General features: G+C 70.3%; 56 protein-coding genes and 4 tRNA genes (2 of these 60 only partly in view). 26 read left to right on the top strand and 34 right to left on the bottom strand.

Annotated elements, in window-relative coordinates; genetic code table 11:
- Nucleotides 1-374 carry the start of a hypothetical protein gene (locus IE136_RS18045; protein ID WP_158989385.1) on the bottom strand. It extends 565 nt beyond the left edge of the window, so only the first 374 of its 939 coding nucleotides appear in the window; it begins with the start codon at nt 372-374; the stop codon falls past the left edge of the window.
- 297 nt (nt 375-671) lie between these two features.
- On the opposite strand from IE136_RS18045, the gene IE136_RS18040 reads away from it, so the two are divergent.
- The 14 genes from IE136_RS18040 (at nt 672) to IE136_RS17975 (ending at nt 12,678) form a co-directional block, all read left to right on the top strand.
- Nucleotides 672-884 carry a hypothetical protein gene (locus IE136_RS18040; RefSeq protein ID WP_158989383.1) on the top strand — a complete coding sequence of 71 codons (213 nt, stop codon included), beginning with the start codon at nt 672-674 and terminating at the stop codon, nt 882-884.
- A gap of 98 nt (nt 885-982) precedes the next feature.
- Complete coding sequence (locus IE136_RS18035; RefSeq protein WP_158989381.1) at nt 983-1,903, top strand: hypothetical protein; 921 nt, start codon at nt 983-985, stop codon at nt 1,901-1,903.
- Between the two features lie 30 nt (nt 1,904-1,933).
- Nucleotides 1,934-3,136 (top strand): phage tail protein, encoded by a 1,203-nt coding sequence (locus IE136_RS18030; protein WP_189600857.1) that lies wholly within the window; start codon nt 1,934-1,936, stop codon nt 3,134-3,136.
- Entirely contained in the window at nt 3,133-4,386 is a 1,254-nt protein-coding gene (locus IE136_RS18025) for a phage tail tape measure protein (protein ID WP_189600856.1), read from the top strand. The genes IE136_RS18030 and IE136_RS18025 overlap by 4 nt, the downstream gene beginning before the upstream one ends.
- An 85-nt stretch (nt 4,387-4,471) precedes the next feature.
- A complete protein-coding gene (locus IE136_RS18020) occupies nt 4,472-5,398 on the top strand; it encodes a phage distal tail protein (protein ID WP_189600855.1) in 927 nt (308 codons plus the stop codon).
- 55 nt (nt 5,399-5,453) lie between these two features.
- Nucleotides 5,454-6,653, top strand: a complete 1,200-nt coding sequence (locus tag IE136_RS18015) for a hypothetical protein (protein WP_158989373.1) — start codon at nt 5,454-5,456, stop codon at nt 6,651-6,653.
- A gap of 40 nt (nt 6,654-6,693) precedes the next feature.
- Nucleotides 6,694-7,878 carry a hypothetical protein gene (locus IE136_RS18010; RefSeq protein WP_158989371.1) on the top strand — a complete coding sequence of 395 codons (1,185 nt, stop codon included), beginning with the start codon at nt 6,694-6,696 and terminating at the stop codon, nt 7,876-7,878.
- Nucleotides 7,879-7,929: 51 nt separating this feature from the next.
- The gene (locus tag IE136_RS18005) at nt 7,930-9,075 is read left to right on the top strand and encodes a hypothetical protein (protein ID WP_158989369.1); all 1,146 of its coding nucleotides are present in this window, start codon (nt 7,930-7,932) and stop codon (nt 9,073-9,075) included.
- Between the two features lie 10 nt (nt 9,076-9,085).
- On the top strand, nt 9,086-10,216 hold the full coding sequence (locus tag IE136_RS18000; RefSeq protein ID WP_189600854.1) for a hypothetical protein: 1,131 nt from the start codon (nt 9,086-9,088) through the stop codon (nt 10,214-10,216).
- Complete coding sequence (locus IE136_RS17995; RefSeq protein WP_158989365.1) at nt 10,216-10,788, top strand: hypothetical protein; 573 nt, start codon at nt 10,216-10,218, stop codon at nt 10,786-10,788. Before IE136_RS18000 ends, IE136_RS17995 begins: the two co-directional genes overlap by 1 nt.
- A 31-nt stretch (nt 10,789-10,819) precedes the next feature.
- Nucleotides 10,820-11,191, top strand: coding sequence for an ATP-binding protein (locus IE136_RS17990; protein WP_158989363.1), 372 nt, complete (start codon nt 10,820-10,822; stop codon nt 11,189-11,191).
- Between the two features lie 61 nt (nt 11,192-11,252).
- Nucleotides 11,253-12,164, top strand: coding sequence for a peptidoglycan-binding protein (locus IE136_RS17985; protein ID WP_158989361.1), 912 nt, complete (start codon nt 11,253-11,255; stop codon nt 12,162-12,164).
- Nucleotides 12,165-12,194: 30 nt separating this feature from the next.
- Nucleotides 12,195-12,428: a hypothetical protein gene (locus IE136_RS17980; RefSeq protein WP_189600853.1), complete on the top strand. Its 234-nt coding sequence runs from the start codon at nt 12,195-12,197 to the stop codon at nt 12,426-12,428.
- Nucleotides 12,415-12,678: a hypothetical protein gene (locus tag IE136_RS17975; protein ID WP_158989357.1), complete on the top strand. Its 264-nt coding sequence runs from the start codon at nt 12,415-12,417 to the stop codon at nt 12,676-12,678. The genes IE136_RS17980 and IE136_RS17975 overlap by 14 nt, the downstream gene beginning before the upstream one ends.
- 69 nt (nt 12,679-12,747) lie before the next feature.
- On the opposite strand, the gene IE136_RS17970 is transcribed toward IE136_RS17975, so the two are convergent.
- The 9 genes from IE136_RS17970 to IE136_RS17930 all read right to left on the bottom strand — a co-directional run bounded on the left by IE136_RS17970 (nt 12,748) and on the right by IE136_RS17930 (nt 24,930).
- Complete coding sequence (locus IE136_RS17970) at nt 12,748-16,647, bottom strand: DNA-directed RNA polymerase subunit beta' (protein ID WP_158989355.1); 3,900 nt, start codon at nt 16,645-16,647, stop codon at nt 12,748-12,750.
- A 100-nt stretch (nt 16,648-16,747) separates the two neighbouring features.
- The gene (gene rpoB / locus IE136_RS17965; RefSeq protein WP_158989353.1) at nt 16,748-20,230 is read right to left on the bottom strand and encodes a DNA-directed RNA polymerase subunit beta; all 3,483 of its coding nucleotides are present in this window, start codon (nt 20,228-20,230) and stop codon (nt 16,748-16,750) included.
- Between the two features lie 541 nt (nt 20,231-20,771).
- Complete coding sequence (gene rplL, locus IE136_RS17960) at nt 20,772-21,155, bottom strand: 50S ribosomal protein L7/L12 (protein ID WP_114246089.1); 384 nt, start codon at nt 21,153-21,155, stop codon at nt 20,772-20,774.
- A 114-nt stretch (nt 21,156-21,269) separates the two neighbouring features.
- Nucleotides 21,270-21,800: a 50S ribosomal protein L10 gene (gene rplJ / locus IE136_RS17955; RefSeq protein ID WP_158989351.1), complete on the bottom strand. Its 531-nt coding sequence runs from the start codon at nt 21,798-21,800 to the stop codon at nt 21,270-21,272.
- A 329-nt stretch (nt 21,801-22,129) separates the two neighbouring features.
- Complete coding sequence (rplA, locus tag IE136_RS17950) at nt 22,130-22,858, bottom strand: 50S ribosomal protein L1 (protein ID WP_158989349.1); 729 nt, start codon at nt 22,856-22,858, stop codon at nt 22,130-22,132.
- A gap of 79 nt (nt 22,859-22,937) precedes the next feature.
- The gene (rplK, locus tag IE136_RS17945; protein ID WP_030318720.1) at nt 22,938-23,372 is read right to left on the bottom strand and encodes a 50S ribosomal protein L11; all 435 of its coding nucleotides are present in this window, start codon (nt 23,370-23,372) and stop codon (nt 22,938-22,940) included.
- Between the two features lie 166 nt (nt 23,373-23,538).
- On the bottom strand, nt 23,539-24,423 hold the full coding sequence (nusG, locus tag IE136_RS17940) for a transcription termination/antitermination protein NusG (protein ID WP_189600852.1): 885 nt from the start codon (nt 24,421-24,423) through the stop codon (nt 23,539-23,541).
- A gap of 43 nt (nt 24,424-24,466) precedes the next feature.
- The gene (secE, locus tag IE136_RS17935) at nt 24,467-24,754 is read right to left on the bottom strand and encodes a preprotein translocase subunit SecE (RefSeq protein ID WP_137993978.1); all 288 of its coding nucleotides are present in this window, start codon (nt 24,752-24,754) and stop codon (nt 24,467-24,469) included.
- A 103-nt stretch (nt 24,755-24,857) separates the two neighbouring features.
- A tRNA-Trp gene (locus IE136_RS17930) sits at nt 24,858-24,930 on the bottom strand.
- A 281-nt stretch (nt 24,931-25,211) separates the two neighbouring features.
- Here IE136_RS17930 and IE136_RS17925 point away from each other — a divergent pair.
- Together IE136_RS17925 and IE136_RS17920 are read left to right on the top strand one after the other, a co-directional pair.
- Nucleotides 25,212-26,438 (top strand): pyridoxal phosphate-dependent aminotransferase, encoded by a 1,227-nt coding sequence (locus IE136_RS17925; RefSeq protein WP_158989345.1) that lies wholly within the window; start codon nt 25,212-25,214, stop codon nt 26,436-26,438.
- Between the two features lie 135 nt (nt 26,439-26,573).
- On the top strand, nt 26,574-27,605 hold the full coding sequence (locus IE136_RS17920) for an adenosine deaminase (protein WP_189600851.1): 1,032 nt from the start codon (nt 26,574-26,576) through the stop codon (nt 27,603-27,605).
- Here IE136_RS17920 and IE136_RS17915 read toward each other — a convergent pair.
- Together IE136_RS17915 and IE136_RS17910 are read right to left on the bottom strand one after the other, a co-directional pair.
- Nucleotides 27,550-28,272 carry a hypothetical protein gene (locus tag IE136_RS17915; protein WP_158989341.1) on the bottom strand — a complete coding sequence of 241 codons (723 nt, stop codon included), beginning with the start codon at nt 28,270-28,272 and terminating at the stop codon, nt 27,550-27,552. The genes IE136_RS17920 and IE136_RS17915 overlap by 56 nt on opposite strands.
- Before the next feature lie 73 nt (nt 28,273-28,345).
- On the bottom strand, nt 28,346-28,951 hold the full coding sequence (locus tag IE136_RS17910; RefSeq protein WP_158989339.1) for a TetR/AcrR family transcriptional regulator: 606 nt from the start codon (nt 28,949-28,951) through the stop codon (nt 28,346-28,348).
- Between the two features lie 84 nt (nt 28,952-29,035).
- Between IE136_RS17910 and IE136_RS17905 the strand changes: the two genes are divergently transcribed.
- Nucleotides 29,036-29,668 (top strand): NAD(P)-dependent oxidoreductase, encoded by a 633-nt coding sequence (locus tag IE136_RS17905; RefSeq protein ID WP_158989337.1) that lies wholly within the window; start codon nt 29,036-29,038, stop codon nt 29,666-29,668.
- Nucleotides 29,669-29,693: 25 nt separating this feature from the next.
- Here IE136_RS17905 and IE136_RS17900 read toward each other — a convergent pair whose 3' ends face one another.
- The 8 genes from IE136_RS17900 to IE136_RS17865 all read right to left on the bottom strand — a co-directional run bounded on the left by IE136_RS17900 (nt 29,694) and on the right by IE136_RS17865 (nt 34,531).
- Entirely contained in the window at nt 29,694-30,791 is a 1,098-nt protein-coding gene (locus IE136_RS17900; RefSeq protein WP_158994577.1) for a UDP-N-acetylmuramate dehydrogenase, read from the bottom strand.
- A 101-nt stretch (nt 30,792-30,892) separates the two neighbouring features.
- The gene (locus IE136_RS17895) at nt 30,893-32,329 is read right to left on the bottom strand and encodes an MFS transporter (protein WP_158989335.1); all 1,437 of its coding nucleotides are present in this window, start codon (nt 32,327-32,329) and stop codon (nt 30,893-30,895) included.
- Nucleotides 32,330-32,462: 133 nt separating this feature from the next.
- Nucleotides 32,463-33,032, bottom strand: a complete 570-nt coding sequence (locus IE136_RS17890) for a TetR/AcrR family transcriptional regulator (RefSeq protein ID WP_189600850.1) — start codon at nt 33,030-33,032, stop codon at nt 32,463-32,465.
- Nucleotides 33,033-33,118: 86 nt separating this feature from the next.
- Nucleotides 33,119-33,547 (bottom strand): MaoC family dehydratase, encoded by a 429-nt coding sequence (locus tag IE136_RS17885; RefSeq protein ID WP_189600849.1) that lies wholly within the window; start codon nt 33,545-33,547, stop codon nt 33,119-33,121.
- A gap of 3 nt (nt 33,548-33,550) precedes the next feature.
- A complete protein-coding gene (locus IE136_RS17880) occupies nt 33,551-34,003 on the bottom strand; it encodes a MaoC family dehydratase N-terminal domain-containing protein (RefSeq protein ID WP_158989329.1) in 453 nt (150 codons plus the stop codon).
- A gap of 84 nt (nt 34,004-34,087) precedes the next feature.
- A complete protein-coding gene (rpmG, locus tag IE136_RS17875) occupies nt 34,088-34,252 on the bottom strand; it encodes a 50S ribosomal protein L33 (RefSeq protein WP_158989327.1) in 165 nt (54 codons plus the stop codon).
- An 89-nt stretch (nt 34,253-34,341) separates the two neighbouring features.
- Nucleotides 34,342-34,414: transfer RNA gene (locus IE136_RS17870), tRNA-Met, on the bottom strand.
- A 44-nt stretch (nt 34,415-34,458) separates the two neighbouring features.
- Nucleotides 34,459-34,531 (bottom strand) — tRNA-Thr (locus tag IE136_RS17865).
- 239 nt (nt 34,532-34,770) lie between these two features.
- Here IE136_RS17865 and IE136_RS17860 point away from each other — a divergent pair.
- Together IE136_RS17860 and IE136_RS17855 are read left to right on the top strand one after the other, a co-directional pair.
- Nucleotides 34,771-36,045 (top strand): amidohydrolase family protein, encoded by a 1,275-nt coding sequence (locus tag IE136_RS17860; protein WP_189600848.1) that lies wholly within the window; start codon nt 34,771-34,773, stop codon nt 36,043-36,045.
- Nucleotides 36,046-36,047: 2 nt separating this feature from the next.
- Entirely contained in the window at nt 36,048-36,704 is a 657-nt protein-coding gene (locus IE136_RS17855; RefSeq protein WP_189600847.1) for an NAD(P)H-binding protein, read from the top strand.
- A gap of 72 nt (nt 36,705-36,776) precedes the next feature.
- Here the strand turns inward: IE136_RS17855 and IE136_RS17850 are convergent.
- Nucleotides 36,777-36,858: transfer RNA gene (locus tag IE136_RS17850), tRNA-Tyr, on the bottom strand.
- Nucleotides 36,859-37,039: 181 nt separating this feature from the next.
- On the opposite strand from IE136_RS17850, the gene IE136_RS17845 reads away from it, so the two are divergent.
- From IE136_RS17845 to IE136_RS17835, 3 genes are all read left to right on the top strand, one after another.
- Nucleotides 37,040-37,528 carry a YajQ family cyclic di-GMP-binding protein gene (locus IE136_RS17845; RefSeq protein WP_189600846.1) on the top strand — a complete coding sequence of 163 codons (489 nt, stop codon included), beginning with the start codon at nt 37,040-37,042 and terminating at the stop codon, nt 37,526-37,528.
- A 95-nt stretch (nt 37,529-37,623) separates the two neighbouring features.
- Nucleotides 37,624-38,133 (top strand): methylated-DNA--[protein]-cysteine S-methyltransferase, encoded by a 510-nt coding sequence (locus IE136_RS17840; RefSeq protein ID WP_189600845.1) that lies wholly within the window; start codon nt 37,624-37,626, stop codon nt 38,131-38,133.
- Nucleotides 38,130-38,777: an alpha-ketoglutarate-dependent dioxygenase AlkB family protein gene (locus tag IE136_RS17835; RefSeq protein ID WP_229818936.1), complete on the top strand. Its 648-nt coding sequence runs from the start codon at nt 38,130-38,132 to the stop codon at nt 38,775-38,777. Before IE136_RS17840 ends, IE136_RS17835 begins: the two co-directional genes overlap by 4 nt.
- A 73-nt stretch (nt 38,778-38,850) precedes the next feature.
- On the opposite strand, the gene IE136_RS17830 is transcribed toward IE136_RS17835, so the two are convergent.
- Nucleotides 38,851-39,120 (bottom strand): GlsB/YeaQ/YmgE family stress response membrane protein, encoded by a 270-nt coding sequence (locus IE136_RS17830; RefSeq protein ID WP_189600844.1) that lies wholly within the window; start codon nt 39,118-39,120, stop codon nt 38,851-38,853.
- A gap of 58 nt (nt 39,121-39,178) precedes the next feature.
- On the opposite strand from IE136_RS17830, the gene IE136_RS17825 reads away from it, so the two are divergent.
- Complete coding sequence (locus IE136_RS17825; protein WP_189600843.1) at nt 39,179-40,408, top strand: APC family permease; 1,230 nt, start codon at nt 39,179-39,181, stop codon at nt 40,406-40,408.
- 33 nt (nt 40,409-40,441) lie between these two features.
- On the opposite strand, the gene IE136_RS17820 is transcribed toward IE136_RS17825, so the two are convergent.
- From IE136_RS17820 to IE136_RS17765, 12 genes are all read right to left on the bottom strand, one after another.
- Entirely contained in the window at nt 40,442-40,834 is a 393-nt protein-coding gene (locus IE136_RS17820) for a YccF domain-containing protein (protein ID WP_158989277.1), read from the bottom strand.
- The gene (gene htpX / locus IE136_RS17815; RefSeq protein WP_189600842.1) at nt 40,831-41,694 is read right to left on the bottom strand and encodes a zinc metalloprotease HtpX; all 864 of its coding nucleotides are present in this window, start codon (nt 41,692-41,694) and stop codon (nt 40,831-40,833) included. The genes IE136_RS17820 and htpX overlap by 4 nt, the downstream gene beginning before the upstream one ends.
- Nucleotides 41,695-41,868: 174 nt before the next feature.
- A complete protein-coding gene (locus IE136_RS17810) occupies nt 41,869-43,371 on the bottom strand; it encodes an NADH-quinone oxidoreductase subunit N (RefSeq protein WP_189600841.1) in 1,503 nt (500 codons plus the stop codon).
- On the bottom strand, nt 43,368-44,921 hold the full coding sequence (locus IE136_RS17805; protein ID WP_189600931.1) for a complex I subunit 4 family protein: 1,554 nt from the start codon (nt 44,919-44,921) through the stop codon (nt 43,368-43,370). The genes IE136_RS17810 and IE136_RS17805 overlap by 4 nt, the downstream gene beginning before the upstream one ends.
- A gap of 27 nt (nt 44,922-44,948) precedes the next feature.
- Nucleotides 44,949-46,949, bottom strand: a complete 2,001-nt coding sequence (locus IE136_RS17800) for an NADH-quinone oxidoreductase subunit 5 family protein (protein WP_158989271.1) — start codon at nt 46,947-46,949, stop codon at nt 44,949-44,951.
- On the bottom strand, nt 46,946-47,320 hold the full coding sequence (gene nuoK / locus IE136_RS17795) for an NADH-quinone oxidoreductase subunit NuoK (RefSeq protein ID WP_158989269.1): 375 nt from the start codon (nt 47,318-47,320) through the stop codon (nt 46,946-46,948). The genes IE136_RS17800 and nuoK overlap by 4 nt, the downstream gene beginning before the upstream one ends.
- Nucleotides 47,320-47,877, bottom strand: a complete 558-nt coding sequence (locus IE136_RS17790; RefSeq protein ID WP_158989267.1) for an NADH-quinone oxidoreductase subunit J family protein — start codon at nt 47,875-47,877, stop codon at nt 47,320-47,322. The genes nuoK and IE136_RS17790 overlap by 1 nt, the downstream gene beginning before the upstream one ends.
- A complete protein-coding gene (locus tag IE136_RS17785; RefSeq protein ID WP_158989265.1) occupies nt 47,874-48,563 on the bottom strand; it encodes a NuoI/complex I 23 kDa subunit family protein in 690 nt (229 codons plus the stop codon). The genes IE136_RS17790 and IE136_RS17785 overlap by 4 nt, the downstream gene beginning before the upstream one ends.
- Nucleotides 48,563-49,531: a complex I subunit 1/NuoH family protein gene (locus IE136_RS17780; RefSeq protein WP_158989263.1), complete on the bottom strand. Its 969-nt coding sequence runs from the start codon at nt 49,529-49,531 to the stop codon at nt 48,563-48,565. The genes IE136_RS17785 and IE136_RS17780 overlap by 1 nt, the downstream gene beginning before the upstream one ends.
- The gene (locus tag IE136_RS17775; protein ID WP_189600840.1) at nt 49,528-51,021 is read right to left on the bottom strand and encodes an NADH-quinone oxidoreductase subunit C; all 1,494 of its coding nucleotides are present in this window, start codon (nt 51,019-51,021) and stop codon (nt 49,528-49,530) included. Before IE136_RS17775 ends, IE136_RS17780 begins: the two co-directional genes overlap by 4 nt.
- Nucleotides 51,018-51,599, bottom strand: coding sequence for an NADH-quinone oxidoreductase subunit B (locus IE136_RS17770; protein WP_158989259.1), 582 nt, complete (start codon nt 51,597-51,599; stop codon nt 51,018-51,020). The genes IE136_RS17775 and IE136_RS17770 overlap by 4 nt, the downstream gene beginning before the upstream one ends.
- Nucleotides 51,590-51,991, bottom strand: a complete 402-nt coding sequence (locus tag IE136_RS17765; protein WP_189600930.1) for an NADH-quinone oxidoreductase subunit A — start codon at nt 51,989-51,991, stop codon at nt 51,590-51,592. Before IE136_RS17765 ends, IE136_RS17770 begins: the two co-directional genes overlap by 10 nt.
- A 249-nt stretch (nt 51,992-52,240) precedes the next feature.
- On the opposite strand from IE136_RS17765, the gene IE136_RS17760 reads away from it, so the two are divergent.
- The 3 genes from IE136_RS17760 to IE136_RS17750 form a co-directional block, all read left to right on the top strand.
- A complete protein-coding gene (locus IE136_RS17760) occupies nt 52,241-53,395 on the top strand; it encodes a sensor histidine kinase (RefSeq protein WP_189600839.1) in 1,155 nt (384 codons plus the stop codon).
- 362 nt (nt 53,396-53,757) lie between these two features.
- Nucleotides 53,758-55,038 carry a sensor histidine kinase gene (locus IE136_RS17755; protein WP_189600838.1) on the top strand — a complete coding sequence of 427 codons (1,281 nt, stop codon included), beginning with the start codon at nt 53,758-53,760 and terminating at the stop codon, nt 55,036-55,038.
- A gap of 62 nt (nt 55,039-55,100) precedes the next feature.
- Nucleotides 55,101-55,305: the 5' portion of a response regulator transcription factor gene (locus IE136_RS17750; RefSeq protein WP_158989251.1), read on the top strand. It continues 491 nt past the right edge of the window; 205 of the gene's 696 nt are visible here — the first part of the coding sequence; its start codon is at nt 55,101-55,103; the stop codon falls past the right edge of the window.

The following is a 55,305-nucleotide window of genomic DNA, read 5'->3' as shown; positions in this document are numbered from 1 at the left end:
GGCGGTTCCAGGAGTCGGGCGAAGGGCAGCGGGATGACCCGGGCACCGTCCTCGCCCTCCCCCGCACGGCGGTGAGGGCGACGGACTCCACGCGCGTCACGCTGGCCCTGCGCGTAGGCGTCGGCGACACGCCGCTCGTACTCCCTGCGTATGCGGGGGAGTTCCTCCGACACGGCCTCGGCCCAGCCGGCGGTGAAGGCGGCTGTCTCGCGGCGGTCGAGTTCGGCTCTGGCGATCACGACGAGGTCCTCGGGTGCGTACCCGTGGACATGGACCAGTTCGGAGATCCATGCGAACAGATGAGGTAGGTCGGAGTTCGTCTCGAACCAGTCGACGACCCGACCGCGGCGGCCGGCGCCCCGCTCCCTGTCCATACGTCTGTATGCCTTCCGCCCCCTGGGGTCCCCTCGCGCCACTCGCGCCCCTGGCGCTCCGAGGTGGTCCGATCCTGGAGCGCGTATCCAGCGTACCCGGTCGTTCTCAGCGAACGTTGCAGCATCAACCGGTCATGTTTCGCCACGAGCAGACACGCCGTCAGGTCATTCCCGCTCGACAAACACCGAACAGGTGTTCCACACTCTATTCGCACAGTAGTTCGAAAATGTGGTGCCCCCGCCTCACTCCGCGGCGCCGCCACGCACGCAAGGGCAAGCAACCGGAAGGCAGGCTCCATGACTCAGCAGGCCGAGGCATCGCGACCGCACATCCCGCTCCAGGACCGCCTCCGCCAGCTCCTCGACGGACCCGTCGCCCTCGACAAGAGAGCGTTGCTCGGCACGCTGTACGCCGAGGTCAGCCGCTACGAGACCCTCGCGTACGCGGCCGGCTGGAACGACGCCCTCGCGACGACGCGACGCGCCTCCCACCGGGACGACGAGGCCTAGCCCTCCCGCCGCCCTCCACGCACGAGCCCCTGCCGAAGTTCCATGCCGGCAGGGGCTTTCCGGCGCTTGGCCGTCACCGGCCGGAAGCGGAGCAACTCATGGCAGAACCAACGAACACGGAGATCATCCAGAAGATCGCGGAGGTCAAGGCCGCCCTCGTACTCCCCCAACCCGAGTCCGGGAAACCCCCGAACGTCTCCCAGCTCAAGGAACACCTGATCGCGGTGTCCCCGCACGTCGTCACCGTCCAGTGGATGGAAAGCACCTTCACCGCGGGGTACTTCAAGAAGATCGACGACATGCACCAGGAGCTCACCAAGGCGAAGAAGACCGAGTGGCTCGAGGCCATGGGACTGGACGGCTTCGCCGCCGCGCTCGAGAAGTACCACGAGAGCAGCGGGTGGTGGCCCGCCTACCTGGCCGCGGCCGTCGTGGGTCTCGCCGTCCCCGCGATCGGCATCTATCTGGCGGGCAAGCTCCTCAACATCTCCCGGAGCCTTCAGCAGTGGGGCAACCCTGACCGACCGATCCGGGCCTACGACGAGAACGGCGACATCACTCGCCAGAACCGCCAGGCCGTCGAGGACCGCGAGCGTCGGGTCTTCAACGGCGGCGGCCTCTCCACCATCCCGGACGCGGCCAACATCAACGGCGCGCGCGAGGCACTCGAAAAGCTGATCCGGCAGATCGATGCCTTCAACCGCAAGGCCGGCCCGTTCAGGACCAAGTTCAACAAGATGCCGTCGGCCCGCGAGCTCACCAAAGCGGCCAAGGGCGTCGAGAAGATCAGCACGGCCGTGGACAGCGTCAACACCGACACGCTCCAGACGGTCACGACCAAGACGCGCTCCCTCAAGAACGTCATGGCGGACTTCGCGCCCAACAGGATCCCCCAGAACCTCAAGGACGCCACCCGAGCCGCCGAGGGGCTCGACCGCGCCGGCCAGAACCTGCGGGAGCGATTCGACGCCCTCAAGCTGGCCGCCACGGGAGCCGCCACGGCCATCGGCGCAGCCTGACTTCCAACCACCCCCGAAAGGAGGTAACCCATGTCTCTCGTCAGATCACTGAAGAACGCGTCCACCTCCCTGCGCACCCTCAAGACGCAGGCGTCCGGCGCCGGCACCTCGGTCAAGAAGGTCGGTGACGCCGGCCGGTCGGCCGACGGGCAGCTGAAGAACCTCAAGACCAGTGCCCAGGGCTCCAGCACTCAGCTCAAGAACCTCAAGACCGCCTCGGACCAGGCCGAGCGCTCCCTGAAGAAGGCCGGGCAGACCGCCGAGTCCGCCGGCAAGAAGCTCGGCAAGTACGAGTCCGGGGCCGGCAAGGCCGCCAAGGGCCAGGACAAGCTCAACAAGTCCATGAAGGGCAACATCCTCGCCCGCCTGATCGAGCTGTTCATGCCGCTCATCGAGAAGATCGTCGACATGGCGATGCGCTCGAAGACCATGCAGACGGTCATGAAGAAGGCCTTCAGCGCCATCAAGACCGTGATCAGCTCGGTCATGAAGGCCATCGGCCCGATCATGAAGAAGGCCGGTCAGCTGATCAAGACGGTCTGGAACGGCATCAAGAAGGCCATCTCCACCGTCGTCAAGGCTGTCGCCACCGTCATCAAGACCTACGTGAAGATCTGGAAGACGGTCATCACCACGGTCATGAAGGCGATCAAGACGGTCATCAGCACCGTCTGGAACGGCATCAAGGCCGTCATCACCCCGGTGGTGAACTGGATCAAGACCGCGATCCCGAAGGCCTTCAGCGCCGTCAAGGAGAAGATGTCGTCCATCTGGAACGGCCTCAAGGACATCGCGTCCCGGGCGTTCGAGGGCATCAAGAGCGGCGTGAAGGGCCCGATCAACGCGGTCATCGGCCTGATCAACGGGATGATCGGCAGCCTGAACCGGGTCAAGGTCAGCGTCCCCGGCTGGGTGCCGCTCGTCGGCGGCAAGACCTTCGGCGTCAACATCCCCACCATCCCCATGCTCGCCACCGGTGGTGTCGTCATGCCCCGCCACGGCGGTGTCCCGGCGATCCTCGCCGAGGCCGGCGAGGCCGAGGCCGTCCTCCCGCTCTCCAAGCTGGACCGGCTGCTCGCCCAGACCGCCCGCCGCGCCCGCATGTCGGCGCACACGCAGGCCGCCGGCGGCGCGGGGGCCGCGCTGCACATCGAGCACTACCACGCGGCCCGGGGCACCGACCCGCAGTCGACGGCGAACGCACTGATGTACCTGGCGAAGGCCCGCGGATGAGTGCCGCCGCAGTCGCCATGCCGCGGTTCGGCGCGGTCACTCCGGTGATGAACTCCCTGCGGCAGAGCGCCGGACAGGCGGCCGACTCGCTCAAGCGGCTCAAGCAGGGCGCCCAGCAGGCGGCCGGCGGCATGTCCACGTTCGCCACCGGCCTGGGCGCCGCCGGCTCCTCCGTACGCACCCTCGGCACCAGCGCCTCCGGCGCCGCGACCTCCGTCCGGCGGATCCAGCAGTCCGACGCCGCCACCGGCATCCGGAAGACGGGCGCCGCCGCGGGCAAGGCGAGGACCGCCGCCGGCAAGATCGGCACCGGCATCGGCGGCCTGGTCGCGATCCTCGCGCCCCTGCTGCCCGTCACCGACGTCATCAGCAAACTGACGGAGACCTACGGCACCGTCATGACCGTCGCCTCCATCGCGATGACCGGCATCAACGTCGCGATGCGCGCCAACCCGATCGGCTTCCTCGTCGGCATCCTCGTGCCCGTCGCCGCGTACCTCATCGAGCTCGCGGTCAACTCCCAGACCGGTCAGAAGTTCCTCAAGCAGGCCTTCCAGGCGGCACTCAAGGTCTTCCAGGCGGTCTGGAAGTTCCTCTCCCCGGTCATGAAGGTGGTCGGCCAGGCCGTCGGGACGTACTTCAAGGCGTACCTGACGCTGTTCAAGACCGCGCTGAAGATCGTCGGGGCCGCGATCGACGGCATCTCCAAGATCCGCAGCGCCGTCACCTCCGCCTCCAACGCGCTGCGCGGGATCGCCTCGCGCACCCTCGGCGGGATCAAGAACGCGGTCCAGCCGGTCATGTCCTTCGTCACGGAGAAGATCCCCGGCTTCTTCCGTACCGCCAAGGACGCGGTGAGCAAGGCCCTGCGCGGGATCGGCGACCTCGTCAAGGGCGCTCTCAGCGCCGTCGTCGGGGTCGTCAAGGGCCCGGTCAACGGTCTCATCGCGTTCGCCAACTGGATCATCGACGGCCTCAACGAGCTGACCGTCTCGATCCCGCTCACGGACAAGAAGTTCGGCGTCGACATCGACAAGATCCCGATGCTCGCCGACGGCGGTGTCGTCTTCCCCGGCGCGGCCGACGCCCCGCGCATCGATTCGCTCACCGTGCTCGAGAACCGCCGCGTCCCGGCCCTCACCGAGCCGCCCCGGCAGCCGCACCGCATAAGGCAATTCCGCGAGCAGCCCGGTGCCGGCCCCCGGTCGACCGCCGAGGACCTCCTCTTCCTGGCGGCCGCGCACCGCTGACCGTCGAGCGGCTGACCGTCACCGCCGACCGTCCGCCGCCGACCACCCACCACCGACACTCCATCAGAAGTGAGGTGACGGCCCCATGGCCGAGACCACAACCGCATACGCCACCGGAAACGGTTACACCGCCGACGTCGCGCCCGGCTCGCTGATCACCCAGGACGGGCAGATCCAGTGGGCCGGGCTTCTCATCGGCCCCGGCACCCCCTTCGCCGTCGACCGCTCCGGTCTCACCGGCTGGGAGGACCTGCCCGAGTACGACTCCTCCGACGCCGACCGCCCCACCTCGCACGGCGCCTGGCCGGGCTCCCGGTACGCCAAGCCGCGCAAGGTCGGCGGGACGATCGTGCTGATGCCGGAGTACAAGGCGGCGCCCGAGGCCATCCGCGCCCTGCGGCAGGCGCTCGCCCTGCTCGACGAGGAGCGCTGGCTGACGGTACAGCTCCACGGAGAGCTGCTCGCCGTACGCGCGCGGATCGCCCAGCGCGTGGTCCCCGCCGACCAGGGCTTCGCCACCCAGGGCACGTCCAAGATGTCCATCCAATGGCTGGCGGCCGACCCTCGCCGCTACGCCGTCAACGAGCAGCTCGCCACCACCACGGCCCCGCAGCCCGAGTCCGGACTGACCTGGCCGCTGACCTGGCCGCTCGACTGGGGCCAGGCGACCAGCACCGGTGACGCCGTCGCCGACAACACCGGCTCCGCCGCCACCCACCCGGTGATCGTCTTCCGCGGCCCGTGCTCCATGCCGACCGTCACCGAGCGAATCAGCAAGCGTCGGCTGCGGTACGCGATCGACCTGGCCGCCGGCGACGAACTGGTCGTCGACACCGCCAACGGCACGGTCATGCTCAACAACACCGCGTCCCGCCGCCACACCGCCATGGCGGACTCCAGCCCGGAGGAGCTTTTCCTGCTCGAGCCGGGCCGCACGGAGCTCTCGTTCCGGCCCGACGAGGCGACCCCGGAAGCACTCATGACGATCCGCTGGCGCAGCGCCGAGTGGTGACCGAGGCCCCTTCCGCTCCCGACGGATCCACTCCTCCATACGAAGAGGTGAACCCATGACCGTACGGGCCGCATGGCTCCAGTCCACCGGTCAGACCCGCGAGGACACCCGCCTCACCCTCGCCGCCCTGCTCACCCCCAGTGGCCAGAGCCCCGAAGAGACCCCGCTCCGTTCCCGGCCGGGCGTCGTGCCGGGCGGCCTGCTGCTGAGCGGCACGGCCCCCATGCAATGCACGATCGGCACCGGCCGGGCGATCGTGCAGGGCAACGAGACCGCCCAGGGTGCCTACCTGGTGGCCGTCACGACCCCGGAGATCCTCACCATCACCGACGGCGACCCGCAGTACGACCGGATCGACCTGATCGAACTCGCCGTCGTGGACGACACCCATGACCACACGGGCGTCACCGAGGCCGTCGTACGGCTCGTCAAGGGCACCGCGCAGGCCACCCCCGTGGCGCCGGCGAGCGGCCAGGGCAGCGCCATCCCGCTGTACACGATCCGCGTCCCGAAGGGCACCTCCGCCGGCACCGGCGGCATCGCCTGGACCAACGGCGGAGTCACCCAGCAGCACTGGCCGGTGGTGGCGCTCGGCGGCATCCTGCCGACCAGCGGTTTCAAGGGGGCGTACGTCGGCCAGTACCGGGACGCGGCCGGGATGCTCCAGCGCTGGGACGGCACGACCTGGGTCTCGTACCCCAAGGCGATCGGCGGGATCGCCCCCGGCTCTCTCGTCTCGACCGGCGGCTACATCGGCCAGTACCGGGACGGCAACGGGGTCCTGCAGCGGTGGGACGGCGCGGCCTGGCAGTACGTGGAAGGCAAGTCGTCCCTCCTGTTCAGCGCCTCGCAGGCCCTGACGGCCCAGCAGCAGAGCGTCCCGCCCAACACCTGGACCGTGATCACCATGCCGACCGTCGACGCCGACGACGCCGCCGGCTGGAACGGGACCCACACCTTCGTCGTGCCGCGCACCGGCTGGTGGCGGATCGGCGCACACACCGTCTGGTCGAACGACGCCCAGACCGGCTCCCGGGGCGCCCGCGTCCTGGTCAACGGGGCCGGCGTGCCGCGCATGACATGGCTGACCCCCGCGGGCAACAGCGCCATCACGGTCGGCGGCCAGGGCCTGATCAGACTCACCGCCGGCAACACGCTCCAACTGGCCGGCTTCCAGAGCCACACCGCGGCGATCAAAACGCTCGGCGGCTCCGGCTACGCCTGCACCCTGACCGCCGAGTGGATCAAGTCCTGAACCTTCATCCGCCCCTCGACCCTTCGAACGGAGAAACCCCATGAACCTGCGCAGCAGCTGGGTCGCCGAGACCGGCCAGACCCGCGAGGACACCCGGCTCACCCAGATCGGCGCCACCAACGCGCTCAACCCCGTCCAGGTCCGCTCCGGCATCCTGCCCGGCTCCTACGACGGCAAGTACCGGCTGTCCGGCTTCTGGATGACGAACTCCTCCGCCATGTCGGCGACGGTCTCCGAGGGCCGGGCCGTCATCCAGGGTGACGTCTCCCAGGGCGCCTACCCGGTGACCCTGCCGGCCTCCGAGACCGTCACCTTCGCCCCGGGCGACGCCCTGTACAACCGGGTCGACCTCGTCGTCCTGCGGGTCTACGACAAGCTCTACGAGGGCAACCGCAACGAGGCCGTCATCGAGATCGTCCAGGGCTTTCCGGAGCAGTCCGCGAAGGCCCAGCCGGTTCCGGCACGCAGCCTGCCGCTGTACGAGGTGACCGTCCCGGCCGGCGCCAGCGCGGGCAACGGCGGCATCCCGTGGGCCACCGCCCTCAAGGACCGGCGCACCACCGTCTCCTCCGTCGGCGGCATCCTCCCGGTCGAGGGTCCGGTCCAGCCGGGCGCCTACCCCGGCCAGTACCAGGACACCCCGGACGCCCAGCTCCAGCGCTGGGACGGCGGCAAGTGGGTGGCGTACCCGCAGGCCATCGGCGGCGTCGTCCCGAACTCCGTCAGCTCCTCCATCCAGGGCACGTACACCGGCCAGTACCGGGACGGCGTGGGCGGCCGGCTCGAGCGCTGGACGGGCTCGGCGTGGGCCCCGGCCTTCCCCGGTCCGTACTTCAACGACACGCTGACGGCCAGCTACACCACCTCGACGACCTGGGTGAGCACGCTGACCGACCGGGCAGCGCTGTCCGTCACCTTCGTCGCCCCGGGCTCCCGGCAGGCCATCCTCACCTTCGGCTCTCGGATCCAGTTGGTCGGCACGGGTTCCGGTGCCGGCTTCATGGGCGTGAGGGTCACGCAGGGCACGACCGTCCACCGCGACAACAGCGACTCGTACGCGGTGGTCTGCCAGTCCCCCGGCAACATCTCCGTCTCCACCACCCAGCGTCTGCACACGCTGACGGTGGGCGCCACCTACACGGTCACCGCCTACTACCGGACCACCAACAGCGCCCTGCAGGCCTGGTTCAACAACACGTACCTCCACGTCGTTCCGCAGCACTGAGCCACGCTCCGTCCACCGGCTGCCCGAACGTTTCCTTCCCCAGGAGATCCCATGCCCGTACGCTCCGGCTGGCTGCTGCCCCTAGGGCAGACCCGCCAGAACACCCGTATCACCAACATCGGCGCCACCACCCCCATCAACCCGCTCGGCGTACGGTCCGGCATCCTGCCCGGCACGTACGACGGCAAGTTCCGGCTCGGCGGCCTGTGGATGAGCGGCGCCGGCCCGATGACGGCCACCGTCTACCACGGCAGGGCCGTCATCCAGGGCGGAAACTCGGACGGCGCCTACCCCGTCGCCGTCGATCAGGACATGACCATCACCTTCGGCGACGGCGACCCGCTCCACCCGCGCATCGACCTCGTCGTCCTGCGGGTGTACGACAACGACGCCGACCTCCAGGGCAAGTACGACGCCGTCGTCGAGATCGTGAAGGGCGAGCCGAAGGCCGCTCCGGTGGCGCCCGAGCCCCCGGCCCGCTCGCTGGTGCTGTTCGGAGTCAAGGTGAAGGCCGGGGCCTCGGCCGGCACCGGCGGCATCGACTGGACGGCGTCCGGCACCGTCACCGACCTGCGCACCACGACCGTCGCGGCCGGCGGCATCCTGCCCGTCTACAACAACGCCGCTGTGGCCGGCTCCTACCCGGGCCAGTACCAGGACAACGACAACGCCCACTGCCTCCAGCGCTGGGACGGCACCACCTGGGTCGCCTACCCCAAGGAGATCGGCGGCATCGCCCCCAGCGGCACGGTGTCCGCGGGCGGCTACACCGGTCAGTTCCGCGACAACAACGGGAGCCTCCAGCGCTGGAACGGCACCACCTGGGTGAACTACCAGCCACCTGTCGAGAACGAGGCGACCACCACGGGCGTGACCGCGCTCGCCAACTGGTCCGTGGTCTCGTTCTATGCCCGCCGGACGAAGAGCGGCCTGTGCACCATGACCGTCACCGTCACCCGCACCGGCCCCCAGGTCGACGCCAACAGCGCCGGCAACATCAACGACGAGCCGCTGTGCGTCCTGCCCGCGGGCTGGCGTCCGGCCCTCAGCGTCGAGGCCTCCGCCTGCGACGGCTTCGGCAACGGCGGGGCGAACGTGACCACCTCGGGCCAGATCGACCTGCGCACCTGGTCCGCGAACGGTGCGCTCGCCGCCAACCGCAACATCCGCATCAGCGCCACCTACATCCTCCCGTGAGGTCCGCCGAATGAGTCTCGACACGCCCTACCGGGCGATCCTCTGCGATCTGCTCACCGACCAGACCCTGGACATCCTGCCCCTGCGGGACGTCTCCTTCGACGACTACATCGGCAAGGCCGGCTCGCTCTCCGGCACCATCCCCATCCCGAACAAGGCCATCGCCGAGCGGGTCAAACAGGTCCGGGAAGGCCGCACCGCGGTCTATCTGGAGCGCGGCGGGGACCTGTGGTGGGGCGGCATCGTGTGGACCACCACCCTGGAGTCCAGCGGCCGCGGGGTACTGACCCTCGGGATCCAGGCCGCCACGTTCGACTCGTACGCGGGCCGTCGGCGCATCCGCACGGACATCACCTACGACACCCCGACCTATCAGCTGGAGATCGCGCGCCGACTGTGGCGCGAGCTCGACCTCCAGACCTACCCCGGCCTCCCGTCGGAACAGGACCCCAAGCGCCTCGGGATCACGTACGGCGACGAGCCGGCCAAGATCAAGCGGACCGTCTCGTGGCGGAAGGGCGACGAGACCGTCTACCTGGACGCGCTCAACCAGATCGCCGGCATGCAGGACGGCTTCGAGCACCAGATCCTGGTCTACCGCGACCCGATCTCCGGCCAGCGGGTCCGCCAGCTCCGGCTCGGCGAACCCAAGATCATCAACGGTGCCACGGACCTGCTCTTCGACCGGCCCGGCGTCATCCTGTCGTACTCCTTCCCGTACGACGCCACCCGCGGCGGAACCACCGCCCTGGCCCGCGGCGCGTCTGTGAACTCCAACGCGGCCGCCGAGTCGCGGCCGTTGTACGGCAAGGAGCAGTACGACACATCGCTGCTCGTCGACGGCTGGCCGCTGATCGACCTGTCCTCGGACCACAACGAGATCACCGACGAGCTCACCCTGGAGTCGCTGGCCGCCGCGGAGCTCGCCCAGGCCCGCGGCGCCGTGGTGATCCCGGCGATCACGATCCACCTCGGCGGGATGGTGCCGCCGGCTCTCATCGGGCGCACCGCCCGCATCCGGATCCACGACGAGTGGTTCTCACCGGGCCTCGACGCCCGTTACCGCATCATCGGCGTCAAGGTCACTCCCCCGGAGCGCGGACGTCCCGACACCGCCGAGCTCTACCTTGAGGAGGCCTGATGCCCCAGCTGCCCGAGGACATCATCGACCGGCTCAACCAGATGGAACGCCGGCTGAAGGCTCTGTCCACCGCCGTCAACACCCGTCCCCCGGTCAACGAGTTCCGCCCCGCCACGCAGTCCGGCGGCGCCACCGTCACCCGGCCGCTGTTCCGGATCTTCGACGGCTACAACCACGAGATCTTCGCGGACGACATCACGACCGGCGGTCTCGCCCGGCCCTGGCTGCCGCTGCTGCCGCCGCTGGCGAGCGATCCCGCCAAGTGGCCGTCGACCACCGCCGCCGCCTTCACGACCATCGCCCGGTCCTCCAACCCCATCTGGCAGCCGAAGATGCGGCTCGCTCTCCACACGGCGGCGTCGACGGGTGCCACCGGCCAGGTGCGGGTGCTCGTCGACAACGTCCAGTTCGGTCCCACGGTCACCGCGGGCACCACCTACGACCACCTCGGCCTGATTCCCGGCGACATGAAGACCAGGTTCGGCCAGACGATGAACATCGAGATCCAGGCCATGGCCAGCGGCGGCACGGTCTACGCCCAGCCCGTCCTCATCCACGGCGCCCAGACCTGATCCGCCCTTCGAGCAGTACGAGGAGCAACCCGTGAACACCGACCCCACCCAGCCCTGGGGCGTGGCCATCGACTACGCCGGCCGCGCCGTCGTCGCCGAGAACGGCCACACCCTCAACGTCCGCGTCTACGACAACAGCCTTGGCTACACCCTGGAGCTCGACCCGGTCACCGGGCAGTACCCGTCGGTGTACGTCACCGCCGAGCTCACCGAGAAGGACGCGGGCGACGCTTTCCTGCGCGGCTCCGGTCTGATCATCGTCCATGCCAAGGACGGGGTCCCCGCCGTGCCCGACCCGACCGCGGTCCAACGCGCCGTCGAGGCCGCGCTCGCCGACTTCGAGCGCCGACGCGCCGCCTACGCCACCCTCTGCGCGACCTGGGCACCCCCGCCCGCTCCGTAGCGCCGCCCACCCCCGTACGCCCGCCCCCGTGCGGGCCTTTTTCATGTCTGGAGGACACCAGATGGCCACTCCCCTCTCCGCGGACCGGCTCGTCGCCGCGCTCCGCGCCGAAGGCGTCAAGGTCGTCGAGCACGACGGCTGGCGCACCCACCACCGCAACCAGGCGGGCGCCTGGGGCCCGGTGGTGGGCGTGATGATCCACCACACCGTCTCCAGCGGCACCAGCCAGTCCGTCGAGCTCTGCTACAACGGGTACGCCGGTCTGCCGGGACCGCTCTGCCACGGAGTGATCGCCAAGGACGGCACGGTCCACCTCGTCGGCAGCGGCCGAGCCAACCACGCCGGCGGCGGCGATCCCTCCGTCCTCCAGGCCGTGATCACCGAGACGTACGGGGACCGGCCGCCCGCCCCCCGCGAGCACCAGGGCAGTTCCGGCGCCGTCGACGGCAACTCCCGCTTCTACGGCTTCGAGTGCGTCAACCTCGGCAACGGCACGGACCCCTGGCCGGCCGCCCAGCTCGAAGCCATCGAGCGCACCTCCGCCGCGCTCTGCCGGGCCCACAGCTGGGGCGCCAAGTCCGTCATCGGGCACCTGGAATGGTCCGACTGGAAGAGCGATCCCCGGGGTTTCGCGATGCCGGTCATGCGCGAGCGGGTCCAGAAGCGGCTCGGCGCCGCCCCGTCGAAGGGCACGGCCACCCCGGCGAAGCCGGCCGCCCCGCGCTACCAGCCCTTCCCCGGCACGTCGTTCTTCAAGAACAACCCCAGCTCGCCGATCGTCACCGCGATGGGCCGTCGGCTGACGGCCGAGGGTTGCGGCCGCTACCGGGTCGGGCCGAGCCCGCGCTGGTCGGAGGCCGACCGCCGGTCGTACGCCGCGTGGCAGCGCAAGCTCGGCTTCAGCGGCCCCGACGCCGACGGCTGGCCGGGCCTCATGTCCTGGAACGCGCTCAAGGTCCCGTACACGAAGTAGCGGCCCCGTACCCCACGTGAAGGAGTCCCCATGTCCGACGCCGCCAGGCGCACGGCCCGTACCGTCCTGCAGTCCGCCGTCGGTATCGCCGTCGTGCTCCCCGCGATCGTCGATGCCTCCGGCATCCCCGCGACCCTCCCCTGGGTCGCCGCCGCCCTGGCCGTGGCCGGCGGTCTCACCCGCGTCATGGCCGTCCCGGGTGTCCAGAACCTGCTCCCGGCGTGGCTGCGCAGCTCCCCTGGGGGTGCCGATGACCGAGTCTGATCAGCACGACCCGGTCACCGTCGCCCTCGAACTGGAACGGCTGCGCGGCACCCTGGAGGCCGGCTTCGCCCGCGTCGACGGCTCGCTCGCGCTGCTCGTGCAGCGCAGCGACCAGACCGACAAACAGCTCGCCGACATGGAGACCCGCCTCGACGCGCTGGAGCGCGCCCGCTGGCCCCTGGCCAGCATCGCCGCCCTCACGGCGAGCGCGGGTCTGATGCTCGCGGTCTGGGAACTGGCAGGCCGGTAGCCCCACCGTTTCAGAGACGCCGAAGGGCGGTCACCCCCACGGGGTGACCGCCCTTCGGTTTCGATCTACTTACTGGTTGTACGGACCGTAGTCGTAGTCCTCCAGCGGAACGGCCTGGCCGGAGCCGGTGCCGAACGGCGAGTAGTCGATGTCGTCGTAGCCGACGGCCGAGTACATCGCGGCCTTGGCCTCCTCGGTCGGCTCGACCCGGATGTTGCGGTAGCGGGACAGACCCGTACCGGCCGGGATGAGCTTACCGATGATGACGTTCTCCTTGAGGCCGATCAGGGAGTCCGACTTGGCGTTGATCGCCGCGTCGGTCAGAACCCTGGTCGTCTCCTGGAAGGACGCCGCCGACAGCCACGACTCGGTGGCGAGCGAGGCCTTGGTGATACCCATCAGCTGCGGACGGCCGGAGGCCGGGTGGCCACCCTCCGTCACGACCCGACGGTTCTCGGTCTCGAACTTCGAGCGCTCGACGAGCTCGCCCGGCAGCAGCTCCGCGTCGCCGGACTCGATGATCGTCACGCGGCGCAGCATCTGCCGGATGATGATCTCGATGTGCTTGTCGTGGATCGACACACCCTGCGAGTTGTAGACCTTCTGGACCTCGCCGACCAGGTGGACCTGGACCGCGCGCTGACCGAGGATCCGCAGCACGTCGTGCGGGTTGGTGGCACCCACGGTGAGCTTCTGGCCCACCTCGACGTGGTCGCCCTCGCCCACCAGCAGACGGGCACGCTTCGAGATCGGGAACGCCGTCTCGTCGCTGCCGTCGTCCGGGGTGACGACGATCTTCTTGGTCTTCTCGGTCTCCTCGATACGGACGCGGCCGGCCGCCTCCGAGATCGGGGCGACACCCTTGGGCTGACGAGCCTCGAAGAGCTCGACGACACGGGGCAGACCCTGGGTGATGTCGTCACCGGCCACACCACCGGTGTGGAAGGTACGCATCGTCAGCTGGGTACCGGGCTCACCGATGGACTGGGCCGCGATGATGCCGACGGCCTCACCGATGTCGACCAGCTTGCCGGTGGCCAGCGAACGTCCGTAGCAGAAGGCACAGGTGCCGACCGCGGACTCACAGGTCAGGACCGAGCGGGTCTTGACCTCCTCGACGCCCGCGTTGACAAGGGCGTCGATCAGCACGTCACCCAGGTCGACGTTGGCCGGCGCGATGACCTTGCCGTCCACGACGACGTCCTCGGCGAGCATCCGCGCGTACACGGAGGTCTCGACGTCGTCCGTCTTCCGCAGGATGCCGTCGGCACCCTTCTCGGCGATCCGCAGCTTCAGACCGCGCTCGGTGCCGCAGTCCTCCTCACGGATGATCACGTCCTGCGAGACGTCCACCAGACGACGGGTCAGGTAACCCGAGTCGGCGGTACGCAGGGCGGTGTCGGCCAGACCCTTACGGGCACCGTGCGTCGAGATGAAGTACTCGAGGACGGAGAGACCCTCACGGAAGGACGCCTTGATGGGACGCGGGATCGTCTCGTTCTTGGCGTTCGACACCAGACCACGCATACCGGCGATCTGCCGCATCTGCATCATGTTTCCTCGGGCACCCGAGTCAACCATCATGAAGATGGGGTTCGTCTTGGGGAAGTTCTCGTTCATGGCCTCGGCAACCTCGTTGGTCGCCTTGGTCCAGATCGCGATGAGCTCCTGAGTGCGCTCTTCCTTGGTGATGAGACCGCGCTCGTACTGCTTCTGGACCTTCTCGTCCAGCGCCTCGTAGCCCTTGACGATCTCCTTCTTCGCCTCGGGAACGACGACGTCGGAGATGGCCACGGTGACGCCGGAGCGGGTCGCCCAGTAGAAGCCCGCCGCCTTCAGGTTGTCGAGCGTCGCCGCCACGATGACCTTGGGGTAGCGCTCGGCGAGGTCGTTGACGATCTCGGAGAGCTGCTTCTTGCCGACGGAGTAGTCGACGAACGGGTAGTCCTCGGGCAGCAGCTCGTTGAAGAGCGCGCGGCCCAGCGAGGTCCGCAGACGGAACGAGTCACCCTGCTGCCACTGCGGCTCGCCCTCCTCGGCGACCGGGGGAACCCAGCCGCGCGGGGGAACGGTGCCGATCGGGAAGCGGATGTCGATCTGCGACTGCAGCGCCAGCTCGCCGGCGTCGAACGCCATGATCGCCTCGGCCGTGGAGCCGAACGCGCGGCCCTCGCCCTTGGTGTCACGGAGCTCACCGTCGGTGGTCAGGAAGAACAGACCGAGGACCATGTCCTGGGTCGGCATCGTGACCGGACGGCCGTCGGCCGGCTTGAGGATGTTGTTCGAGGACAGCATCAGGATGCGGGCCTCGGCCTGCGCCTCCGCGGAGAGCGGCAGGTGCACGGCCATCTGGTCACCGTCGAAGTCCGCGTTGAACGCGGTGCAGACGAGCGGGTGGATCTGGATGGCCTTGCCCTCGACCAGCTGCGGCTCGAAGGCCTGGATGCCGAGGCGGTGCAGCGTGGGCGCACGGTTCAGCAGAACCGGGTGCTCGGCGATGACCTCTTCGAGGACGTCGTACACGACCGTGCGGCCGCGCTCGACCATCCGCTTGGCGCTCTTGATGTTCTGCGCGTGGTTCAGGTCGACCAGGCGCTTCATCACGAACGGCTTGAAGAGCTCCAGCGCCATGGCCTTGGGCAGACCACACTGGTGCAGCTTCAGCTGCGGACCGACGACGATGACGGAACGCGCGGAGTAGTCCACACGCTTACCGAGCAGGTTCTGACGGAATCGACCCTGCTTACCCTTCAGCATGTCGCTGAGGGACTTCAGCGGACGGTTGCCGGGGCCCGTGACCGGGCGACCACGACGGCCGTTGTCGAAGAGGGCGTCGACCGCCTCCTGGAGCATCCGCTTCTCGTTGTTCACGATGATCTCGGGGGCACCGAGGTCGAGCAGACGCTTCAGACGGTTGTTGCGGTTGATCACACGGCGGTACAGGTCGTTCAGGTCGGAGGTCGCGAAGCGGCCACCGTCCAGCTGCACCATCGGACGCAGGTCCGGCGGGATCACCGGCACGCAGTCGAGAACCATGCCCTTGGGGCTGTTCGCGGTCTGCAGGAACGCGGAGACGACCTTGAGGCGCTTGAGCGCACGGGTCTTCTTCTGGCCCTTGCCGGTACGGATGATCTCGCGGAGGCGCTCGGCCTCCTCCTCGAGGTCGAAGGACTCCAGGCGCTTCTGCAGAGCGGCCGCGCCCATCGAACCGTCGAAGTACGTGCCGAAGCGGTCACGCAGCTCGCGGTAGAGGAGCTCGTCGCCCTCCAGGTCCTGGACCTTGAGGTTCTTGAAGCGGGTCCAGACCTCGTCGAGACGGTCGATCTCGCGCTGCGCACGGTCGCGCAGCTGCTTCATCTCACGCTCGGCGCCCTCGCGCACCTTGCGGCGCACGTCGGCCTTGGCACCCTCGGCCTCGAGCTCGGCCAGGTCGGTCTCGAGCTTCTTGGCGCGGGCCTCCAGGTCGGAGTCGCGACGGTTCTCGATCTGCTGACGCTCGACGGAGACGTGGGCCTCCAGCGACGGCAGGTCACGCGTGCGGCGCTCGTCGTCGACGAACGTGATCATGTACGCGGCGAAGTAGATGACCTTCTCGAGGTCCTTCGGCGCGAGGTCGAGCAGGTAGCCAAGGCGCGACGGGACGCCCTTGAAGTACCAGATGTGGGTGACGGGAGCGGCGAGCTCGATGTGGCCCATCCGCTCACGACGCACCTTGGCGCGGGTGACCTCGACGCCACACCGCTCACAGATGATGCCCTTGAAGCGGACACGCTTGTACTTGCCGCAGTAGCACTCCCAGTCCCGGGTCGGACCGAAGATCTTCTCGCAGAAGAGTCCGTCCTTTTCGGGCTTCAGGGTGCGGTAGTTGATGGTCTCGGGCTTCTTGACCTCGCCGTGGCTCCACTGACGGATGTCGTCAGCGGTGGCCAGACCGATCCGGAGCTCATCGAAGAAGTTGACGTCGAGCACTATGCGTCAATCCCTCTCAGGGTTGTAAGTCTTAGGGGTCTGATACGGGGGTCCTGGGGCCGGCCGGGGGACCATCGCTGGTACCCCGGCCGGACTCCCGTCAGACCTCTTCGACGCTGCTCGGCTCGCGCCGGGACAGGTCGATACCGAGCTCCTCCGCTGCGCGGAAGACGTCCTCGTCGGTGTCGCGCATCTCGATGGACATGCCGTCCGAGGACAGCACCTCCACGTTGAGGCACAGGGACTGCATCTCCTTGATGAGCACCTTGAAGGACTCGGGGATGCCGGGCTCAGGGATGTTCTCGCCCTTGACGATGGCCTCGTAGACCTTCACGCGGCCGGTCACGTCGTCGGACTTGATCGTCAGCAGCTCCTGGAGGGCGTACGCGGCGCCATAAGCCTCCAGCGCCCACACCTCCATCTCACCGAAGCGCTGGCCACCGAACTGGGCCTTACCACCCAGCGGCTGCTGGGTGATCATCGAGTACGGACCGGTCGAACGGGCGTGCAGCTTGTCGTCGACCAGGTGGTGAAGCTTGAGGATGTACATGTACCCGACCGAGATCGGGTCCGGGAACGGCTCGCCGGAGCGGCCGTCGAACAGGCGCGCCTTACCGGTCGGGAGGACCATGCGGTCTCCGTCGCGGTTCGGGATGGTGTGCTGGAGCAGGCCGGCCAGCTCGTCCTCACGCGCACCGTCGAAGACGGGGGTGGCGACGTTGGTACCGGGCTCCACCTTGTCGGCGCCGATCGCCTGGAGGCGCTGCGCCCACTCGTCCGCGAGGCCGGAGACGTCCCAGCCGCGGCTGGCGAGCCAGCCGAGGTGGATCTCCAGGACCTGTCCCGGGTTCATTCGGGACGGGACACCCAGCGGGTTGAGGATGATGTCGACCGGGGTGCCGTCCTCGAGGAACGGCATGTCCTCGATCGGCAGGATCTTGGAGATGACACCCTTGTTGCCGTGACGGCCGGCGAGCTTGTCACCATCGGTGATCTTGCGCTTCTGGGCGACGTAGACGCGGACCAGCTGGTTCACGCCCGGGGGAAGCTCGTCGCCCTCCTCGCGGTCGAAGACGCGGACGCCGATGACCTTGCCGGTCTCGCCGTGCGGCACCTTCAGCGAGGTGTCACGGACCTCACGGGCCTTCTCGCCGAAGATCGCGCGGAGCAGGCGCTCCTCCGGGGTCAGCTCGGTCTCGCCCTTGGGCGTGACCTTGCCGACGAGGATGTCGCCGGCGACGACCTCGGCACCGATACGGATGATGCCGCGCTCGTCGAGGTCGGCGAGGACCTCCTCGGAGACGTTCGGGATGTCCCGGGTGATCTCCTCCGGGCCGAGCTTGGTGTCACGGGCGTCGACCTCGTGCTCCTCGATGTGGATCGAGGAGAGGACGTCGTCCTGCACGAGGCGCTGCGACAGGATGATCGCGTCCTCGTAGTTGTGACCCTCCCACGGCATGAACGCGACCAGCAGGTTCTTGCCGAGCGCCATCTCACCGTTCTCGGTGGCCGGACCGTCGGCGAGGACCTGGCCCTCGATGACCCGGTCGCCCTCGGAGACGACGACCTTCTGGTTGACCGAGGTGCCCTGGTTCGAGCGGGAGAACTTGGCGATGCGGTACGTGGTGTACGTGCCGTCGTCGTTGGTGACGGTGATGTAGTCGGCCGAGACCTCCTGGATCACACCGTCCTTCTCCGCCTTGATGACGTCGCCGGCGTCCGTGGCACAGCGGTACTCCATGCCGGTGCCGACGAGCGGGGCCTCCGACTTAATCAGTGGCACCGCCTGACGCATCATGTTCGCGCCCATGAGGGCACGGTTGGCGTCGTCGTGCTCGAGGAAGGGGATCATGGCCGTCGCGACCGACACCATCTGGCGCGGCGAGACGTCCATGTAGTCGACCTCGGTCGGCGGGACGTAGTCGACCTCGCCACCACGGCGGCGGACCAGGACGCGCGGCTCGGTGAAGCGCAGCTCGTCGCTGAGGGTCGCGTTCGCCTGGGCGATGACGTAACGGTCTTCCTCGTCGGCCGTGATGTAGTCGACCTCGTCGGTGACCTGGCCGTCGACGACCTTGCGGTACGGCGTCTCGATGAAGCCGAACGCGTTGACGCGGCCGTACGAGGCGAGCGAACCGATCAGACCGATGTTCGGGCCTTCGGGGGTCTCGATCGGGCACATGCGTCCGTAGTGGGACGGGTGCACGTCTCGGACCTCGAAGCCGGCCCGCTCACGGGAGAGACCACCCGGGCCGAGCGCGGACAGACGACGCTTGTGCGTCAGCCCGGACAGCGGGTTGTTCTGGTCCATGAACTGCGACAGCTGGCTGGTGCCGAAGAACTCCTTGATGGAGGCGACGACCGGCCGGATGTTGATCAGGGTCTGCGGCGTGATCGCCTCGACGTCCTGGGTCGTCATGCGCTCGCGGACGACGCGCTCCATACGAGCCAGACCCGTGCGGACCTGGTTCTGGATGAGCTCGCCGACGTTGCGCAGACGACGGTTGCCGAAGTGGTCGATGTCGTCGGTCTCGACGACGATCTCCCGGCCCGACTCGCCGATCGTCTCGGTCTCGCCCGCGTGCAGCTTCACGAGGTACTTGATCGTGGCGATGATGTCGTCGGTGGTCAGGACACCGGCGTCCAGCGGCTCATCGGCGCCGAGCTTCTTGTTCACCTTGTAGCGGCCGACCTTGGCGAGGTCGTAGCGCTTGGGGTTGAAGTAGAGGTTCTCGAGCAGCGTCTGAGCGGCCTCGCGGGTCGGCGGCTCGCCCGGGCGCAGCTTGCGGTAGATGTCGAGCAGCGCGTCGTCCTGGCCCTGGGTGTGGTCCTTCTCCAGGGTGGCGCGCATGGACTCGTACTCGCCGAACTCCTGCAGGATCTGCTCGGTGGTCCAGCCGAGAGCCTTCAGAAGGACGGTGACGGACTGCTTGCGCTTGCGGTCGATGCGGACACCGACCATGTCGCGCTTGTCGATCTCCATCTCCAGCCAGGCACCCCGGGACGGGATGATCTTGGCCGAGAAGATGTCCTTGTCGGACGTCTTGTCGATCGAGGAGTCGAAGTAGACGCCCGGCGAGCGGACGAGCTGCGAGACGACGACACGCTCGGTGCCGTTGATGACGAAGGTGCCCTTGTTCGTCATGAGCGGGAAGTCGCCCATGAAGACGGTCTGGGACTTGATCTCGCCGGTCTCGTTGTTGGTGAACTCGGCGGTGACGAAGAGCGGGGCGCCGTACGTGAAGTCACGGTCCTTGCACTCGTCGATCGAGTTCTTCGGGGGCTCGAAGCGGTGGTCGCGGAAGGTCAGCGACATCGACCCGGAGAAGTCCTCGATCGGCGAGATCTCCTCGAAGATCTCTTCCAGACCCGACTTCCTGGGGACGTCCTGTCCCGACTCGAGAGCTGCCTCGACGCGAGCCTTCCAGGCGGCGTTGCCGAGCAGCCAGTCAAAGCTCTCGGTCTGCAGCGCGAGGAGGTTCGGAACCTCGAGGGGCTCCTTGATTTTTGCAAAGGAGATGCGCAGCGGGGCGGTGCTGGCGCCGTTGTTCGTATTGGTCGAGGCGTTGCGCGAGGCGGCCAAGAGGGGGTCCTTCCGAGGGCTCGGACTCACTACGCGCGTACCGGTTCCAAGCGGTGCACGGAGACGGATGTTCCTGGAATGAGCCGAAAGGCCAGGTCAGGTCGGTCCGGTCCACGTGCTCGTGCGAGGGGATGCCCCTGGTGACGGGCAGGGGGCAGCTAACAGGCAGCGCAAAGGGTCAGTGTAGCCAATTGGCCCACTGATGTCCAGGGCGAGTAATTCGCAACCCTCGTTGTTCTCAACTCCGCGGTACCTCGCGCCGTGCGGCGCACCTCGATACTGCCCGTTCCGCCGTCGATCCATGCCTCGGATACGGATCGTTGTGACGACGCGTCCTGAGAATTGCGCGCTGCGTGCGGTTCGTCAAGGCCCCCCGGTCTGCGGGGCGCACGGCGAAGATCACCATACTCCGCTCCGAACGGCTCGCACGACCCGCGCCACGCCCGGTCAGGGGGACGCCGAAGGGCGACCACCCGGATGGGTGATCGCCCTTCGAAGGCGCCTGAAGGGCGCCTGAGCGAGTCGGAGGACTCGCGAGGTGTTACTTGACCTCGACGGAGGCGCCGGCGGCCTTGAGGGACTCGGCAGCCTTCTCCGCGGCCTCCTTGGCGACCTTCTCGAGGACCGGCTTCGGGGTGCCGTCGACGAGGTCCTTGGCCTCCTTCAGGCCCAGGGAGGTCAGCTCACGCACGACCTTGATGACCTGGATCTTCTTCTCGCCGGCGCCGGTGAGGATGACGTCGAACTCGTCCTTCTCCTCGACGGCCTCGGCAACGGCGCCCGGGCCCGCGGGGCCGGCGACGGCGACGGCCGCGGCGGCGGTGACGTCGAACTTCTCCTCGAAGGCCTTGACGAACTCGGAGAGCTCGATGAGGGTCATCTCCTCGAACTGGGCGAGGAGGTCGTCCTGAGAGAGCTTCGCCATGATGGGCGATCCTTCCACTAAATCGGCAGGTGCCGGGTGTATTGAGAGGCGGGCGTACATTCGGCCCGCTGCGACCCGCGCACGTCGGTGACGCGGATCAATGCGCGAGCCGAGTTACTCGGCACCGCCCTGCTCTTCGAGCTTGACGCGAAGCGCCTCCGCGGTGCGGACGAACTTCGACGGCAGCGCCTGGAAGAGGGAGGCAGTCTGAGACTGCTTGCCCTTGAAGGCACCGGCCAGCTTGGAGAGCAGAACCTCGCGGGACTCGAGGTCCGCAAGCTTCTTGATCTCATCGGCGGACAGCGCCTTACCATCAAGGACACCGCCCTTGATGATGAGGTTGGGGTTGTCCTTGGCGAAGTCACGAAGACCCTTCGCCGACTCCACCGGGTCACCGGTGATGAAGGCAGCGCCCGTCGGACCGGTGAACTGGTCGTCGAGCGAGGTGATCCCGGCCTCGTTGGCCGCAATCTTGGTCAGCGTGTTCTTCACCACGGCGTACTGGGCGTTCTCACCGAGCGAACGGCGCAGCGTCTTGAGCTGGGCCACGGTGAGACCCCGGTACTCGGTCAGCACGACGGCGCTCGAGCTCTGGAACTTGTCCTTGAGCTCGGCTACCGCGGCAGCCTTGTCGGGCCTTGCCATAGAGCGTCGGCCTCCTTCCGGGTGATGAGGACCGCTCGGAAGGTGCTGAACAAAACAAAACGCCCCGGCGCAGGCGCACGGGGCTGAGCTCAACCGGATCGAATACGAGCCGGGAACTTTCCACGATCACCTGCGCGGGTCGTTCGCATCTCTCAGCGAATCCTTCGGCCACCGTGTCCCTCACGAGAGCACGGCAACGACCAGCGGTCTTTGGCTTCTGGAGAACCATACGTGAACACGTACGAGTCAAGCAAATCGGGCCCCGCTCCTCCGAAGAGGTGCGGGGCCCGAGGCGTTTCAGAGCCGGCCCGGAGGGCCTTTCACAGGGCTCAGACCGACGCCGGGTCCTCCTCGACGAGGAGGTTGCGGGTGCGGTTGGAGTCCAGCGGGATGCCGGGGCCCATCGTCGTCGTCAGGGTCGCCTTCTTGATGTAGCGGCCCTTGGCGGCGGACGGCTTCAGACGGAGGATCTCCTCCAGAGCCGCGGCATAGTTCTCGACCAGCTTCGTCTCGTCGAAGGAGACCTTGCCGATGATGAAGTGCAGGTTCGAGTGCTTGTCGACGCGGAACTCGATCTTGCCGCCCTTGATGTCGTTGACAGCCTTGGCGACATCGGGGGTGACGGTGCCGGTCTTCGGGTTCGGCATGAGACCACGCGGGCCGAGGACGCGGCCGAGGCGGCCGACCTTGCCCATGAGGTCCGGGGTGGCCACAACGGCGTCGAACTCGTTCAGGCGGTTGCCCTTGGAGATCTCGTCGATGAGCTCGTCGGAGCCGACGATGTCGGCGCCCGCGGCGATCGCGGCCTCGGCACGGTCACCGGTCGCGAAGACCAGGACCCGGGCGGTCTTACCGGTGCCGTGCGGAAGGTTCACGGTGCCACGGACCATCTGGTCGGCCTTGCGCGGGTCGACACCCAGGCGGAAGGCGACCTCGACGGTTCCGTCGAACTTGGTGGCGGCGGTGTCCTTGGCGAGACGGACGGCCTCGAGGGGGGCGTAGTTCCGCTCCCGGTCGATCTTGGCGTCCGCGGCGCGGAGTGCCTTGCTGCGCTTCACTGCTTCTCCTGTTGGTTCAGGTGTGGAGTCGTGGTGCGGACCAGCGCTGGTCCTACCACAGAGGTCACGAGGGGGCTGATCAGCCCTCGACCGTGATGCCCATGGAGCGGGCGGTGCCGGCGATGATCTTCGACGCGGCGTCCAGGTCGTTGGCGTTCAGGTCGGGCAGCTTGACCGTGGCGATCTCGCGGACCTGGGCGGCCGTGAGCTTGGCGACCTTGGTCTTGTGCGGCTCGCCGGAGCCCTTGTCCACACCTGCGGCCTTGAGGATCAGCTTGGCGGCCGGCGGAGTCTTGGTGATGAAGGTGAAGGAACGGTCCTCGTAGACCGTGATCTCCACCGGCACGACCATGCCACGCTGCGACTCGGTCGCGGCGTTGTAGGCCTTGCAGAACTCCATGATGTTGACGCCGTGCTGACCGAGCGCGGGGCCGACCGGCGGGGCCGGGTTGGCCGCACCGGCGTTGATCTGGAGCTTGATAAGCCCCGTGACCTTCTTCTTCTTGGGAGGCATTGCTCTCTCCGGGTCCTAGTGAGAGTGTTCAGCCCGCCATCCGGTCATCCGGATGGAGGCATACCGCACCACGATAACGGGTATAGACGTGCGGCTAAAAACCGAGCAGGTCAGAGCGGCTGCGGGAGCCACTCTGACCTGGTCGGAAACCTGTGAGGGTCGAGGGTCAGTTCTTCTGGATCTGGTCGAAGCTGAGCTCGACCGGGGTCTCGCGACCGAAGATCTCGACGAGGCCCTTGACCTTCTTGGAGTCGGCGTTGATCTCGTTGATCGTGGCCTGGAGGGTGGCGAAGGGGCCGTCGGTGACGGTGACCGAGTCGCCGACCTCGAAGTCGAGCACCTGGACCTCGACCTTGCGGGCCGGAGCCGGCTTGCCCTCGGCCTCGGCGGCCTCGCGGGCGGCCTTCTCCTCGGCCTCCGGGGCGAGCATCTTGACGATCTCGTCCAGGGTCAGCGGGTACGGGTCGTAGGCATTGCCCACGAAGCCGGTGACGCCGGGGGTGTTCCGGACGACGCCCCAGGACTCGTTCGTCAGATCCATGCGGACGAGAACGTAACCGGGCAGCTTGTTCTGCCGGACGTTCTTGCGCTCGCCGTTCTTGATCTGGACGATCTCTTCCTCGGGGACCTCGGCCTGGTAGATGAACTCCTCGACGTTCAGGGAGACGGCACGCTGCTCGAGGTTGGCCTTCACGCGCTTCTCGTAGCCCGCGTAGGTGTGGATCACGTACCACTCACCGGGCAGGCCGCGCAGCTCGTCACGGAGGGCCTGGATCGGGTCGACAGGAGCGGCGGGCTCCTCGTCGGCCTCGACGGCCTCGGCGTCGGTGTCCTCGTCGGACTCGCCCTCGACGTCCTCGTCGGACTCTTCGTCCCCGGACTCGTCCTCGTCGGACTCGTCGTCGATGTGCAGAGCGGCCTCTTCGGCCGCCTCGCCCGCAGCGGCGTCAGCAGCCTCAGCCTGGTCCTCGTCGGCCGCCTCGACGATGTCGAGCTCGTCCTCAACGGACTCGACAGGCTCGACGGCGTCGTTCAGGTTCGGGTCAGACACGGTGGCTGCTTCTTCCTGGATACAGATGGGGTGGAACAAGAAGTCAGCCGAAGACGTACTTGACTGCTTCCTGGAAGCCATAGTCAATCACGGTCACCAGACCGATCATGATGACAACGAAGACAATCACTACCGTGGTGTACGTCGTCAGCTGGCTACGAGTCGGCCAGACGACCTTGCGGAGTTCCGCGACGATCTGGCGGTAGAAGAGCGCGAGGCGGCCCAGAGGGCCCTTCTTCCCGCGCTTGCCGCCCTTGCGGGCCTTCTTCTTCGAGTCCGGAGCCTCGTCCTCGGCATCAGGCATGTCGATGGAGCCCACGGCGTCCGTCACGCTTCTCACCTGATCCCGGGTCATGGCAGTGCCGTGCCGGGTGGATCCGCACGGCGGTGCATTGAAGTACGTACATGCGCACACATCCTGGCGGTGTGTGTAGCAGGGCCGGAGGGACTTGAACCCCCAACCGCTGGTTTTGGAGACCAGTGCTCTACCAATTGAGCTACGACCCTTTGTGGCTCCCCCAACCTACCGCATCGTGAGATGTGGTCGGTGAGGGCCAACGAGCAGTGAGTGTACGTGTTCATGAGCGCTGCGTCGAACAGAAAGCACGTCGGAGCCCCGCCGAGCCCTCCGAGGCGCCCCCGCGCGGCCCTCCCTGAGTCCCTCCGAAGGCCCCCCGAAGCCGTTCCGGACGCCTCCGCCGGCCCTCGTACGACCAGGAATGACCGATCCTGTCCGCTCACTGAAACCTGTGTGCCGGGTCGCGAGAGGGTCTGGGACGATGGGCCGCATGAGCGCTGCAACCCCTCCGACCGAGCGCCGGGTCTCCGCCCGCGTCGGTGCGATCTCCGAGTCCGCGACCCTCGCCGTCGACGCCAAGGCCAAGGCCCTCAAGGCCGCAGGGCGTCCGGTGATCGGTTTCGGCGCGGGTGAGCCCGACTTCCCGACGCCTGACTACATCGTCGACGCCGCCGTCGAGGCGTGCAAGAACCCGAAGTACCACCGCTACACGCCGGCCGGCGGTCTGCCGGAGCTGAAGGCCGCCATCGCCGCCAAGACGCTGCGCGACTCCGGCTACGAGATCGACGCCTCCCAGGTCCTGGTGACCAACGGCGGCAAGCAGGCCATCTACGAGGCGTTCGCCGCAATCCTCGACCCGGGCGACGAGGTCATCGTCCCGGCCCCGTACTGGACCACCTACCCCGAGTCGATCCGCCTCGCGGGCGGTGTCCCGGTCGAGGTCGTCGCCGACGAGACCACCGGCTACCGCGTCTCCGTCGAGCAGCTGGAGGCGGCGCGCACGGAGAAGACCAAGGTCGTCCTCTTCGTCTCCCCCTCCAACCCGACCGGCGCCGTCTACAGCGAGGCCGAGACCGAGGCGATCGGCCGCTGGGCCGTCGAGCACGGCCTGTGGGTGCTGACCGACGAGATCTACGAGCACCTGGTGTACGGCAGCGCCTCCGCCGTCTCCCTCCCGGCGGTCATGCCCGAGCTGCGCGACAAGTGCATCGTGGTCAACGGTGTCGCCAAGACGTACGCGATGACCGGCTGGCGCGTGGGGTGGATCATCGGCCCGAAGGACGTGGTGAAGGCCGCGACCAACCTGCAGTCGCACGCCACGTCCAACGTGAGCAACGTGGCCCAGGTCGCCGCGCTGGCCGCCGTCTCGGGCAACCTGGACGCCGTCGCCGAGATGGGCCGCGCCTTCGACCGGCGCCGCCAGACGATCGTGCGGATGCTCAACGAGATCGAGGGCGTGCTCTGCCCGACGCCGGAGGGCGCGTTCTACGTGTACCCCTCGGTGAAGGCGCTGCTCGGCAAGGAGATCCGCGGCCGTCGCCCGCAGAGCTCGGTCGAGCTGGCCGCGCTGATCCTGGACGAGGCCGAGGTCGCGGTCGTACCGGGCGAGGCCTTCGGTACGCCGGGCTACCTGCGGCTCTCGTACGCGCTGGGTGACGAGGACCTGGTGGAGGGCGTGTCCCGGATGCAGAAGCTGCTCGCGGAGGCGCGCGACTGACGAGCACCCCTTGATGTCGAGGTGTGCTTCGGGCCCCCGGTTCTCCGGAACCGAGGGCCCGTTTCTGCGTTCTAGACGGGACCCGATCGGGGAAAGGGGCTGTTCTCCTCGATTCGGGTGCGGCAGGATCCCTGGATGGAGCACGTTTCCCGCGACATCAGCCTGCTGCCCAAGGCCCACCTGCATCTGCACTTCACCGGGTCGATGCGGCCCACGACGCTCATCGAGCTGGCCGACAAGTACGGCGTCCATCTCCCCGAGGCGTTGAGCGGCGGCACACCGCCCAGGCTGCGGGCGACCGACGAGCGCGGCTGGTTCCGCTTCCAGCGGCTGTACGACATCGCCCGTTCCTGCCTGCGGGAGCCCGAGGACATCCGGCGCCTGGTCCGCGAGGCGGCCCAGGAGGACGTGCGGGACGGCTCGGGCTGGCTGGAGATCCAGGTCGACCCGACCTCGTACGCCCCTCTGCTGGGCGGTCTGATCCCGGCGATGGAGATCATCCTGGACGCGGTCGACGACGCCTCGCGCGAGACCGGGCTCGGGATGCGGGTCCTGGTGGCCGCGAACCGGATGAAGCACCCCCTGGAGGCGCGCACGCTGGCGCGGCTCGCGGTGCGGTACGCGGATCGGGGAGTGGTCGGTTTCGGGCTCTCCAACGACGAGCGCCGGGGCATGGCCCGTGACTTCGACCGCGCCTTCGCCATCGCCCGCGAGGGCGGCTTGCTGGCGGCGCCGCACGGCGGCGAGCTGACGGGTCCGGCGTCGGTACGGGACTGCCTGGACGACCTGAGGGCGGCGCGGGTCGGTCACGGGGTGCGGGCGGCGGAGGACCCCCGGGTGCTGCGCAAGCTGGCGGAGAGGGGCGTGACCTGCGAGGTCTGCCCGGCGTCCAACGTGGCCCTCGGGGTGTACGAGAAGCCCGAGGACGTTCCGCTGCGGACGCTCTTCGAGGCGGGGGTCCCGATGGCGCTGGGCGCGGACGACCCACTGCTGTTCGGCTCGCGGCTGGCGGCGCAGTACGAGATCGCCCGCAGGCACCACGGCTTCACGGACCCGGAGCTGGCGGAACTGGCGCGCCAGTCCGTGCGCGGCTCGGCGGCCCCCGAGGACATCAGGCAGAAGCTCCTGTCCGGCATCGACGACTGGCTGACGGCCCCGGTGACCTGAAGCGGTGCGGGGGCGGGTGGGCCTGGAACCCGATGTCGATCTCGGTCCGGTCCCACGACTGCCCGTGGGGCTCCAGGTACGGGGTGAGTGAGGCGACGAGGGCGTCGTGGCCCTTCCTGGCACGCTTCTGCAGCGGGCCGAAGCCGGCCGCGGTCTCGAAGGCGGTGGCGGCGGCGGAGAAGACGTCCCGGCCGCCGAGGAGGAACAGCGTGTGCGCGTGGACGGCGGGGCGCAGCCATTCGGTGGCGCGCCGGTGGCGCCGTTCCCACTCCTCGTGCCAGACGGCCGCGTGCGCGGCGGTGCGCGCCTCGTTCGTACGGACGGTCAGCGGCGTGCCCGTACGGAGCTTGGCGCGCAGCCCCGGCCAGGCGGAGGGTCGCAGGCCGGGTGAGCGGTGGGCGAGGACGAGGTCGACCGGTACGCCGGGGGCGTAGGCGCGTGGCAGGCTGTCGCGGAGCGGCACGTGGACGATCGTGTGCCGGGAGAAGGCGGCGAAGGAGAACAGCGCCGCCAGGCGGGACAGCCCGTCGTGATCGCCGAGGAGGTAGCCCCAGCGGTCGCCCAACGGGTCGTTGAGGGTGGTGTGGCGCAGGGGCCGCCACGGCTGGACTATCCGGTAGGAGTGCGGGCCCGTGCGGGGCCTGAACTCACGGGCCTTCAGAAGCATGCCGGTCAGCGTGACCGCCCGCCGGTGGGCGCCGCAACGTCATTTCCGTACGGCGCTCGTCGCCTCGGAGCGCTCATGTCCGTACGGCGATCCCGCCCATCAACGTGCGGGCGATCGAGGACGCGAAGGTGTCGACGTCCTGCGGCGGCTCCTTGCCGGCCTTCGCGTCGTAGGCGAAGGCCCGCTGCGCGCACGCGCCGAGCAGGAGTGACGCCGCCGCGAAGGTGTCGGCGCCGGCGTCGACGCGCCCGGCGGCCTGTTCGGCGCGCAGATATGCGTCGAGCTGCTCCAAGGGCCGGTGCGGTCCGGCGTCCAGCCGCCGCATCGACGCGTCGTGCCGGGCCTTGAGCCGGGTCTCGGCGTAGAGGGAGGCGGCGATCGGGAAGCTCTCGGCATAGAAGAGCGCGGCCTGGCGGGCGATCTCGGTGAGGTTCTCCTCCACCGTGCCCTTCCCCGGGTCGGTGGACAGCCGGTCGAGCAGCGGCGCCAGCTCGGGAAGACGTTCGCTCAGGACGGCGACGAACAGCTCCTCCTTGCCCGCGAAGTACTTGTAGAGGGCCGCCTCCGAGCAGCCGGCGCCCCGTGCGATCTCCTTGGTCGTCGTGCGGGCGAGGCCCACTGTGGTCCACAGTTCGTGCGCCGCGTCGAGGATCCGTTCCCGCGTGGGCCTCTTCTCCATGGTCGCTCCAACCGCTTGACGAGAGGTGAGTACCCACTCACCCTAGGGGTGAGTGAACACTTACCCACCCCAGGAGGGTGCGACATGAAGCTCACCGTCTTCGGCGCGACCGGCGGCATCGGCCGGGAGATCGTCCGCCAGGCCCTGGAGGGCGGCCACGAGGTCACCGCGGTGGTACGCGATCCCACGCGGTTCACCGTCTCCGGTGAGCGTCTGGAGGTCTACCGGGCGGATCTGGCCGACCCCGGCCCCCTGCGCGGCGCGGTCGCGGGCAAGGACGCGGTGCTGTCGGGTCTGGGCGCCCGCACGCGGGCCGACGCCGGCGTCGCGACGCGGCTGACGCGCTCCGTTCTCGCCGCCATGGACGCGGAGGGCGTCCGCCGGCTCCTGGTCGTCAGCGCCGCCCCGGTCGGCCCGGTCCCGGACGGTCAGACCGTCCTCGACAAGACGGTGCTCGCGATCGTCAACTCCGTCCTCAAGGACATCTACGACGACCTGCGGCTCATGGAGGGCGAGCTGGCGGCGAGCGCCTCGGACTGGACCTCCGTACGCCCGCCCAAGCTGACCGACAAGCCGGTCACCGGCCGCTACCGCACGGTCGTCGGCGGCAACCCCAGCCGCGGCCGCTCCCTCGCCCGCGCCGACGTGGCCCACGCGATGCTGGCGATGATCGGCGACCGCGCGACGGTGAAGCAGGGCGTCGGCGTCGCCTACTGAGGCACCGAGCTGCCTGTCGCCGGGGTCAGATGCTGACGCCGACCGTCACCGGCTCGTTGACGAGCGTGATCCCGAAGGCGTCCCGTACGCCCGCCACGACCTCGCGGGCGAGCGCGAGGAGGTCCTCGGTGGTGGCTTCGCCGCGGTTGGTGAGGGCGAGGGTGTGCTTGGTGGAGATACGGGCGGGGCCGTGGCCGTAGCCCTTGGTGAAGCCGGCCTTGTCGATCAGCCAGGCCGCCGAGGTCTTGATCCGGCCGTCGTCGCCGGCCGGGAAGGCGGGCGGCACCACGTCGGCGCCCAGGCGCTCGGCCACGCGCGCGAGGAAGGCGTCGTAGGCGTCCGGGTCCAGGATCGGGTTGGTGAAGAACGATCCGGCCGACCAGGTGTCGTGGTCCTCGGGGTCCAGGACCATGCCCTTGCCCGCGCGCAGCTTCAGGACCGTCTCGCGGACGGTCGCCAGCGGAACGCGGTCACCGACCTCGACGCCGAGGGCGCGGGCCGTCTCCGCGTACCTGACCGGCGCGGACAGGCCGTCCGCGTCCTCCAGGGCGAAGCGGACCCGCAGCACGACGTAACGGTCGGGGTCGGCCTTGAAGCGGCTGTGCCGGTACGAGAAGGCGCACTCGGCGCCCGTCAGGGTGACGGTCTCCTCGGCCCTGCGGTCGTAGGCGACGACCTCGGCGATGGTGGCCGAGACCTCCTGGCCGTACGCGCCGACGTTCTGGATCGGGGTCGCGCCTGCCGAGCCGGGGATCCCGGCCAGGCACTCGACACCCGCGAGGCCCGCCTCGACCGTGCGCGCCACGGCGTCCGTCCACACCTCGCCGGCCGCCAGCTCCAGCCGGGTGCCGTCCAGGACGAATCCGGTCGTGGCGATCCGCAGGGCGGTGCCGTCGAAGCCCTTGTCGCCGATGACCAGGTTGGATCCGCCGCCGATGACGAGCAGCGGGGTGCTGGTGGCGTCCGCCTCGCGGACCGTGGCGATCACCTCGTCGTCGGTGGTGGCCGTGACGAGCCGGGCCGCGGGGCCGCCGAGCCGGAAAGTGGTCAGGGGGGCGAGGGGGGCGTCGTGGAGTTCCTGCACGGGCTCAAGAGTACGGGCCCGGTGCGAGGACGACGGGATACGGTCCGCCGGCCGGGGTCCGTACGGGACGGAGCCGCCCCGTACGGACCCCGGGTGGAGCCATCCTTTCCGACCGAGTCCACCCGCCCGTCCGGCCTCTCTCACACGGCGACCAGGTCCTTCTGCTCCGTCTCGGCGGCGGCGGTCTGTTCCCGCGCCGCCCGGCGCCCCGGTATGAACAGGGACGCGACCGCCCCGAGGGCCACCATCCCGGCCCCGACCCACAGGGCGGGCTGCAGGCCGTCGACGAACTCCCTGCCCGACCCGTATCCGCCGTTGGCCGCGAAGATCGAGGCCATGACCGCGACACCGAGGGCGCCGCCGACCTCCCGAAGGGCGTTGTTGGCTCCGGAGGCCACGCCCTGCTCGGCGGGCCGGACGCTGGACATGACCAGGTTGGCGGCGGGGGCGAAGTAGAGCGCCATGCCGATGCCGCTCACGATCAGGGCGGGGAGCTGGGTGGCGTACGGCACGTCGGGCGTGACGACGATGGCGAACCAGGCCAGACCGACGGCCTGCAACGCGAGGCCGACGGCGACGACGGGGCGGCCGCCGATCCGGTCGGAGAGGTATCCGGCGAGCGGCGCGACGATCATGGGCATGCCCGTCCAGGGGAGCATCCGCAGCCCCGCCTCGGTCGGCGAGTAGCCGAGGACGCCTTGCATGTACTGGCTGAGCAGGAAGATCGAGCCGAACATGCCGAGGAACATCAGCAGGCTCGCCGCGTTGATGCCGCTGAAGGCACGACTGCGGAAGAGCCGCATGGGGAGCATCGGCGCCTTGTTGTGGATCCCGTGGTGGACGAAGCCGCCGAGGAGCGCGCCGCCTGCGATCAGGCCGGTGAGGACGGTGGCGCTGGTCCAGCCGTCGATGGGCCCGCGGATCAGCCCGTAGACGATCCCGAAGAGGCCGCCGCTGGCGAGCAGGGTGCCGGCGATGTCGAGCCGGGCGCCGGTGCCGTACGACTCGGTGAGACGGAGCCGGGCCAGCGGCAGCAGGGCGAGGCCGAGCGGAACGTTCAGCCAGAAGATCCACTGCCAGGAGACGTGCTCGGTGAGGCTGCCTCCGATGAGGGGTCCCGAGGCGACGGCGAGACCGTTGACGGCGCCCCATATGCCGTACGCCATGCCGCGCTTGGCCGGCGGGACGGCCGCCGTGAGCAGGGTCAGGGTGAGCGGCATCATGATCGCCGCGCCGACGCCCTGGACGGCGCGGGCGGCGATAAGCGCGTCGATGCCGGGGGCGAGCGCGGCCGCGGCGGAGGCGAGGGTGAAGACGGTGAGCCCCACGCCGAAGAGCCGGCGGCGGCCGAAGCGGTCGCCGAGGGCGGCACCGAACATCAGCAGGACGGCGAAGGTGAGGGTGTAGGCGCTCACCGTCCACTCGAGGTCGTGCAGCGCTCCCCCGAGGTCCTCGCGGATCGAAGGCAGGGCGGTGGTGACGACGAGGTTGTCGAGGGCCGCCATGAAGCCGGCGATGCTGGTGATGACCAGGGCCCAGACGGCCCCGCCACGCCGGTCGGTCACGTGCTCTTTCATCGCTGTCCCCTTCTGAGAATGAGGGTTAGTAATTGATGACTAACTTTCACGGACAGAGAAGGCCGGAGAAGGGCCCTGGAACCCTGCCCCCCGTGAAGCCCGGGGCCTCACCTGCTTCTCGAGCTATCGCGAGCTACTTCTCGAGCGTCCCCTTGGTGCGGCCGGAGGGGTAGAGCCCCTGCCAGACCCGGTGCTTCGACGGGAAGCCGAGAGCGACCATGGTGTTGATCAGCATTCCGTACGCCATGAACGTGGTCGTCTCGTCGACGTCGGCGCCGAGCGCCAGATGGACGGTGTCCCACAGCTCCAGCCAGCCGGCTCGCACCACCTGACCGAACTCGTGCTCGCCCGCCGCCTCCGCCGCGGCCACCGTCACGTACACCTGCATCTGCATGAGCAGCCGCTCCGGCTCCTCGGCGATGACCTTGGTGTAGGCGTTGGCCATGGCATGCAGGGCGTCCTCGCCGCTCAGCCCCTCGGCCGCCTCCCTGAAGACGCGCCGCGAGTCGGCGAGGCAGCGCTCGGAGGCGGCGAGGAAGATCGCCTTCTTGCTCGGGAAGAGGCGGAACAGGTACGGCTGCGAGACACCGACGCGCTTGGCGATCACCTCGGTGGACGTGCCGTAGTAACCGCCGCGGCTGAACTCGCTCATCGCCGCTCGGATGACGCTCTCGCGCCGCTCCTCCGCACTCATCCTGACCATGCAGTTAAGTTAGTACTCAATCACTAACCTGGTCAAGCGTCACGCAGGGGCGGCCGCTTCACGCGGCCACCCCTGTCGACGGGCCGCTAGGCGAGCGTGACCACGGCCCGGGACATGCCCAGGACCTTCTGGCCCGCCGAGACGGCCGTCAGGTCCACCCGGACACGCCGGTCGTCCAGCTTGGCGGCGACCTTGGCGCTGACCTCGATCAGGGCGCCGGTCTCGTCGTTCGGCACGACGACCGGCTTGGTGAAGCGCACGCCGTACTCGACGACGGCCGCCGGGTCGCCGGCCCAGTCCGTGACGACACGGATGGCCGCGGCCATGGTGAACATGCCGTGGGCGATGACGTCCGGCAGGCCGACCTCCACCGCGAACTTCTCGTTCCAGTGGATCGGGTTGAAGTCCCCGGAGGCACCGGCGTACCGCACCAGCGTGGCGCGCGTCACGGGGAACGACTGCGCCGGCAGCTCCGTACCGACCTCGACCTCGTCGTAAGCGATCTTCGCAGCCATGGCTCAGGCCTCCTCGGGCGCGCGGGACACGAGCTTCGTCCAGGCGGTCACGACGTGTTCGCCGCTCTCGTCGCGCACCTCGCCGCGGATGTCCAGGATGTCGTTGCCCGCCATCGACTTGATCGCCTCGATGGTCGACGTGACCGAGAGCCGGTCCCCCGCACGTACGGGACGGGTGTAGGCGAACTTCTGGTCGCCGTGCACCACACGGCTGTAGTCCAGGCCCAGCTGCGGGTCCTCGACGACCTGCCCCGAGGCCTTGAAAGTGATCGCGAACACGAAAGTCGGCGGAGCGATCACATCGGGGTGACCGAGCGCCTTCGCCGCTTCCCGATCGACATAAGCGGGATTCGCGTCCCCCACCGCTTCGGCGAACTCGCGGATCTTCTCGCGGCCGACCTCGTACGGCGCGGTGGGCGGATAGGTCCGGCCCACGAAGGACTGGTCGAGCGCCATGGACTCGATACCTCCTGGAATGTGTGGCGAACAAACGACACGAGGCCGCCCCCGATGTGGGGACGGCCTCGTGTACGAGCCTGATTAACGCGTCTCGCGGTGCGCGGTGTGCGACTTGCAGCGCGGGCAGTGCTTCTTCATCTCAAGACGGTCCGGGTTGTTACGCCGGTTCTTCTTGGTGATGTAGTTCCGCTCCTTGCACTCCACGCAGGCCAGCGTGATCTTCGGGCGGACGTCGGTGGCAGCCACGTGAGTGCTCCTTGGACGGACGGTTGGACGGATGAACGCATAAAAGAGTAGCCGATCGAAGGACCGACCCCGCAATCGGCTACCGTGTGTAGCGGTGACCGGACTTGAACCGGTGACACAGCGATTATGAGCCGCTTGCTCTACCGACTGAGCTACACCGCTTTGATGATCGGGTTCCCGCCCGGAGGCGGGTTCCTTCTCACCAGAGCCCCAATACGGAATCGAACCGTAGACCTTCTCCTTACCATGGAGACGCTCTACCGACTGAGCTATTGGGGCGAGCGATGAAGACATTACACGGTCCTCCGCCGATCGCCCAAATCCGTTTCCTATGCCCGCCCACCGCCCGTGTACCCGCCCGCGCGCACGAGGTGAGGCTCACGGTCCCTCACGTCCCGTACGCCACACGTGGCCTCATCAGTACGACTATTGCGCTCCTCCTCGAAGGGCGGCCGGAGCGCCCCTAGGCTCGGCCCCACGCTGCGTGATCTTGATCTTGAGGAGCCTTGAGGAGCCCGATGTCAGCCGACAGCAAGCAGCCCCAGCCGCCCGACGACTGGGCCGCCGCCACCGCCGACTCCGGCTCGCTCCTGCTCTGCAACGCCCGGCTCACCGACGGTCGGACGGTCGACGTGCGGCTCGGTGGAGGACGGATCGAGGCCGTGGGGACGGCCGGCAGCCTCACCGCCGGCGCCCGTGTCGACCTCGCCGGATATCTGCTGCTCCCCGCCGCCGCGGAGCCGCACGCCCACGCCGACACCGCGCTCAGCGCGGACTCCCCGGGCCCCGTCTCGTACGCCTCCGACGAGGTGCAGCGCCGGGCCACCGAGGCCGCGCTGCTGCAGGTGGGACACGGCGCCACGGCGCTGCGCGCGCACGTACGGATCGGGGACGTGCAGGGTCTCGGACCCCTGGAGGCCGTCCTCCAGGCCCGGCGCTCGCTGCGCGGCCTGGCGGACCTGACGACGGTCGCGGTGCCCCGGCTGCTGACCGGGGCGGCGGGCGCGGACGGGCTCGCGATGCTGCGCGACGCGGTGAAGATGGGCGCGAGCGTGGTGGGCGGCTGCCCGGACCTCGACCCGGACCCGGCCGGCTACGTGGAGGCGGTCCTGGAGGTGGCGGCCGAGCAGGGCTGCCCCGTCGATCTGCACACGGACGGTGACGACCCGGCGCGGCTCGCCCGGCTGGCCGCCATGGCGGGCGGACTGCGGCCGGGGGTGACGATCGGGCCCTGCGCGGGACTGGCCCGGCTGCCCGGGGACGCGGCACGGCGGGCCGCCGACCAGTTGGCGGCGGCCGGGATCACGGTCGTCTGCCTGCCGCAGGGCGGCTGCGGGGCGACCGAACTGCGCGGGACGGCTCCGGTCCGGCTGCTGCGCGCGGCGGGCGTGCGGCTCACCGCGGGCAGCGGGGCGCTGCGGGACGTCTCCAACCCGGTGGGCCGCGGCGACCCGCTGGAGGCGGCCTACCTGCTGGCCTCGCTCGGCGGCCTGCCGGCGCAGGACGCGTACGGCGCTGTGAGCGCGGCGGCCCGGGCGGCGATGGGCCTGCCGGAGGTACGGGTGGAGGCCGGGTTCCCGGCGGAGCTGCTCGCGGTGCGCGGGGAACACCTCGCGGGCGTACTGTCCCTCGCGTACAGCCGGATCGTGGTGCACCGGGGCCGGGTGGTGGCCCGGACGAGCGCGGTGCGCGAGTACTGCGACTCCGCGGCGGCGCTCGACCTGCCACGCCAGGGCCGCACGGAACGCCCGGAGCCGGGGGGCCCTCCGGCCGGTCCCGACGTACGGTCGTGAGTATGCGCATCGTCATCGCTGGAGGACACGGTCAGATCGCCCTACGTCTCGAGCGGCTGCTCGCGGCGGCGGGGCACGAGCCGGCGGGGCTCATCCGCACACCGGAGCAGGCCGCCGACCTACGCGCGGCGGGCGCCGAACCCGTCCTCCTGGACCTGGAGTCGGCGTCACTGGAGATGGTCGCGGCGGTCCTGCAGGGCGCCGACGCCGCGGTCTTCGCGGCGGGCGCGGGCCCGGGCAGCTCGGTGGAGCGCAAGGACACAGTGGACCGGGCGGCGGCGGTCCTCTTCGCCGACGCGGCCGAACGCGCGGGCGTACGCCGCCATGTCGTCGTCTCCTCGATGGGCGCCGACGCGGCCCACCCGGGCGACGAGGTCTTCGACGCCTATCTGCGCGCCAAGGGGGAGGCGGACGACCACGTGCGCTCCCGCGCGGCTCTGGACTGGACGATCCTGCGCCCCGGCATGCTGACGAACGACGCCGGCACCGGCCTGGTCCGCCTGGAGGCCTCGACGGGCCGCGGCCCGATCCCCCGCGACGACGTGGCGGCGGTCATCGCCGAACTCCTGGAGACCCCGGCCACGGCGGGCCTGACCCTGGAACTGATCAGCGGCTCGTCCCCGGTCTCGGTGGCGGTGAAGGCCGTCGCGGGCAACTGACCCCGCACCCGTACGTACGGGAGCACACGAAGAAGGTCCCCGGTGCACGCACCGGGGACCTTCTCTATCGCGTGGCGGCGCCAGGATTCGAACCTGGGTAGGCTAAGCCGACGGATTTACAGTCCGCTCCCATTGGCCACTCGGGCACACCGCCATGGGATGTCGCTGCTCGGAGCCGCTTTTCGGCGGCGCTCCGTGGCAACGACGTAAACGATACCTGATGCCCAGGGGTGCTCCGCCACCGGATTGATCAGCGGATCGGGTGGTCGCGGATGACTAGGCTTGCGCTGTAGCCAACGCAACCGCAACGCATTCGACGCAAGGAGCCACACGTCATGGCCGACTCCAGTTTCGACATCGTCTCCAAGGTCGAGCGGCAGGAGGTCGACAACGCCCTCAACCAGGCCGCGAAGGAGATCTCGCAGCGTTACGACTTCAAGGGCACCGACGCCTCGATCTCCTGGCAGGGCGAGAAGATCCTGATGCAGGCCAACGGCGAGGAGCGCGTGAAGGCGATCCTCGACATCTTCGAGACCAAGCTGATCAAGCGCGGGATCTCGCTGAAGTCGCTGGACGCGGGCGAGCCGCAGCTGTCCGGCAAGGAGTACAAGATCTTCGCCACGATCGAGGAGGGCATCTCCCAGGAGAACGCCAAGAAGGTCGCGAAGGTCATCCGCGACGAGGGCCCCAAGGGTGTCAAGGCACAGGTGCAGGGCGACGAGCTGCGGGTCAGCTCGAAGAGCCGGGACGACCTGCAGGCCGTGCAGCAGCTGCTCAAGGGCAAGGACTTCGACTTCGCGATCCAGTTCGTGAACTACCGCTGACCGTCGCGTCCGAAAACCGCCAGCCGCGCGCCGGCACCGCCTCGCACACTGGACGCCGGACCGGGCGATCGAGCGTGCGAGGAGAGGAACGAGCCATGACGCAGCAGACCGTGTACGCGTACATCGACGGGCCGCTGGGCGAGATGCTGCTGGTCGGGCGGGTCGCCGAGGGCGGTGCCGGGGTCACGGAGCTCGCCTCGCTCTCGCTGCCGGGGCAGAAGGGCGCCGTCACCGTCCAGGACGGCTGGCGGCGGGCGCCCGAGGCGTTCGAGGCGATCACCGCGCAGCTGGCCGAGTACTTCGCCGGCCGCCGGGACCGCTTCGACATCGCGTACGCGGCCGGCGGGACGGACTTCCAGCGGCGCGTCTGGCGGGCCCTGGAGGACATCCCGTACGGCTCCACCGTCTCGTACGGGGACATCGCCCGGCGGGTGGGGTCCTCCGGGGCCGGGGTGCGGGCCGTCGGCACCGCGATCGGGCGCAATCCGCTGCTCGTGGTGCGGCCCTGCCACCGGGTCGTCGGGGCGGACGGCAGCCTGCGCGGGTACGCGGCCGGTCTGGAGCGCAAGGAGCGGCTCCTCGGGCTCGAGGGTGCGCACGTGTGACCGAGGGGCTGCCGGACGGGGTTTCGGACGGGCTGTTCCCGCGCGAGCGGGCCGTCCTCGCGCCGGGCGCGGTGCACGTGCCCGGCTGGCTTCCGCCCGAGCGGCAGCGGGAGTTGGTCGCCGCCTGCCGGGAGTGGGGGCGCGGGCCCTTTCCGTACCGGCACACCGTGCTGCCGGGCGGCGGGGTGATGTCCGTGCGGTCGCTCTGTCTGGGCCGGCGGTGGGAGCCGTACCGCTACCTCGACGAGGTGGGTGTCGAACTGCCCGAATGGCTCGCCGCGTTGGGGCGGCGGGCGGTCGCCGAGGCGTACGGGGACGACGGCGGCTTCGCGCCCGACACCGCGCTGGTCAACTTCTACGACGCGGACGCCCGGATGGGCATGCACCAGGACAAGGAGGAACGGTCCGGTGCGCCGGTAGTGTCGTTGAGCCTCGGCGACCGTTGCGTCTTCCGGTTCGGGAACACCGAGACCCGTGGAAAGCCGTACGCGGACGTGGAGTTGTGGTCCGGGGACCTCTTCGTCTTCGGAGGCCCCTCGCGCTTCGCGTACCACGGGGTGCCGAAGGTCTACCCGGGGACGGCCGATCCGGCGCTCGGGCTCACCGGGCGGCTCAACATCACCCTGCGTCAGACCGGGCTCTGATCCGGGGCGCCAGGCCGTGTCCGTAAGGTCCCGCCTGGCCCGCGGGCAGAGGGCGCTACTTTCCGGACACGGTCTAGCGCGAGCGCGAGTGGCCGAAGAGGATCCGGTACGCGATCAGCAGGACCAGCGCTCCGCCGATGGCCGAGAGCCAGGTGGCACCGTCGTAGAACTGTGTCGTGACCGGGCGGTCCAGGAAGCGTGCGGAGATCCAGCCGCCGACGAAGGCGCCCGTGACACCGATCAGGGTCGTGCCGATGAGGCCGCCCGGGTCCCTGCCGGGCAGCAGGACCTTGGCGACGACGCCCGCGAGCAGTCCGAGAACGATCCAGCTGATGATGCTCATGCCGGGGAGGACGCCCGGCACCCCCGGGTGGTTGCCGGGCTGAACTAATGTGCGGCCCATGACACAACTGCGCCGCTCGCTGGGGGTCTTCGACGCCGTCGTCGTCGGGCTCGGCTCGATGGTGGGAGCCGGGATCTTCGTCGCGCTCGGCCCGGCGGCGGAGGCCGCCGGCGCGGGGCTGCTGCCCGCCCTCGGGGTCGCCGCGATCGTCGCGTACTGCAACGCCATGGCCTCGGCACGGCTCGCCGCCCTCCACCCGGCCTCGGGTGGCACGTATGTGTACGGTCGCGAACGCCTCGGGCCGTTCTGGGGGTACCTGGCCGGCTGGGCGTTCGTCGTCGGCAAGACGGCCTCGTGCGCGGCGATGGCGCTGACGGTGGGCGCGTACCTCTGGCCGGGGCAGGCGCACGCGGTGGCGGTCGCGGCCGTGGTGGCGCTGACGGCGGTGAACTACGGCGGCGTGCAGAAGTCGGCGCTCCTGACCCGGGTGATCGTGGCCGCGGTCCTCGCCGTCCTGGCCCTCGTCGTCGTGGTCTCCGCCGGATCCGGTTCCCAGGACCTCGGCAGGCTCGCGCTCGGCGGCTCCGACGTGTCGGCGGGCGGGGTGCTGCAGGCGGCCGGGCTGCTGTTCTTCGCGTTCGCGGGGTACGCGCGGATCGCGACGCTCGGCGAGGAGGTGCGCGACCCGGCCCGGACCATCCCCCGGGCGGTCCCGCTCGCTCTCGGCATCGCGCTCGTCGTCTACGCGGCGGTGGCGGTCTCCGTCCTCGCCGTCCTGGGGCCCGAAGCCCTGGCCGCCTCCCCCGCCCCCCTCGCGGACGCGGCCCGGGCGGCGGACGCCGGATGGCTGGTCCCGGTGGTCACGGCCGGGGCGGCCGTCGCCGCCCTGGGCTCGCTGCTCTCGCTGATCCTCGGGGTGTCCCGGACGACCCTGGCGATGGCGCGGGACGGGCATCTGCCGTCCGGCCTCGCGGCCGTCCACCCGCGCTTCCGCATCCCCCACCGGGCGGAGCTTGCGGTGGGGGCGGTGGTGGCCGTGGTGGCGGCCACGGTGGACGTCCGGGGTGCCATCGGGTTCTCGTCGTTCGGCGTCCTCGCCTACTACGGGATCGCCAACGCCTCCGCCTGGACCCTGGGCCGTTCCCACCGGCCGCTCGCCGCCCTCGGCATGGCCGGCTGCGCGGTGCTCGCCTTCGCGCTGCCGCTGACGTCGGTCCTCGCGGGGGCGGCGGTCCTCGCGGCGGGGGTGGTGGCGTACGCCGTCACGCGCGCGCCGGGACGGCGCTGAACCGGCGCACGGCTTTCAGCGCCGGACGGCGCTTCAGCGTCCCATGAACGGCTGGTCCGTCGGGACGATGTCCTTGCCGAGCGGGAGGAGCGAGACCGGGACGAGCTTGAAGTTCGCGATGCCGAGCGGGATGCCGATGATCGTGACGCAGAGCGCGATGCCGGTGGCGATGTGGCCGAGCGCCAGCCACCAGCCCGCGAGCACGAGCCACAGCACGTTGCCGACGCAGGAGGGGGCGCCCGCGTCGCGCCGGTCCACGACCGTGTAGCCGAAGGGCCAGAGGGCGTAGACGCCGATCCGGAAGGCGGCGAGGCCGAAGGGGATGCCGATGACCGTGATGCAGAGCAGGGCGCCCGCCAGCAGATAGCCGAGGAACATCCACAGGCCGCACAGGATCAGCCAAATGACGTTGAGGATTGTCTTCACGGTCGGTGACCTGCCATCTGTTCGAGTCGGGAGATGCGCTCCGCCATCGGCGGGTGCGTGGAGAACATCCTGGACAGCCCCTGACCCGGGCGGAAGGGGTTCGCGATCATCATGTGGCTGGCGGTCTCGATCCTCGGCTCGGCCGGCAGCGGCAGCTGCTTGGTTCCCGCTTCGAGCTTGCGCAGGGCGCTGGCGAGGGCGAGCGGGTCGCCGGTGAGCTGGGCGCCGGAGGCGTCCGCCTCGTACTCGCGGGAGCGGCTGATCGCCAGCTGGATGACGGAGGCGGCGACCGGGCCGAGGATCATGATCAGGAGCATGCCGAGCAGGCCCGGGCCGTCGTCGTCGCTGGAACGGCCGACCGGGATCAGCCAGGCGAAGTTGACCAGGAACATGATCACGGAGGCGAGGGCTCCGGCGACCGAGGAGATCAGGATGTCCCGGTTGTAGACGTGGCTCAGTTCGTGGCCGATGACCCCGCGCAGTTCGCGCTCGTCGAGGAGCCGCAGGATGCCCTCCGTGCAGCAGACGGCGGCGTTGCGCGGATTGCGGCCGGTGGCGAAGGCGTTCGGCGCCTGGGTCGGCGAGATGTAGAGCCGGGGCATGGGCTGGCGGGCCTGGGTGGAGAGCTCACGCACCAAGCGGTAGAGCCCGGGCGCCTCGAACTCGCTGACCGGGCGGGCCCGCATGGCGCGCAGGGCCAGCTTGTCGCTGTTCCAGTAGGCGTACGCGTTGGTGCCGAGCGCCACGACGAGCGCGACGATCAGCCCGGTACGTCCGAAGAAGCTGCCGATGACGATGATGAGGGCCGAGAGCCCTCCGAGGAGTACGGCGGTCCTCAGCCCGTTGTGCCGGCGGTGCACGGTACGCCCTCCAAGTGGTGCGGCAGGGGAACCCTTTGCTCGGTGGTGGTGTCCACTCGTCCAGTGGAACCTCCCGTACTGGTCAACGCCAGGCGGGAGGTACGGGTTCCCTGGGCCGTACCGGGGGCGGCGGGCGGGCGGTGTGGGCCGAAGGGGTGAGTTGGGGGGCGTGGGTCAGAAGAGGGTGTTCGCGGCGAAGCGGAGCGCGAACTGCGGGTAGCCCGACAGCACGACGCCGACGACGGCGGCCAGCACGATCGCCAGGGTGACGGGGGCCGGCACGCGGGCGTGGGCCGTGTCCACCTCGGCCCGGGGCGCCCGGAAGAGCACCGCCGTCCACCGCAGGTAGTAGTAGAGGCCGATCACGACGTTGACGCCCATGACCACGGCCAGCCAGCCGAGGCCCGCGTCGACCGCCGCCGAGAAGACGGTGACCTTGGCGAAGAGGCCGATGACGCCGGGCGGCAGACCGGCCAGGTTGAGCAGGAAGAAGCCCATGGTGAGGGCGGTGAGCGGCCGGGTGGCGTACAGGCCGCGGTAGTCCTCGACGCGGTTCTCAGGGTGGGTTCGGGCGACCAGCACGACCACCGCGAAGGCGCCGAGGTTCACGACGGCGTACATCAGTGCGTACGCGACGGTGGCGCCGATCTGGTCGTCGCTGGAGTACGCGGCGGCGGCGATCGGCACCAGGAGGTAGCCGGCCTGGGCGACGGAGGACCAGGCGAGCAGCCTGACCGCGCTCCACGCGCGCGTGGAGACCTGGCGCAGGGCCGCCACGTTGCCGACGGTCATGGTGAGTGCCGCCAGGACGGCGAGCGCGGGCCCCCAGACGTCCGCGTAGGAGGGGAACGCGACGACGGTGACCAGGATGAGGCCGGTGAAACCGACGGCCTTGCCGACCACGGAGAGGTAACCGGCGACGGGCAGCGGGGCGCCGACGTAGGTGTCGGGGACCCAGAAGTGGAAGGGGACGGCGGCCGTCTTGAAGGCGAAGCCGACCAGGGTGAGGGCGACGCCCGCCCGGGCGAGGGTCCCCAGCTGGCCGGGGACGCCGTCGAGGCGCTGGGCGATCTCGGTGAGGTGCAGGGTTCCGGTCGCGGCGTACACGAAGCTGACGCCGAGCAGGGTCACGGCGGTCGCGGTGACCGAGGAGAGGAAGAACTTCAGCGCGGCCTCGCTGGAGCGGCGGTCGCCGCGGCGCAGACCGACCAGCGCGAAGGCGGGCAGTGAGGCCACTTCGAGGGCGACGACCAAGGTCGCGAGGTCGCGGGAGGCGGGCAGCAGCGCGGCACCGGCGGCCGAGGAGAGCAGCAGGAACCAGTACTCGCCCGCCGGCAGCTTCTCCTTGGTGTCGGCGAGCGACAGGAGGGCGGTGAGCAGCGCCCCGCCGAGCACCAGGAACTGGAGGACCAGGGTGAAGTGGTCGGCGGTGTAGCTGCACACGGCGGGGTCCGTCGTGAGGCAGAAGGTCGAGCGGTCGCCGGCGCGCAGCGGGACGAGCAGGGCGATCGAGGCGACGAGCCCGGCGATCGCGGTCCAGCCGAGGAGCTGCTTGCGCGGCGCCGGGACGAAGAGATCGGCGACGAGCACGGCCAGCGCGACCAGGGCCGTGAGGGTGGGCGGCGCGATCGCGAGCCAGTCGACGGACTGGATGAGGCTGGCGGCGGTAGGGGTCACTGCTTGCCTCCGGCGAGGAGCTGCTGCACGGCCGGGTCGGTGAGGCCGAGGAGGACCGCGGGCCACAGTCCGGCGAGGACGGTCAGGGCGACGAGGGGAGTCCAGGCGGCGAACTCGTACCCCTGGACGTCGGCGATGGGGCTCTCGCCGGTGGGGCGGGGGCCGCCCATGCACACGCGCCGGACGACGACGAGGAGGTACGCGGCGGTGAGCAGGGTGCCGAAGGCGCCGATGGCCGTGAAGGTGAGGAAGGCGGGGCGGCTGAGGCCCACGGCCGGTTCGAAGGCGCCGAACAGGGCGAGCATCTCGCCCCAGAATCCGGCGAGGCCCGGCAGGCCGAGGGAGGCGACGGCGGCGAAGGCGAGCAGTGCGCCGAGGCGCGGGGCGCGGCCGTAGAGGGCGGCGCCGGTCGCGCCCGCGAGGGTGTCGAGGTCCGCGGTGCCGTACCGGTCCTTGACCGCGCCGACGAGGAAGAAGAGGAGGCCGGTGATGAGGCCGTGGGCGATGTTGGCGAAGAGCGCGCCGTTGACCCCGGTGGGGGTCATGGTCGCGATGCCGAGGAGGACGAAGCCCATGTGGCCGACGGAGGAGTAGGCGATGAGGCGCTTGAGGTCGCCCTTGCCGCCGGTCTTCGCGAGTGCGAGGCAGGCGAGCGATCCGTAGATGATACCGACGACGGCGAGGGCGGCGAGGTACGGGGCGAAGAGGCGCATGCCGTCCGGGGCGACCGGCAGGATGATGCGGACGAACCCGTACGTGCCCATCTTCAGCAGCACGCCGGCGAGGAGGACCGAACCGACGGTCGGGGCGGCGGTGTGGGCGTCCGGGAGCCAGCTGTGCAGCGGCCACATCGGGGTCTTCACGGCGAGCCCGATCCCGATCGCGAGAACGGCGATGACCTGCACGGATGTGGTCAGTCCGCGGCCGTTGTCAGTGGCCAGTGCCACCATGTCGAACGTGCCCGCCTTCAGGCCGATGAGGAGCAGGCCGAGCAGCATGACGACCGAACCGAGCAGCGTGAAGAGGATGAACTTCCAGGCGGCTGCCTGCCTGCCCTCGCCGCCCCAGCGGGCGATGAGGAAGTACATCGGGATGAGGACCATCTCGAAGGCCAGGAAGAACAGGACGAGGTCGAGGACGGCGAAGGTGGCGAGCGTGCCGGACTCGAGGACGAGCAGCAGGGCGACGAACGCCTTCGGGGACGGGCCGGAAGGCATCTTGAAGTAGCTGTGGAGCGCGCAGAGGAAGGTCAGCAGCGCGGTCAGGACCAGGAGGGGGAGGGAAATGCCGTCGACGCCGAGGTGGATGCGCACGTCGAGTGCGGGGATCCACGTGATGTCCGTGCTCGCCTGCATCTTCGACGGCTGGGCGTGGTCGAAGCCGAGCGCGAGGACGATCGCGGCGACGAGGATCGCGCCGGTGACGGTCACGCCGTGGCGGAGCACGGCCTGGTCGGGCGACTTCCCCTTCAGTCCGGGCGGGGCGGGGAGGAGAGCGGCGGCGGCGCCGAGGAGCGGCCCGACGACGATCAACGCGAGAAGGAACTGCATCACGGATTCGCTGATATCGATCACGGCTCACGCTCCGGCGGCGACGTTGGCGAGGACGACGGCGGCGATCGCCAGGACGACGGAGCCGGCCAGCAGGGCGCTGAGGTAGGTCTGCACGTTGCCGGTCTGGGCTCGGCGGACGAGCCACCCCAGCCAGTTGGTGCCGGTGCCCGCACCGCGGACGTAGGTGTCGACGACCTCGCGGTCCAGGAAGCGGACCAGGGAGGCTCCGGCCTGGACGGGGCGGACGAACAGCGTCCGGTAGACGGCGTCCAGGTGGAAGCCGGTTGCCGCGTGGCGGTGCAGGGGTCCGAGGAGGACACGGCCGGGGTCGGCCGGGTCCGGAGCCGAGGCGATGTCGCCGTAGGCGGGGGCGTGGCCGGCGATGGCCTCGGCCTCGACGAGACCGGCGCCGCCCTCGGGGTGGGCGGCGACGGCGCCGAGCGGGGTGCGGGCCGCGAGGGCGCGGGTGCGCTGCCAGACCGCGTAGGTGACCAGGGCGCCGACGACGGCGATGCCGGTGCCGAGGACGGCGGTCGTGACGGTCGGGGTGAGGGCGTGGCCGTCGAACCAGTCGTCGAGGTAGGTGACGCTCAGCCCGAAGCCGAGGGAGGGGACGGCGAGCACCCACAGGACGGTGGTCATGGCGAGCGGCTGACGGCCGTGGTCGGGGGCTTCGGCGCCCCGGCCACGGAAGGCGAGCAGCCAGAGACGCATCGCGTAGGCGGCGGTGAGGAGCGCGGTGAGCAGGCCCGCGACGAGGACGGTCCAGCCGGCCCCGGCGGGGGCGACGGTCCGGTCTCCGAGGGCGGTGTGCTCGGCGGCCACGAGGACGGCTTCCTTGGAGAAGAAGCCTGCGAACGGCGGGAGCGCGGCGAGGGCGAGGAGGGCGACGGTCATCGTCCAGTACGCGTCGGGGATCCGCCGGGTCAGGCCGCTCATCCGGGACATGGCCGAGAGGGAGTTCGTACCGGCGGCGTGGATGACGGCGCCGGCGGCGAGGAAGAGGAGCGCCTTGAAGGCACCGTGGGACAGGAGGTGGAAGACGGCGGCGCCGCGGTCGCCGACGGCCAGGGCGCCGGCCATGTAGCCGAGCTGGCCGATGGTCGAGTAGGCGAGGACCCGCTTGATGTCGTCCTGGGCGAGCGCGGCGAGGGCCGAGCCGACCATGGTGATCGCGGCCATCACGGCGAGCACGGTCAGGGCGGCGGAGGAGGAGGCGAAGACGGGGAGGAGCCGGGCCACGAAGTAGATACCGGCGGCGACCATCGTCGCCGCGTGGATCAGCGCCGAGACGGGGGTGGGGCCGGCCATCGCGTCGGGGAGCCAGGTGTGCAGCGGGAACTGCGCGGACTTGCCCGCCACACCGGCGAGGAGCAGCAGGGCGATCAGCGTGGGGTGGTCGAGGCCGTCGCCGGCGACCGCGCCGAGGATCCCGTCGATGCGGAAGGTGCCGGCGTCCGCGGCGAGCGCGAACAGTCCGATCAGGAAGGGGACGTCGCCGAGCTTGGTGACCAGGAAGGCCTTGAGGGAGGCGGCGCGCGCCTCGGGGGTCTCCCAGTAGTGGCCGACGAGGAAGTACGAGCAGATGCCCATGATCTCCCAGCCGACCAGGAGCACCATCAGGTCACCCGAGTAGACGACGAGCAGCATCGCGGAGGTGAAGAGGGAGACCAGCGCCGCGTAGGAGGGGTAGCGCGGGTCGTCGCGGAGGTATCCGGTCGAGTAGATCTGCACGCAGGTGGCGACCACGCCGACGAGGACGGCGGCGAGGGCCGCGAAGCCGTCGATGTGCAGGGCCAGGTCGATGGGGACCGAGCCGGTGGGGGTGAGCTGGGTGGCGGCCTCGATGGTCTTCCCGCCGCCCTGCCGGGCGGCGACGAAGACGGCGAGGACGGCCGCGGCCAGCGTCGGGAGGACGGCCAGCGGGCGGACGAAGCCGGGTGCTCGACGGCCGAGGAGGAGGCCGGCGGCGGAGCCGAGGAAGGGGAGGAGGGGGACGAGGACGGCGAGGGTCGTGGTGGTCACGCGGTGGCCTCGGCCTTCTCGCCGGCGGCCGCGGGGGCCTCGCCGGGCGCGGGGGCGCTCTCGTCGGTCTCGGCCGTGTCCCGGAGCCGGTCGACGTCCGAGCTGCCTCGGTTGCGGTAGACCATCAGGACGATCGCGAGACCGATGCCGATCTCGGCGGCGGCGATGGCGATGATGAAGAGGGTGAAGGCCTGGCCGGCGTGGAGGGTGTCGCGGAGCCAGACGTCGAAGGCGACCAGGTTGAGGTTGACGGCGTTGAGCATCAGCTCGACGGACATCAGGACCAGGATCGCGTTGCGGCGGGCGAGGACGCCGTAGAGGCCGACGCAGAAGAGCAGGGCGGCGAGGACGGCCGGGTAGGCGAGATGCATCAGCGCGGTCCTTCCTTCTCGCCGGTGTTCTTGCGGGACAGCACGATCGCGCCGACCAGCGCGGCGAGCAGGAGGACGGAGAGGGCCTCGAAGGGCAGCACCCAGTACCGGAAGAGGATCTCGCCGGACGCCTTGGTGGAGCCCTGGGCGGGTCCGTCGAGGTCGATCCAGGTCGTACGGAAGGCGTCGACGACGACCCAGACGAGTGCGGCGGCCGCGGCGAGCGCGACCACGAGGGCGACCGGGCGGTTGCCCGAGTCGGCGTCCGGGGAGCGGCCGATGGGGGCCTTGGTGAGCATGAGCCCGAAGAGGAGGAGGACGACGACGGAGCCGACGTAGATCAGCACCTGGACCCAGGCGATGAACTCGGCGGTCAGCAGCAGGTAGGCGACGGCGAGGCCGCCGAGCGTCACGACCAGCCAGAGGGCGGCGTGGACGAGCTGCCGGGTGGTGACGGTGACGACGGCCGCGCCGAGGGTGACGAGGCCGACGAGGAGGAAGGCGATCTCGACGCCGGAGGGCGAGAGGAAGCCGGGGCTCTGGGCGGCGAGGATCACGCGGGGCCTCCCTCTGGGGTGCCGGGGACCTGGGGGCCGGGGTTCTGCGGGCCGGAGTTCTCGGGACCGGGGGCCTGCGGGGCCTGGGCTGCTGCCGCTTCGGCCGCGGCCTGGGCGGCGGCCTGCTTCTCCATCGCCTTGCGGGCGGCGGCGATCTCCTTCGGCTCCTCCGCTCCCGGGTCGAGGGCGGGCGGCTCGGGCACCGTCCACATCCACTCGCGGAGCTTGTCGCGCTCGTGGGTGAGTTCGTGGATGTCGGTCTCCGCGTACTCGAACTCGGGCGACCAGAACAGCGCGTCGAACGGGCACACCTCGATGCAGATGCCGCAGTACATGCAGAGGGCGAAGTCGATCGCGAAGCGGTCGAGGACGTTGCGGCTGCGCTCACGGCCGCCGGGCGTGGCGGCCGGCATCGTCTCCTTGTGGGAGTCGATGTAGATGCACCAGTCGGGGCACTCGCGGGCGCAGAGCATGCAGACGGTGCAGTTCTCCTCGAACAGACCGATGACGCCGCGGGTACGGGGCGGGAGCTCGGGCTGCTTGTCGGGGTACTGCGCGGTGACGGTCTTCTTCGTCATCGTGCGGAGCGTGACGGCCAGGCCCTTGGCCAGGCCGGAACCGGGAAAGGAACGGGGCCGCCCGGAGGTCGTCGACGAGGGGCGGTGGTCGGGAGACGCGGTGGGCATTACTGGATCGCCACCTTCACGATGCCGGTGAGCGCGATCTGCGCGAGGGCGAGCGGGACGAGGGTCGTCCAGGCGAGCTTCTGGAGCTGGTCCTCACGCAGGCGGGGGTACGAGACGCGGAGCCAGATCACGAGGAAGGCGAGGACCGCGGTCTTGAGCAGGGTCCAGACCCAGCCGAGACCGTCGGCGCCGAACGGGCCGTGCCAGCCGCCGAGGAAGAGGACGGTGGTCAGTCCGCAGAGGACGACGATGCCGGCGTACTCGGCGAGCAGGAAGAGCGCGAAGCGGAGGCCGGTGTACTCGGTGTACGCGCCGAAGATGATCTCGGAGTCGGCGACCGGCATGTCGAACGGGGGCCGCTGGAGTTCGGCGAGGCCGGCGACGAAGAAGACGAGCGCGCCGACGATCTGCCAGGGCAGCCACCACCACTCGAAGGCGTTCAGAATGCCGGGGAGGGAGACCGTGCCGGCGGCCATCGCGACGGAGGCGGCGGCGAGGAGCATCGGGAGCTCGTAGGCGAGGAGCTGGGCGGCGGTGCGGAGCCCTCCGAGGAGGGAGAACTTGTTGGCGGACGCCCAGCCGGCCATGAGGCTGCCGAGGACGCCGACGCCCATCACGGCGAGGACGAAGAAGATGCCCGCGTCGACGACCTGGCCGACGGCGCCTTCGCTCGGGCCGATGGGGATGGCGACGAGGACCAGGAGGTACGGGAGGAGGGCGACGGCGGGGGCGAGCTGGAAGACGCGGCGGTCGGCGTTGGCCGGGACCACGTCCTCCTTCTGCGCGAACTTGACGCCGTCGGCGACGAGCTGGGCCCAACCGTGGAATCCGCCGGCGTACATGGGGCCGAGGCGGCCCTGCATGTGGGCCATGACCTTGTGCTCGGTCTGCCCGACGACGAGGGGCAGGACGAGGAAGACGGCGAAGACGACGAGCAGCCGGAGGGCGACGTCGAGTGCGTCGTTCACGCGGGATCGCCTCCGGCGGGGTGGGTGGGCGGGGTGTCGGTCGGGGTGTCGGTCGGGTCCGCGTCGGATGCGGGCGCGGCTTCGTCGGCGGCCGGCTCCGCGTCGGGCGTGGGCGCGGCTTCGGCCGATTCGGCGTCGGGAGCTGCGCCCGGCGCCGGGTCCGCTTTCGGCGGGGGCGCGGGGGTCTGCTCCGGCGCAGGCTCCTTAGCCGGTACGTGGCCGGTCGCGGCGGGCTTGTCCTCGAACGCGGGGCGGGCGTGGTGCCACGGAGCGTCCGAGCTTCGGGGGCGTGGCGACGGGGCGGGCCCGGCGGGAGCGCCGCCCTGACTCACCGAGCCGTCGGCAGCACTCCGCGAACGCCGCGGCGCCCGTGGAGGGGTGCCCTGGCCCGCGGGGCCTTCGGCCTCCGGGGTCGCCGGAGGCTCGCCCGCCGGCGAGGCCGGCTCGGCGGCCGGCTCCTCGGCGCGCTGGGTCGCCGAACCCTCCCCGGCGCGCCGCGCGCGGCGCGCCGGGGCGGCGGGTGACGCCTCGGGGGCCTCGCCTGCCGAGCCCTCACCCGCGCTGGAGGGGGAGCCCGCTCCTGGCGCATCGGGGGCCGGACGGGTGGTGGTCCCGGTCTCCGCAGCCGGGGTGGCCGACTCCTCGCCCGCGCCGCCGGCGGGGGCAGCGGCTGCCGCCTCGGCCGCCTGGCTCGCCGAGCCTTCCGCCGCAGTGCGGGCGCGACGGGCCGGGGTCGGGGCCGTCTCGGCCGCCTGGCTCGCCGAGCCTTCCGCCGCCGTGCGGGCGCGACGGGCCGGGGTCGGGGCCGTGTCGGAGGACTCCGCTGCCGGGCGGGCGCGGCGGGGCGGGCGGTCGGTTGTGGCCGCTCCCGTCGCGCGGGCGGGGCGGGTGGGGGCAGGGGGGAGTTGGCCCTTGAGGGGGCCCCATTCGTTGGGGTCGGGGACGCCCGGGGGGAGCATCTGGCGGCGCTTGGGGCCGCCGTGCCCCGCACCCGCCGCAGGCTCCCCCGGCTCCTTCGCGCCCGGCCACGCCTTCACGACCCGGGCCGCGAGCACGAAGTCCTTGCGCAGCGGGTGGCCCTCGAAGTTCTCCGGCAGGAGCAGCGGGACGAGGTTTGGGTGGCCCGTGAACTCCACGCCGAACATCTCGTGCGTCTCGCGCTCGTGCCAGGCCGCGCCCGCGTAGACCTCCACGGCCGTCGGCAGGGAGGGGGCGGCGTGCGGGACGGTGGTCCGGACCAGCAGACGACGAACCGCGCCCGCCTCCAGCGCCGCCACGTGCGCGCAGACCCGGAAGCCCGTGCCCGGCTCGTCGACCGCGCTCAGCCAGTCGAAGTAGGTGCAGCCCAGCACGTCGCGGGCGGTCTCCAGCGCGGCGATCCACGAACCCGCCGGCACGTCGACCGTCAGCAGGTCGTACGCCCGTTCCGCCGTCGCCTCCGCGCCGAAGATCTCCGTCACGGCGTCGGGAAGGGTGTCGTAGGCGTTCACGCGGTGCCTCCCGGCGGCGGCACCAGACCGCTGGTCAGCTGGGAGACCGAGGCGGCAGCGCCGTACCGCTCCCCCAGGCTCTCCCGCGCGATCTTCTCCTGAAGCTTGAGGATGCCCTGGAGAAGCGCTTCAGGACGCGGCGGGCAGCCCGGCACGTACACGTCGACCGGGATGATCTGGTCGACGCCCTTCGTCACCGAGTACGAGTCCCAGTAGGGCCCGCCGCAGTTGGAGCAGGCGCCGAAGGAGATGACGTACTTGGGCTCGGGCATCTGCTCGTACAGCCGCTTCACCGCCGGTGCCATCTTGTCCGTCACCGTGCCAGAGACGATCATGAGGTCGGCCTGGCGCGGCCCGGGCGCGAAGGGGATCACACCCAGCCGGATGAAGTCGTGACGGGCCATCGACGCGGCGATGAACTCGATCGCGCAGCAGGCGAGCCCGAAGTTGAAGACCCAGAGGCTGTAGCGGCGGCCCCAGTTCAGGACCACCTTCATCGGCTGGGGGGCCAGTCGGGCCAGGGGCCCCAGCGTGGGGGCCGGCAGGGGAACCGGGTTCGGAGTCGGGGTCACGTCCATGCCAGGACGCCCTTCTTGTACGCGTAGAGCAGTCCCACGGCCAGGAAGCCGAGGAAGATGAACATCTCGACGAGGGTCGCCGCGCCGTAGCCGGGTGCGGCGAAGACGGTCGCCCAAGGGAAGAGGAAGATCGAGTCGACGGCGAAGATCACGTAGAGGAAGGCGTACACGTAGTAGCGGACCTGGGTGTGGGCCCAGCCCTCCCCCACCGGGTCGACACCGCACTCGTACGTCAGCAGCTTCTCCGGCGTCGGCACGACGGGTCGCAGCAGCCGGCCCGCGCCGAAGGCCACGGCGACGAAGAGCACTCCGAGTACGGCGAGCAGCCCGACGACCGAGTACGTCTGGAAGTAGTCCGCCGCGAGTCCCGCCCGTACGGTCGGTTCCGGCACGTCCACCCTCGCTTCCTGCCCGTTTCGGCTGTCTGTACGCAGGGAGTCTAGGCCCTGATAAAGAGGCGGTAAGCGGCCGTGTCACGAAGTGAGCACCGCGTCGGGCCGAGGCGTGGCCGAGGCGCGGTGGAGGTGCGGTGGAGGCGGGGTCGAGGCGCGGCAGGACGCGAACGCAGGGGGGATATCCCTACTCCGGCTCACCCACGAACCCCATGGCGTGCGGTCACCGCCGACCGGCAGGCTTGGCCCATGAGCGTCGACACCGAGACCCCGCTACCGCCCGCGCGCCTCACCTACGGCCGGCACACCTGGAAGGAGGTCTCCTTCCTCCTCGCCAATCTGCCGTTCGCGCTGGTGGGGTTCGTGTACGTGGCGGTCTCGGTGCTTCTCGGCGTCGGCCTGTCGGTCACGGTGATCGGTCTGCCGCTCCTCGCCCTCGGTCTGGCCGGCGCGCGCGGCCTGGGGCGGGCCGAGCGGTCCCGGGCCCGGGGCCTGCTGGCGGTACGGGTGGAGGAGCCCAGTCCGCTGCCCCGCCGGCACGGCTTCCTCCCCTGGCTGTGGACGGCGCTGAAGGACCCGGTCGCGTGGCGGACGGTGCTGTACATGTTCATCCGGCTGCCCTGGGGGATCGTGACCTTCACGATCACCCTGGTCTCGCTGATCGTCCTGTGGCCGGTGCTTCCCTTCGTCGCCCGTGGTCTGGCCAACGCCGACCGGGCCATGGTCCGCGGACTGCTCTCGCCCTCGGACGAGCTGGAGCGGCGCATCGCCGAGCTGGAGACGGACCGGGGCGTGGTCGTGGACACCGCCGCCGCCGACCTGCGGCGCATCGAGCGCGATCTCCACGACGGCGCGCAGGCCCGGCTCGTCGCCCTCGCCATGGGCCTCGGCCTGGCGAAGGAGAAGCTCCTCGAGGACCCGGAGGCGGCCGCCGCCATGGTCGACGAGGCGCACGGCGAGGTGAAGCTGGCGCTGCAGGAGCTGCGCGACCTGGCGCGGGGCATCCACCCGGCGGTCCTGACCGACCGGGGGCTCGACGCCGCGCTGTCGTCGATCGCGGCGCGGTGCACGGTGCCGGTGAAGGTGACCGTCGATCTGACCGAGCGGCCGGCGGAGGCCATCGAGGGCATCGCCTACTTCACGGTCTCCGAGCTGCTCCAGAACGTCTCCAAGCACGCCCGGGCGCGTTCCGCCTCGGTGGAGGTGTGGCGCCGGGAGGACCGGCTGCTCCTCCAGGTACGGGACGACGGGCGCGGCGGGGCTCGGCTGGACGGCGGGACGGGGATGGCGGGGCTCGCGGAGCGGCTGGGGGCGGTCGACGGGCTGTTCGTCCTCGACTCCCCGGAGGGCGGGCCGACAACCGTGACGGCGGAACTGCCGTGGCGGGCCCGAGCGAAGACTTAGGTCGTGTCCGGAAGGTAGCGCCGTCTGCCCGCAGGGCAGGGCAGGGCCCGCCGCGTCCGGTGCGTGCGATCGCAAGACGGAGGGTCGCCCTCGTACCGGGCGCACTCGGGTGACCCCGACAACGCGGCGAGCGAGCGGGCCGGGCGACGCGATCCCGGCAAGATCCACAAGACACCCCCCAGCCGCCCCGCCGAGCCCGCAGGTAGGGAAAACCCCCGGCCGTAGACGCCCACCTCCCTCATGGCCCACGGCGCGCCCGCGCGGAAGGCTTGAGGCACCACCCCGTCCCTCGTCTCCTTCGGCGTTCCTCCGAGTCCTCCGCGTTCCTCCGAAGTTCCTCCGATCAGAAACGGACACCAGCGATGGCCACCCACCGCCTTCCCGTCGCGATCCGCGCGCCGTTCGAGGCCCGCACCTGGCGCGAGTTCGGCCATCTGCTGCTCGGACTGCCGCTGAGCTGCCTCTACTTCGCCCTCTCCATCGCCATGGTCTCGGCCGGCGCCGGCCTGCTGATCACCTTCCTGGGCATCCCGGTCCTGGCCGGCGGTCTGGCGATGTGCCGCGGCTTCGGAGCGGTGGAGCGGGCCCGGGCGCGCGGGCTCGGGCTCGACGTCTCCGCGCCGGCGCCGGTGCGGGGGCGTACGGGCGGGGCGATGTCGTGGATGGGCGCGATGCTGAAGAGCGGGGCGTCCTGGCGTCACCTGCTGTACGCGGTCCTCCACATGCCGTGGGCGGTCTTCGCCTTCTCCGTGTCGGTGGCGTTCTGGGTCTGGGGCTGGGCCCTCTTCACGTACCCGCTGTGGCAGTGGGTCTTCCCCATGTACGCGGGACAGGACGGCATCCAGCTGTACGGCGACGGGACGCACGACTTCTACCTGGACTCGCCCTTCGAGATCGCCGTCACCAGCGGCGTCGGCCTGCTCTTCGTCCTCGCCGGGCCGTGGATCATCCGGTCGCTGACCGCCGTGGACCGGCTGATGGTCCGCGGGCTGCTGGGGCCCTCGCGGCTGGCGACCCGCGTCACCGAGCTGGAGTCGGACCGGGGCGTGGTCGTGGACACCGCCGCGGCCGACCTGCGGCGCATCGAGCGCGATCTGCACGACGGGGCGCAGGCCCGGCTGGTCGCCCTGGCCATGGATCTGGGGCTGGCGAAGGAGAAGCTGACCGAGGACCCGGAGGCGGCGGCCCTCATGGTCGAGGAGGCGCACGGCGAGGTGAAGACGGCGCTGCGGGAGCTGCGGGACCTGGCGCGGGGCATCCACCCGGCGGTCCTGACCGACCGCGGCCTGGACGCGGCGCTGTCGGCGGTCGCCTCCCGCTGCGCGGTCCCGGTGTCGGTGGAGGTGGATCTCCCGGGCCGGCCCGCGCCGGCGATCGAGGGCATCGCCTACTTCACGGTCTCCGAGCTGCTCCAGAACGTCTCCAAGCACGCCGGGGCACGCTGCGCCCGGGTGGAGGTGTGGCGGACGGGTGACCGGCTGATGCTGCAGGTCAGGGACGACGGCCGGGGCGGGGCGGACATGGCGGCGGGCAGCGGCCTCGCCGGGCTCACTGAGCGTCTGGACGCGGTCGACGGCATCCTGGCGATCGACTCCCCGGAGGGCGGCCCGACGACGGTCACCGCGGAGCTTCCCTGGCGATGACGCCCCCGTTCCGGGCAGGCGTCGCCCACCACCCGCGGGGCCGGGTGCCATGCTGGAGCCTCATGGACATCGACGTGGGGGAAGACGTGGCGGACGCGGTACGGGTGGTCATCGCCGAGGACTCGGTGTTGCTTCGGGAGGGGCTGACCCGGTTGCTGACCGACCGGGGGCACGAGGTGGTCGCCGGGGTGGGGGACGGGGAGGCGCTGGTGAAGACCGTCGCCGGTCTCGCCGGGGAGAACGCGCTGCCGGACGTGGTGGTCGCGG

The organism is Streptomyces lateritius, assembly GCF_014649715.1.
Taxonomy (GTDB): Bacteria; Actinomycetota; Actinomycetes; order Streptomycetales; family Streptomycetaceae; genus Streptomyces; species Streptomyces lateritius.
Note: the sequence above shows the minus strand (reverse complement) of the source record. Positions and strands in the feature narration are given on the sequence as shown.

What these genes read in the sequence shown, in the direction of transcription:
- nuoK (WP_158989269.1), bottom strand. Translation starts at nt 47,320, where the DNA reads ATGCATCTCGCCTACCCGGCCGTCCTCGCCGCCCTGCTCTTCTGCGTC.
- IE136_RS17905 (WP_158989337.1), top strand. Translation starts at nt 29,036, where the DNA reads ATGAAGCTCACCGTCTTCGGCGCGACCGGCGGCATCGGCCGGGAGATC.
- IE136_RS18015 (WP_158989373.1), top strand. Translation starts at nt 5,454, where the DNA reads ATGACCGTACGGGCCGCATGGCTCCAGTCCACCGGTCAGACCCGCGAG.
- IE136_RS18035 (WP_158989381.1), top strand. Translation starts at nt 983, where the DNA reads ATGGCAGAACCAACGAACACGGAGATCATCCAGAAGATCGCGGAGGTC.
- IE136_RS18000 (WP_189600854.1), top strand. Translation starts at nt 9,086, where the DNA reads ATGAGTCTCGACACGCCCTACCGGGCGATCCTCTGCGATCTGCTCACC.
- IE136_RS17830 (WP_189600844.1), bottom strand. Translation starts at nt 39,120, where the DNA reads ATGAGCATCATCAGCTGGATCGTTCTCGGACTGCTCGCGGGCGTCGTC.
- IE136_RS18030 (WP_189600857.1), top strand. Translation starts at nt 1,934, where the DNA reads ATGTCTCTCGTCAGATCACTGAAGAACGCGTCCACCTCCCTGCGCACC.
- IE136_RS17755 (WP_189600838.1), top strand. Translation starts at nt 53,758, where the DNA reads ATGGCCACCCACCGCCTTCCCGTCGCGATCCGCGCGCCGTTCGAGGCC.
- IE136_RS17760 (WP_189600839.1), top strand. Translation starts at nt 52,241, where the DNA reads ATGAGCGTCGACACCGAGACCCCGCTACCGCCCGCGCGCCTCACCTAC.
- IE136_RS17845 (WP_189600846.1), top strand. Translation starts at nt 37,040, where the DNA reads ATGGCCGACTCCAGTTTCGACATCGTCTCCAAGGTCGAGCGGCAGGAG.
- IE136_RS17980 (WP_189600853.1), top strand. Translation starts at nt 12,195, where the DNA reads ATGTCCGACGCCGCCAGGCGCACGGCCCGTACCGTCCTGCAGTCCGCC.
- IE136_RS17855 (WP_189600847.1), top strand. Translation starts at nt 36,048, where the DNA reads ATGCGCATCGTCATCGCTGGAGGACACGGTCAGATCGCCCTACGTCTC.
- IE136_RS17920 (WP_189600851.1), top strand. Translation starts at nt 26,574, where the DNA reads ATGGAGCACGTTTCCCGCGACATCAGCCTGCTGCCCAAGGCCCACCTG.
- IE136_RS17915 (WP_158989341.1), bottom strand. Translation starts at nt 28,272, where the DNA reads ATGCTTCTGAAGGCCCGTGAGTTCAGGCCCCGCACGGGCCCGCACTCC.
- IE136_RS17895 (WP_158989335.1), bottom strand. Translation starts at nt 32,329, where the DNA reads ATGAAAGAGCACGTGACCGACCGGCGTGGCGGGGCCGTCTGGGCCCTG.
- IE136_RS17985 (WP_158989361.1), top strand. Translation starts at nt 11,253, where the DNA reads ATGGCCACTCCCCTCTCCGCGGACCGGCTCGTCGCCGCGCTCCGCGCC.
- IE136_RS18040 (WP_158989383.1), top strand. Translation starts at nt 672, where the DNA reads ATGACTCAGCAGGCCGAGGCATCGCGACCGCACATCCCGCTCCAGGAC.
- IE136_RS18010 (WP_158989371.1), top strand. Translation starts at nt 6,694, where the DNA reads ATGAACCTGCGCAGCAGCTGGGTCGCCGAGACCGGCCAGACCCGCGAG.
- IE136_RS17975 (WP_158989357.1), top strand. Translation starts at nt 12,415, where the DNA reads ATGACCGAGTCTGATCAGCACGACCCGGTCACCGTCGCCCTCGAACTG.
- rplK (WP_030318720.1), bottom strand. Translation starts at nt 23,372, where the DNA reads ATGCCTCCCAAGAAGAAGAAGGTCACGGGGCTTATCAAGCTCCAGATC.
- IE136_RS17910 (WP_158989339.1), bottom strand. Translation starts at nt 28,951, where the DNA reads ATGGAGAAGAGGCCCACGCGGGAACGGATCCTCGACGCGGCGCACGAA.
- rplJ (WP_158989351.1), bottom strand. Translation starts at nt 21,800, where the DNA reads ATGGCAAGGCCCGACAAGGCTGCCGCGGTAGCCGAGCTCAAGGACAAG.
- IE136_RS17880 (WP_158989329.1), bottom strand. Translation starts at nt 34,003, where the DNA reads ATGGCGCTCGACCAGTCCTTCGTGGGCCGGACCTATCCGCCCACCGCG.
- IE136_RS17925 (WP_158989345.1), top strand. Translation starts at nt 25,212, where the DNA reads ATGAGCGCTGCAACCCCTCCGACCGAGCGCCGGGTCTCCGCCCGCGTC.
- IE136_RS17885 (WP_189600849.1), bottom strand. Translation starts at nt 33,547, where the DNA reads ATGGCTGCGAAGATCGCTTACGACGAGGTCGAGGTCGGTACGGAGCTG.
- IE136_RS17785 (WP_158989265.1), bottom strand. Translation starts at nt 48,563, where the DNA reads ATGCCCACCGCGTCTCCCGACCACCGCCCCTCGTCGACGACCTCCGGG.
- IE136_RS17805 (WP_189600931.1), bottom strand. Translation starts at nt 44,921, where the DNA reads ATGCAGTTCCTTCTCGCGTTGATCGTCGTCGGGCCGCTCCTCGGCGCC.
- rplL (WP_114246089.1), bottom strand. Translation starts at nt 21,155, where the DNA reads ATGGCGAAGCTCTCTCAGGACGACCTCCTCGCCCAGTTCGAGGAGATG.
- IE136_RS18025 (WP_189600856.1), top strand. Translation starts at nt 3,133, where the DNA reads ATGAGTGCCGCCGCAGTCGCCATGCCGCGGTTCGGCGCGGTCACTCCG.
- IE136_RS17770 (WP_158989259.1), bottom strand. Translation starts at nt 51,599, where the DNA reads ATGGACGTGACCCCGACTCCGAACCCGGTTCCCCTGCCGGCCCCCACG.
- IE136_RS17995 (WP_158989365.1), top strand. Translation starts at nt 10,216, where the DNA reads ATGCCCCAGCTGCCCGAGGACATCATCGACCGGCTCAACCAGATGGAA.
- IE136_RS17825 (WP_189600843.1), top strand. Translation starts at nt 39,179, where the DNA reads ATGACACAACTGCGCCGCTCGCTGGGGGTCTTCGACGCCGTCGTCGTC.
- IE136_RS17890 (WP_189600850.1), bottom strand. Translation starts at nt 33,032, where the DNA reads ATGGTCAGGATGAGTGCGGAGGAGCGGCGCGAGAGCGTCATCCGAGCG.
- IE136_RS18020 (WP_189600855.1), top strand. Translation starts at nt 4,472, where the DNA reads ATGGCCGAGACCACAACCGCATACGCCACCGGAAACGGTTACACCGCC.
- IE136_RS17860 (WP_189600848.1), top strand. Translation starts at nt 34,771, where the DNA reads ATGTCAGCCGACAGCAAGCAGCCCCAGCCGCCCGACGACTGGGCCGCC.
- IE136_RS17840 (WP_189600845.1), top strand. Translation starts at nt 37,624, where the DNA reads ATGACGCAGCAGACCGTGTACGCGTACATCGACGGGCCGCTGGGCGAG.
- IE136_RS18005 (WP_158989369.1), top strand. Translation starts at nt 7,930, where the DNA reads ATGCCCGTACGCTCCGGCTGGCTGCTGCCCCTAGGGCAGACCCGCCAG.